Source organism: Sporosarcina koreensis, assembly GCF_042655825.1.
GTDB classification, from domain to species: Bacteria; Bacillota; Bacilli; order Bacillales_A; family Planococcaceae; genus Sporosarcina; species Sporosarcina koreensis.
The window spans coordinates 1-57,671 of record NZ_JBHSNP010000024.1; the positions used below are offsets into that span (position 1 = coordinate 1).

Genomic DNA, 57,671 nt, shown 5'->3' on the forward strand with positions numbered 1-57,671 from the left:
AGTTAAGCTCTTCAGCGTCGATGGTAGTAGGGGGCTTCCCCCTGTGAGAGTAGAACGTCGCCGGGCCAAGGCCATCCCCTGTGGGGGATGGTTTTTTTGTGTTTGGAATTAATTCATTCCAACTAACAAGTGCTTAAAGTGTCAAAGGCATTTGGCGCGAGGCAGTTTTTTTGAATCATGATGTGAAGCCGCGGTTATGTTTGAGTATTTCGCGAAAGCATGCTGTTTTGTAGAATGTAATGAAAAGTCGCGCATGATGCTTTTGACAAACTAATAAAGCCCGTGCTCAAAGAAGCAAGCCGTCCCGCGCTCAAAGCGAGCTGTCCCGCTCCCAAAGCGATCCATCCCGCGCTCAAAGTGATCCCCTCCGCGCCCAAAGCGAGCCTTCCAACGTCCAAAGTCAACACCGCCTATCCCAAAAATTTCACCTTCATAAATTCTTCTCTTCGCATTCAATTTCTTCTGGAAGAATAGGGTATATTGAAGGGAGGAGGTGGGAGAAGGTGATTATAAGCAATGTGGCGAAGAGGTTTTTTAAGGAGCGTTTTTTCGATCAGGCTGCGCAGACGGCGTATTATTTATTGTTATCCATGTTTCCTTTTCTCATATTCCTGTTTTCCTTGCTTAGTTATTTGCCTGTAGATGAAGCGATGTTTTTGGCGTTCATTCGGCCATTTGCGCCAAGTGAGGCATATGTAATCATTGAGCAAAATGTGCGGGCGATTATTTTCAAGGTGCAAGGGAACGTTTTATACACGAGTTTGGCTGTCGCATTTTGGCTTTCATCGGTTGCCGTGCAATCATTGGCCCGCTCGTTGGATCAAGCATATGGGTATGTCAGACGTTATGCTTTTTGGAAAGTGCTGATCAGGGATTTAGGAGTCACGTTATTATTCATGTTGATCCTTTCCTTGTCATTGTTTCTTCCGGTGATAGAAAGGGCGTTGCATGAAGTCGTGACGTATTATGATTCGGTCGAGCAGTGGCACGGATGGCAGACCGTGTGGCCGATGGTGAAGTGGGGCCTTGGGACGTTGTTCTTGTTCCTGTTTTTCCTATTGTTTTACAAAGTTGTTCCGACAGGTAGAATGAAAGTGAAGGAAGTGTTGCCGGGTGCGGTGTTTTCTGCAATTGGCTGGCAGCTGTTTTCGCTTTTCTTCGGAAACTATGTGGCAAATGTAGATTATACAAGACTATATGGGCAGTTGTCCGGAATAATCCTGCTCGTCCTATGGTTTTATTTGACGGCAGTCATCCTGATGGTTTCGGGGCTTCTCAATGCAGAGCTGCGGACATCTTCAAAAAGGAGGGGGAGATGAATATGAAAATACTTGTGGTGGATGATGATCCGAATATCTTGGAGTTGGTGAATATCCATTTATCCCAGGCGGGTTATGAAGTGATCAAGGCGGCTAATGGCGCGCTGGCACTTGAGAAGTTGGATGAGCAGCTTCCTGATTTGGCGGTTGTCGATGTCATGATGCCCGGGATGGATGGATTTGAGTTGACGAAGAGGCTCCGATCGGAAGCGGATATCCCGGTTTTATTGCTGACGGCGAAAGGGGAGTTGGAGGACAAGGAAAAAGGCTTTTTGGCGGGCTCCGATGATTATGTCGTCAAGCCATTTGAACCAAGGGAGCTCCTGTTCAGGATCAATGCAATCTTACGTCGATACGACAAGGCTGTCGACGTCCTCATACAGGCAGGACCGCTGAGAATCAATAGGCAAAGCTATGAAGTGTCCATCGGAAAAAAAGTGCTGTTATTGCCATTGAAGGAGTTTGAGTTGCTTTCCGTACTTGCCTCCAAGCCAAATCAAGTGTTTGAGCGGGATTTCCTTATCGAGCGCGTCTGGGGCTTCGACTATGAAGGAGATGAGCAGACGCTGAACGTCCATATCAAACGGCTGCGCGATAAGCTGGAAGGGCTGCCGGAGGGCATCCACATAACGACAGTCCGCGGAGTCGGCTATAAGCTCGAGGTGGCGGGTACATGAGATCCCTCTATGGAAAGTTCCTCTCCTTCACAACGGGCATCATGCTGACGAGTGCAGTCATTGCATTTCTCATCGTGAATACATATTACCATCAGCAATTGAAAGGGCAGAACGACGCGAAAAACATGCATATCGCCCTTACGATTGCCAATTATATCGAGTCGGAAGAGCCTGCCGATTTGGCGGGCTATTTCGACACGCAGGCTGCTTCAGGCTATAAAATATTCGTCGTGAATGAAAATCGGGAAGCAACTATGTACGGGGCGCCATTTCGGGTGGAGAATTTGAGGACTGTTTCGGTAGAGCAGGTGCTGGATGGGCAGCAATACCACGGGATGCGGGACTTGAAGACGGAAACATTCATGACTGGCTTCTTCTCGGATGAACTTGCAAACACGGTAGGCGTTCCGTTTACATACAATGGTGAAACCTATGCCCTTTTCATGAGACCGAATATTAAGCTGCTTTTCACTGAAGTTCATTACCTATTGGGCGGAATGGTCGTCGTCATGGCGATTGTCAGTCTGCTATCAATGTTGATTGTTGCGAAGAAATTGATTGAACCGATTACAAAGTTGACCGCGGCTGCGAAAAAGGTCGGCGAGGAGCAGTTCAATGGCACCCTTGATATTCACCGGCGTGATGAAATCGGCCAGTTGGCGAAAAGTTTTCAGCGGATGACGGAGAAACTCAGTGAAAATGACCGGATGCGAAAAGAGTTCATCAGTGACGTGTCACATGACTTCCAATCCCCGTTGCTCAATATAAAAGGATACGCAAATCTATTGATGGACAGCGGGTTGCCCGAGCAGGAACGGAAAAGCTATGCGAAAGTCATTCAGTCCGAGACGGAACGGCTTTCTTCATTGACGAAGCAATTATTGCTGCTGACGTCGCTCGACCAATTGGAGTCGCCGTTGAAGCAAGTCAATTTCCGTTTGGATGAGCAAATAAAAGAAGTCGTCCGCAAACAAAGATGGCTCTTGGAGGAGAAGCAGATGGCACTTGTCATGGAGCTGGATGAAGTCGCCATGACAGGGGATCCTGCTTTCCTCGAAAAAGTATGGGAGAACCTGCTTTCCAATGCATTGAAATATACGGAGACGGGCGGTGAAATCGATATCCGCCTGCTAGATGGAACGGTTGATGTGAAAATTATCTTCCAGGACAATGGGGCTGGAATTGCTAAGGAGAATTTGAGCCGGCTGTTTGACCGGTTTTACCGGGTCGACCATTCGAGGACGCAAGAAGTCGAAGGGACAGGACTCGGACTTTCCATCGTCCACCAAGTCGTGAAGCTGCACGGTGGCAGTGTTGAAATCGCTAGTGAGGTAGGGGTCGGTACGACATTTACGGTGATACTTCCTAAACTGTAATCTGTTGTTCATGTTCCGTTCATGTTGGCCTTCTATGATAGGAATATAACATGAATGAAATAGGAGGAAATGACATGCAAGAGAAATGGAGTATACGACTTATTAGGATTTCAGCAATCTTTGGGGTGATCGGGGCATTTTTAGGTTCCCATATGGCAGGTGCTGGATCGTACGCATTCCGTCCGATCCATGCACACATCCTTGTTGTCGGTTGGTTATCGGTCTTTGCTTGGGGTGTCTTCTACAAAATCTATAAAGTTCGTGCGAAAAAGTTGGTCACTGCGCATAGTTGGACAGCAATCATCGGGTCCATCGGTTTAACAGCAGGCATGTGGTTCCAATTCATGCAGCCATTCGGAGTGAATGAAACATTTTCGCTCATCTTTTATATTGTTGGTGGCAGCGTCTTGTTAATCAGCTTTGTGCTATTTGTTTTAGTGACATTCCTTATTGAGAACGAAGGAAGACGATAGTGGCGGAAGGAAAATTAAAAGGCAGACGTCTTTGGTGGTTTTCCATAGGGATTTGGCTACTGACTACAATATTGCTTTCCTCGTTTGCACCAGGAAGTAAGGATAATGTCGTGCCGAATAAAGGCTCGGGCTTGCCTTCTGACGCTCCGTCCATTGTGGCGGCACATGAGTTGGAAAAGTATTTTCCGAATGACGGTGGCATCCCGCTCTTTGGAGTGTTCCATAAGGACGGCGAGCTGTCGGATGAAGAGATCCTTGGCTTTTCACAAGCCATTGAATCGTTGAAGGAAGATAAAACGTTTGAAGAAGTGGATGTCATTCCTTTATCCAAATTAAAAGCGGAGCAGCGCGCGGCATTTCTATCGGAAAATAAAGAGACATTCTTCATTCCGCTATCATTGCCACAGGACCTTGAAGGAAAGGACTTGCACAAATTAGTCGTATCCATTAAGGACGCTGTCGGCGATCAAATAGCGGATGATATTGAACTTTCCTGGACAGGGCCGGCTGGAATCGCCTCAGATGCAGTTGAATTGTTCAGCCAAGCGGATATTGTCTTGTTGCTATCGACAGTGGGGCTGATCTTGGTCTTGTTGTTAGTCATCTACCGTTCACCTCTATTGACGTTGATCCCTCTAGTGGGCGCAGGGATTGTGTACGCAGTTGTCGATCGGGTAATCGGTTTTACAACTGCACAAGGATGGTTCGGTGTGGATAGCCAGGCGCTGTCGATCATGACCATTCTTTTATTTGCGGTCGTTACGGATTATTCATTGCTCATCTTCTCCCGTTACCGGGAGGAATTGAAAGCCCACGAAGACGCAAATTTAGCGATGCGAGAAACGATGCGCCATGTAAAAGAGCCGATTTTCTTCAGTGGCAGCACGATTGTGTTGGGCGTTGCGACGTTGTTCTTTGCCCTATATGAACCGTACCGGAATTTTGCGCCGGTATTCGCCATTGCGGCAGGTGCGATGCTTATAGCGGGATTGACGCTGTTGCCGGCATTGTTTGCAGTGATCGGCAGGAAAGCATTTTGGCCAGTCATCCCGAAATACGGGGAGAAGACAGTCGAGAAGAAAACGGTTTGGGGGAAAGTGGCGGCTGTCGTTACGAAAAAGCCGTTCCTCTTCATGGTTCCGATTCTATTATTGCTCGGGCTTGGCGCTTGGAATATGACGAATATGAAAGAGACATATGATTTAATCGCATCTTTTCCGGAAGATCTTTCATCAAGGGTCGGCTACGAGCGGCTAGGAAAGGACTTTTCGGAAGGAAGCTTGGCGCCTGGGACGTTGCTATTCGTATCTGAACATGAATTGGGCATGGATGAATTGCAGGCAGTGATTGGGAGAATTGAAGAAGACCCTGCCATCGCCAAAGTGACGACGCAAGGAAATCCGTTGAACGAAGATGGAAATGCCGCGAAGTTCTCCGTCACATTTGAAGGCAATCCATATGACGCGAAAGCGTTCGATGCTGTCTTGAAGCTTCGTGAAGACAGTGAAAAGATCATGAAAGAAGCGAACTTGTCCGACACGACGCTCTATATTTCAGGCGAAACGGCGGTAAACGCGGATCTGCGGGATATCAATGACCGGGATACATGGGTCGTCGTAATCTTAATGACCGCTTTGATAACAATCATGTTGGGCTTCCAGACGAGGTCCATCATTGCGCCGATTTACATGATCGGGAGCATCTTGCTGTCGTTTGCGGCCACACTTGGCCTGGCGTACTTCCTATTCGAAGTGTTCTTGGATCTGGATGGGATGGGCTATCGGATTTCACTCTATGCGTTCGTCTTCCTCGTCGCACTCGGCGTTGATTATTCCATCATGCTCATCGCAAGAATTCGCGAAGAGATGAAAGTGATGCCGTTCGACGAAGCGGTGCGCAAAGGGGTGGAGCGTACCGGGGGAGTCATCAGTTCAGCCGGACTCATCTTGGCGGCGACATTCCTCGTGCTTGCAACAATGCCGATTTATGAATTGAAGCTATTCGGGTTCATTATGGCGCTAGGTATTTTGATCGACACATTCATCGTCCGGCCATTGCTGATACCGGCAGTTTTAGTGCTGTTAGGCAAATGGAGCTTCTGGCCGAACAAGATTGGATAAGTGAATACATCATTAGTAGGTTGATGGAAAAAGGGACTATTGAAGAAATTTGGGCATAACCAACTTTCTTCAACAGTCCCTTGTATTGTCTTTCAGTCGTTTCGTCAAGCGTTAATGAGTTCTTTTAGAGGTAGTTCCTCTTCAGGCAATAACTCGATATTACCTTCAGCGTCTGTTGAACTGCCCAGCAAATCGCAAGGACGTCCAACTTGGTCGATTACGCCATCTTTGATCTTCACGATCCGATCGGCAAGTACGTGTGCATCGTTTTGATTGTGTGTCACGAATATTGCAGTTGTGTTCGCTTTCTTTAAAATCCGGCGAAGGTCTTCACGTATTTTAACAAGGAGTTCGGTGTCCAGATTGCTGAATGGTTCATCCAAAAGAATGAGTTCAGGTTGTGGTGCAATTGCACGTGCAAGTGCCACACGTTGTTGCTGGCCACCACTTAACTGATGCGGATAGCGTTTTTCATAATCTTCAAGTTCGACGAGTTCCAATACTTCCTTCACCCGTTTCAACTTATCTTTCCGACTCATTTTAGGGAGCCCGAATGATATGTTATCTCCAACAGTCATATGCGGAAAAAGTGCGTAATCTTGGAACACCATACCGATGCCGCGCTTTTCCGGTTGGACGAATGCATGGCTGTCAAATATTTTTTTATCGCCTAATGTAAATGAACCGGCTTTTGGCATCTCAAGCCCTGCAATCAGTCGAAGAATCGTGCTTTTCCCACTTCCACTTCGCCCGAGTATAGAGATCACTTCACCCTTGTTGATTGAAAGTGTGAATGATTCGACTGCATTAGCTGATGAATTTGAATAAGAGAAACTCATATTTTGTATATCGATGAACATATCATTCCGACCCCTCTCCAAGCAGTTTGTTAAAGACGAATATTGCAATTGCACTGACACCGACTATGAGCAAGGAAGCTTGAGATGCCTCCATAATTTTTTCATCACTTGCATATTGGAACGCCTTGGTAGCGAGTGTATCATAGTTGAACGGCCGCAAAATGAGCGTCAATGGGATTTCCTTTAAAATATCGACAAAAGTGAGGATGAATCCGCTTAGTATTGCGCCTTTCATCATCGGAATATCGATTTTGAAAAATGTACGCATGCTGCTTGCACCTAACATACGTGAGGCATCACGAAAATCCGTGCCGATTTTCGTGTATCCCGATTCAATCGAATTGTACCCGATTGCGAAAAATCGTATGATATATGCGCTTATTAGCATGACTAGGCTGACACTTAAAACGAGTGCGGAGTCCACTCCTAAAAATAAATAGACAGGTGCTAGATACTTATCAATAGCAATAAAGGTCGTAACGACTGCCACTGCAATGACCGCACCAGGTATCGAATAACCAAGGATCGTTAATTTCGGCAATACTTTTGCAAACTTATGCTTTGTTATCCGGCTGAAATTCCCAATGACGAGGGAGAACAAGATGATCAGCATTGCGGCTATCCCTGCAACAATGATCGAGTTTTTCGTGTATGTCAGCACTTCCTCCATCGGAACTTTGCCGAATGTGAGTACAACCCAGTCCAGCAACTGCAGAACTGGAATTAGGAATGCAACGGTAAAAATAAGTAATGTATACGCGGTTGCCATCGCTGCCTTTTTCCCAGTTAATTTGACGAGCGGCAGCGGTCTAAGTTTTGTTGAAGAGAAACTGTATTTTTTTCCACCACGGAGAAGCCACTCGATGACGAGAATGAAAATAACGATGCCCATGAGGCAAGCAGCGAGCTTAATGGAAGAATCCAAGTCGCCTAGGCCAAACCACGTCTGGAAGATGGCAGTACTGAACGTTTGAATGCCAAAGTATTTAACAACACCATAATCATTTAACACTTCCAGTATGACTAGGCTTACCCCGCCAATAACGGATACACGCGAGATGGGAACGACGACCTTCAGGAAGATTTCCAGAGGGCTTTTCCCAAGTGTCCGTGCACTTTCAATAAGAGATGCAGCTTGATTGGATAAGAAGATTCTGGTGATCATATAGACATAAGGATATAAAAATAACGTATAAATGAAAATCGCGCCAGGGACATTCATAATATCGAAATAGGCTTGATTCACTGTCATATCAAAATGATTTCGAAGTGTCTTCTGAATGACGCCCGTATAATTAAGGATGCCGTGATACGTATACGCGCCAATGAATGGCGGTATCGATAATGGCAAGATGAGCGACCACTTCATGAAATTACGAAGCGGGAAATCATATTGTGCAATCAGCCAAGCAAGGCTAAGGCCAATTGCAATGGTGAAGATTGCTGTAAAGAATACAAGAGTGAGCGAAGACTTAATATAGTTTAGAAGCATGAATTCACGAATATGCCCCCAATTTTCACTTGCGGGTGTAAAAATGCCTGTAACAATCGATAAATTTGGCACAAACAGTAAGATAATAATGAGTACCGCACCGATTGTCCAACCATTCACGTTTGCAATTCGCCTATTCATGACCAAACCCATCCTTTACCTTTTCCACAATAAACCCCTACCGCAAAAGTGGCAGGGGGCAAGTTATTATTTCCAACCTACTTCGTTAAAAATCATGATTGCTTTTGCATTATTTTCACCAAGAACTGTAAGTGGGATGTCCTGTTCCTTAAATTCACCCCAAGATTTTAGAAGTTCCGCTGGTTCAACATCTGGGTTTACCGGATATTCGTAGTTTGCTTCAGCAAATGTAAATTGTGCTTCTTCGTCAGTAAGGAATTCAAGAAGTTTCAATGCGTTGTCCGCGTTTTTCGAACCTTTCACAACACCAGCCCCGCTAATATTGACGTGAGTGCCAGTCGTTTCTTGGTTCGGGAAGAAGATGCCAAGATGCTCTGCCACTTTTACCTCTTCAGGGTCTTGGGAGTTCAGCATTTGGCCAAAGTAATAAGTGTTCATGATCGCAATGTCTCCGATGCCTGCAGCAATGGCCTTCGCTTGGTCGCGATCGCCGCCTTCCGGATTGCGTGCCATATTGTTCACAATGCCTTGTGCCCATTCTTTCGCTTTTTCCTCACCGTCGATGTCGATGAAAGAAGCTAACAGAGATTGGTTATACACACTTTCCGAAGAACGGACGAGTACCCGGCCTTTCCAAGCATCGTCTGTGAGCGCCTCGTAAGTTGATAGCTCCTCAGGTTTCACTTTATCTTTATTATATACGAGAATCCGTGCGCGTTTCGTCAAACCGACCCACATATCATCAGAATCACGGAATTTTTCTGGTACTTGTTTCGCTAATATGTCACTTGACACTGCTTGAAGTAATCCTTGCTCTTTTGCGCGGTACAATCTACCGACGTCTGCCGTTAAGAAAAGATCGGCTTTTGTAGCTGTTCCTTCACGTTTGATCCGCTCAATCAACTCATCGGCTTCACCTTTGATGATATTCACTTTGATGCCTGTTTCATCCTCGAACTTTTTGTACAGTTCGTTGTCGACGTCATAATGTCTGCTTGTATACAAATTCACTTCGGCTTTTTCGTTAGCCTTCTCTTTTTTATTATCTGTTGCATCGCTGCTTTGCTTCGTACCATTCCCACATGCCGCAAGAACGAGTAGCAAAGAGGCGAGCAGGAGCATTAAACTTTTTTTCAAGTGATTTTCTCTCCCAACTAGTTTGTTTATGTTGATAACGATTCTCAATCTCATTACTAATATAAAGTGCGGGAGCATAAGAGTCAACAGATATATGTGAAATATAATGAAAAAGTCGATTCCGAAAAATGGAGTCGACCTTTTCATAAGATATTATTTTAAACGCCGCGCTTATTCCCCCACACAAGGGCATGCAATTGCGGCAACACTTTCACATCATTCATGACGGGAGAAGCAACAGCCAAATCGATAAGCCATTCAAACCGTTTCAATAAATTGGATACAAGATAGGCGTCATCTGTGGTTGTTGTGTCATCGTTACCCACTTGTAAATAGAAAGGGACCGTTGGGTAACGGAGATGGACATCTTCCGCAAATTTGAAATCTGTTTCATCAAAAACAACGATCTTCATACTTGCATTTGCATCTGTCAATTTCTCCATGAAGCGATCCAGTTTGACGAAATCCGTTGTCATTTTTGAGCTTGGTGGTTTTGGAGAAAGCGTGATGTCATCGATGTTCAACAACCAATCTTGCCAAAACGTTGCTTGCGTCTCGACTGCAACTTTCCAACCTTCTCCATGGCAAAGATCGACCAGGTCTCCGATGCCTTTATGCAAAGCGGGATTTCCGCCTGAAATCGTTACATGCGAAAAGGACTGGCCGCCGATTGATTTCAGTTCATCGATAATGTCTTGCTGCTGTTTCGAAACGCTTTTGCCAGTGCCGTCCCATGTAAAACTGGAATCGCACCAAGCACAAGAATAATCGCAGCCCGCCGTCCGGACAAACATCGTTTTTTGGCCAATCACCATTCCCTCACCTTGGATTGTAGGGCCGAATATTTCCATTACAGGGATCTTCATCATAAATCCTCCTGTAACGGACGATAGACAACATAGCTCGTCGGCGTTTCCCGAACAATCACTTGGAGGCACGCAGGGCGATTGTCTCTTGTACGGAGAACATCCTGAATGGATTTCCAAATTTGTTCTGCCAATCGTTCAGTTGTCGGAAAGGTAGCTTGGAACTCAGGATGATCATTCAATACGGTATGATCATATTTTTTATGAATAAGATCTTTCAGTTGTTTGAAATCAATCAAAAAACCGAGCGGATCCAGCTCATTTCCTCCGATGGTGACATTAACGAAGTACGTATGCCCATGCAACACTTGGCATTTTCCTGCTTCTTCATCTGGAATGAAATGCGCAGCCGAAAAATGCATATCCTTGTTTAATTCAAATCGAAAGTCGTGTTGTACTTGCGGATAAAATTGCTGCATCATTTAGCAGCACCTGCAGTCTTTCGTGCTTGATACGCCGCAAGCCCTTCATTGCGCAGCACACATGCAGGACATTCTCTGCAGCCTGTGCTTGGAACGCCGTTGTAGCAAGTGAGCGTTTTCGACTGCACAAAATCGAGCGCGGCAAGTTCATCAGCCAGCTCCCATACTTCAGATTTATCTAGCCACATTAACGGCGTATGGATGACAAAGTTTCCATCCATGGCCAAATTCAATGTCACATTTAACGATTTAATAAAATTGTCGCGGCAATCAGGATAACCGCTAAAATCCGTCTCACTCACACCGGTAATCAAGTGTCGTGCGCCGATCGCATCGGCGTAAACCGCCGCGAAAGATAGAAACAGATGATTTCGTCCGGGTACGAACGTTGACGGCAATTCGCCATCCACTTCCGTGACTTCGATATCATCACGTGTTAGCGCATTGGCTGATAACTGGTTAATCAAATTCATGTCCAGCACTTTGAACGATACGCCAAGTTCTTCCGCGATTTTTCTGGCACATTCGATTTCATCCGAATGCCGTTGTCCGTAGTCGAACGTCACTGTTGCGACTTCCCGGAAGTTTTTCAATGCCCAAAATAGGCATGTCGTACTGTCTTGGCCGCCACTAAAGACGACGACCGCTTTTTCATTTTTCATTTTACATATCTCCTTAGTTTTTTATAGAGGGAGTTTGCGAACCTCTTTTGTTGAACCTAGTTCATAATAACATAGGCGAGTGGAGATGGGGGAAGGCGGACAAAAAACGGTTAAAAAAGAAATTGGCTGACATGAGTCCGGTTTAATACCGTCTTCACATCAGCCGAACAGCTACTCTTTTATTTTTGAAACACCAAATTCAGTTTTCCGTTTTCCAATGCAAGGCTTGCATCGAACTTATTGCCGTTATTGGCGGTGAAGCCTTTGATCGTATTCGTTTTTCCCTTCGTGCAAAGGAGCTTCACTTGCGCAGGTGTCAGTTTTTTCTTCAAGAAGATGCCCGGCAACGTCTGTTTACAGCCATTTTTATAGTTGCTGCATCCGTAAAATCCTTTTCGGGCTAGAATCATCCCATTTTGACATGCGGGGCATGGGGCGACCTCCACCGCTTGATAAGAACCGCGCGATTTCGATTGCCGTGGCGGAACCTTCGACGCATCAATCGGCTTTGCTTCCAACTGCTTCGGCACGTCATCCAACAGCTTCGCGATGAACTTCGAAATATTATCGAGGAAATGCTGTCCGCTTCCTTCACCATTGCCGATTTTTCGCAAATACGTTTCCCACTTCGCCGTCATTGATGGACTGGCAAGCAGATTCCCTTCAATCGCCTGGCAAAGCACGCGACCTTTCTCTGTAATCGATACAATATTTTTAGACACGGTAATATAGCCATGCTTTTTAATCGTCTCAATGATACCGCTTCGGGTCGCTTCCGTCCCAAGACCCTCGATTTCTTTCAAAATATCCGTTTCCTCTTTGTCCTCGACAAGCTTTCCACATGTTTTCATCATCGCAATGAGCTGCCCTTCCGTGTATGGCTTAGGGGGCATCGTCTTGCCTTCCTTAATGCCGATATCGGATTGGACTGCTTCTTGCATGCGCAGTGGCGGCAAAGCAGGATCCTCTATTTCATCCTTCGACCGTTGGAATAAAGCCTTCCATCCCAAATCCCTTTCCGTTTTGCCAGTCGTAAAGAACGGCAATCCATTCACATCCGTCGTCACTTTCGTCTCAGTGTACAAATAATCAGTATGGAACATGGCGAGCGTCGTACGGACGACTTCCTCATACAGATTCCGCTCGAGCGGCGACATCCTGCCAAGAACTGCTTGTGTCGGCACTTTCTTCGTCGGGATGATCGCGTAGTGCTCCTGTACCTTCGAACTGTCGACATACCGCTTCTTCGGAGCAAGAGAAGCGACAGGGAAGGGGTGCCCGATCAGCTGTTGGTAATCGCCGACTTGATCCTTCAAGTACGCAAATTCATTCGGCGTAATATGGCGCGCATCCGTCCGCGGATAGGTGACAAGCTTCTTCTCATACAAGCCTTGCATCGTCTTCAACACGTTCGCAGGGCTCATCTTCCATCGACGGTTCGCCGTCGCCTGCAACGTAGACAAGGAATGGAGCTGCGGTGGCGGCGTCCGTTTATCGGTATGTGTGACAGAGGTGATCACGCCTGGCGAATTCGGTTGGATTCCATGCTTCGCGAGCAGTTCCTGTATGATCTCCCGTTTCGGCTCCTTCGCTTTTGCTTTGCCTTTATACGTACCGTGTTCTGCTTTGAACGTCGCTTCGACTTCGAAAAACGGTTCCGATACAAATGTTTCAATCTCGCGCTGCCGTTGATAAATCAAGTACACTGTAGGCGACTGTACGCGGCCGATCGGAAACACTTCCTGAACCCCTTTCGCTTTCAATAGAAGTGTATAAAGCCGGGAAGCATTCATCCCGACGAGCCAATCGCTGATCTGCCGGGATTTCGCCTCTTCATACATCTGCAAATCCTTACGGTTGTCCCGTAAGTTCGCAAATCCTTTCCGCACTTCATCGACTTCAAGCGAATTGATCCAAAGCCGCTTGATCGTCTGATTGCGGGCGCCCGTTTGATAATAAATGCTGTAGAAGATGTTCGATCCTTCCCGGTCCACGTCACACGCATTGATGACCGTATCTGTTCCGCGGATAAGCTTCTTCACAATCTGAAACTGCTTGAACTTCCCTTTCGCCACCTGGAACTCATACCGTTCCGGTAAAATCGGCAGACTCCCGAGCGACCAACGTTTCCAAGCGGGATTGTATGCATGCGGCTCTTTCAACTCGACCAAGTGGCCGACGCCCCATGTGATGTAAGCTCCCGCAGGGAAAATCGGACACGGGTTGATCTCCAAGAACCCTTCATGCTTCCGCACGGAAAAAGCGTCTGCATACGCTTTCGCTTGGGAAGGTTTTTCGGCTAGGATTACGGGTTTCATAGGAACACCTCCACTGAGAGTACATTTGTTCTATTATCTCATAAAGGAAAGGAGATTGCTATGGAGGTAGGTAGGGAATTAGAACACAATTCAATTAACCTTCCTCGGCTTGCACAATCGTCTCCCCATGCTTCAGCAACCGCAGCCGACTTGAATCCAGCCCCCGCCGCTCCCATTCGGCAAGCAGGCGATTCAACGCCTCCTCGGTCGTGTCATCAGCCAGTCTAAACGCACCGTAATGCATGGGAATGAACGTCTCAGCTCCAACATCAACAAAAGCTTGAATCGCTTCTTCCGGTGTTACGTGCTGCGTCCCCATGAACCATTCAGGCTCATAGGCACCAATTGGCATAAGTGCATACGTAATATCAGGGAACCTTTCACCGATGTCGCGGAATCCATGGAAATAGCCACTGTCCCCGGCGAAATAGATGGAATGGGATGTATGCTCCCTGGCTGGCAATAATTCCGGTTGAATGACCCAGCCTCCCCAGTGTGAGGTATTCGTGTCGGTAAGACTACGTTTTGTCCAGTGCTGTGCAGGAACGAAGTTGAATTTTACGGCCTCAATGCTCAAATGCCCCCACCATGGCAACTCATATACGTTCTTTCCCTTCATCAACTTCTGTACAAAACGTCCAAGCCCCTCAGGGACAAGAACGGCAGGTGAGCCTTTCAACTTTCTCAAAGACGCTACATGCAGATGATCATAATGGGAATGCGACAATAAAATAACATCGACAGGCGGAATTTCATCTATAGACAGTCCGGGTTCTTCCATTCTCCGGCTGAATCCCATCTGCCTGGCCCAAACAGGATCCGTCACAATGGTCAAACCGCTAACTTGCAGAAGAAATGTGGAGTGCCCAATCCACGTAATCGTCAAATCTTGGTGTTTGCTGTTCAGAAGCCCCTGTTGTTTATTGTCTGCTTGTCCAATACGGAAACTCAAATCTTTGCGCTTCCCTCGTCGTTCTTTTTGCCAGCGTATTACATCCTTGAAGTTTGATGTCGTGGCGGCAATATCCAGATTGCTGTATCGTTTTCGTGCCATATGTACTCACTCCCTTTGAGGTTGGATGTACTCAAAAAACTTGGATATCTACTCCTCGTGATACCTTGGTTACCAAGCAGCAGGCTTGAATAATAGTTTATTTGAGAATTGAGGTGAGGGCAAACTGACGGATTAGAAACTATGTAATTTTAGAGAACCATGAATAAGCAACAACTTAGCAACAAGTACACGCTATACTAGAACTAGCTAAGATGTAGGAGTAGATAAACATGGAACATATACAAAAGACGATCTTGATAATAGAAGATGAAGAATCGATTTATGATATTTTATCGTATGCCTTACGGAAAGCGGGATTTCGGGTAATTGGCGCATCTACAGGAGTGAAAGCATTGGAAGCTGTTCTAGCGGTTGAGATCGACCTCATTATTTTGGATCTTATGCTTCCAGATACGACAGGCTTTGAGCTGTGCAAACAGATTACTGCCATAATGAATTCCCCGATCCTTATGCTGACAGCGCGTGACGATATTGTAGAGAAGGTTGTTGGCCTTGAACTCGGGGCAGACGATTATATGACAAAGCCATTCGATATTCGGGAAGTTCTTGCGCGTGTGAATGTGTTACTTCGTCGCAACCAGACGCCGCATCGCTTGATTCACCTCAATGAGAGCATCCATATCGATCCCCGTGCCCACTCCGTTTTCAAAGATGAACAATTGATTGCCTTCAAGCCGAAAGAGTATGAGCTTTTATTGTTATTCGCCCAACATAGAAACCGAGTGTTTTCAAGGGAGGAAATTCTTGATACCGTTTGGGAAATGGATTATGAAGGCGGTCTTCGGACAGTGGACGTACATGTTCAACGGATTCGTAAAAAGCTAGATTCTTCCATTATCGATACTGTCTTTGGTGTAGGTTATCGTATGAAAGGAAATTGAGCCAATGAAACTTACGATTCGGAAGAAGTTTTTCATCGGTTTTTTCATCGTGTTTTTCATTGCAGCGGGTTTGAGCCATCAAATCATGGCGAAGATGCTAGAAAAATATACAATGACCAATCTCGAAGAAGCCGTGACCTCTCTACAATATTCGTCCACTCAATTCATAAAACAATTTGAGCAGCTGCATCCGCAAAGCGGAAACTTTGTCGTTGAACACAGCGATAAGCTTGCAAATGAATTAAGTAAATTAAATGATCAAAGTGTAGCCCTGTATGATAATGAAGGGCAGTTTTTATATGAAGCAGTGCCGATCGATCGTCCAATTCTGATAGAACAGCAACGCTATCAAGCAAGTGTAGGGGAGAATAGCAGCGAAGAATTAAAACAAGCATTTCAAAATAAATCTGCGTACACCGTTCAACCATTGCGGGAGGGAACACTTCTTTATTTCGCATACCCACTCTATTTGAATGATACGCTGTATGGAGTTGTCCGTTTTACTGCGGATTACACGGATGTGTTCTTACATAATAAACGTCTGCTGCGTACATTCACTTTGCTAACGGTGCTTTTGTTTTGCGGCGTCTATTTAATATCGTTGCTATTATCCAATCAATTCATACGGAGAGTAAAAGAAGTGACAACTGCAACGAAAAGAATGACGACAGGCGATTATGAGCTGATTGCTGCAAATAAGGCAACTGATGAAATCGGAGAACTGGCTCAAAACTTTCAGCACATGCAATTGCAAATCCAGCAGCATATCCAAACGATTGAACAGGAGAAAGAGAAGGTTTTATTGCTTGAAGAAAAACGCACGACCTTTTTCCAAAACATCACCCATGAATTCAAAACACCGCTTACGACCATTTCGGGCTACGCTCAAATAATAGGAGTAAGAGAATTTGACGACATCGAATTTCTGCAGAAGGCTTCTGTGAAAATAAGAACAGAGAGCGAGCGGCTGAACGAAATGGTCACTCAATTACTTGCGTTATCAAAATACCAATCCACTGTGCTAGATACCCCTCATGAAATGATAGATGTGTACCCGATCATGCAATCCGTCTGTGAAGATCTTCAAATGAAAGCAGATCCACGGAATGTGAAGATTCACCTGAAAGGCCATCCTTATATAGTGCTGGGCAACCCGGACGAAATCCGGCAGCTCTTTCTTAATGTGATTGATAATGCCGTTCTGCATGGAACACCGGGGGGCTCTGTAGCCATTATTGTAGACGAAGAAATTGTGGTGACCAATCCATGCGCACCTATCCCGCCAGCCATTGCCGAGAATATCTTCGAGCCCTTCGTGCACAGAAAATTGGAAGGCAGTTCAGGTTTAGGATTATTCATATGTGCAGATATTACAGCGCGTCATCATGGAACGATTCAGTTCGAAGAGAAACATGGACAAGCTGAAATCAGAATTCAAATTCCTCAACAGCAACATATTGGCAACATGTAGTGTACGGTTGGCAACAACATTTTCTTATGATTAATCTGTACGCTACTAACAGGAGGTTATGAAGATGAAAAGAAAATGGCATGGACTTGGGATACTCACATTGAGCGGTATGATGGCGGCAGGCTGCTCACTTTCCGGGGAAGCTGCGTCAAAGACCGTCACGCTAAGCGAAAATGTGAAGCTCGAAAGTGCATTGGATGAGAGCCATCTGCTCATCACACATGAAGCTACGATCCCCATTGAAATTCCATCGGATTACACGGGTTTCAAAGGAAATCAGTTGTATTTCAATCAACACAATGCGACGTATCTTTATGATGTAGAGAGTAAAGACGAGAAAAAAGTAATGGAAGCACCTTTCTACTTGTTATCTGAGAACGAGCAACGAGCATTGTCGCATGTGAATGAAAAGTTTTACGTACATGATTTACAGAACGGCACGAAAAAATTCGTTGGCGAAGGCACGGAGGAGTGGAGTACGTTCTTTGGAGACTCAAAAGGTTCGACGGTTATACAAGTAAAAAACACGAGCGAAGGCTTCACAGTGGAAAAGACTGTGTTGGAAACCGAGCAAAAGTTTAGTTGGGATATCGATGAACTCTTCGACAGTAACGGGATGGCAATTAATACATTCCAATCGAGTGAGGAAGGAATCTATATTGCAGGAAATTCTTTAAAAGAGGGATACGGCCTATATCATTTATTGGATAACGGGGAAGTAAAGCAAGTTTCATCTTTAGAAGGTATAAGTTCGATGGGGAGTTTTCAGTTCTTAGACGAGCAGACAATTATTTTTAATGAGGAATACAATGGCAAAACGGGTATTTACACGCTGAACCTATCGACAGGAAATGTGACACAACTTGTTGCGGGTGGTAAAGATAAAGAAGGCATATGGGTGCCGTTTTATAAACTTTCGCCGGATAAGAGTAAAATTTTATTTGATACCCCCGTACAAGTAGGGAAGGAATATAAAACTAATGTCTATGTAGCGGAGTTTGTGGAAGGACAATTAAGCAAACCGACATTACTTATGCAAAATGCAGACTTATATGCCGTAATTTCGATGACCGGTTATTGGAGCGATGATTCCAGTACCGCTTATATTAGTACGACGGCACCGGGAAATGACACAATCGATGCGATAGAAGTATATAGCATACAATCCGAGAAGTGAAAAATGTACAAGAAAGACTATTCGTCTCTCCGAATAAATGAAACGTCTGTTTGAAGAGGTTAATTTTAATAGAATAAATAAAGGGTTGGCGATGAAAATCTAAGTCGCATACAGACGCATGCAATACTAGCGTCGTATGCGACTTTTTAAGCGTCAAAAAAGATGCTTTTATCATTTGAATATGGATGTTTTAGTCAATCAACTCTGCAGTTAATGTCTTGCGACTAATGAAGTAACCTTGGATACTGAAAGTGATGTACGTCAAAAACAAAAAGAAGCCGATGACAAATAAGAGTGTTGTATGGTCAAAAACGACAACAGCATCCGCATCAATAGAGGCAAGTAATTGCGTCAAAACATAGCCAATCATAGTTCCAATAGTCAAACCGAATAAAACAAACGATAATACTTGCGTCAAAATCAGTTTAACAAGTCCGTTCGGCGTAAGGCCAACTAGTCGTTGGATCGCATAGTCATTACGTTTTCCGTAGATCGTATGCAGCATCGTTTGAATGACTCCCAGACAAGTTGCGGCTATAAGAATAACCATAATGCCCACGAACAAACTCCAACGCTGATAAAACATCCGATTATTTTCTTCCATAAAAGTTTCATAATCCGAAAAAGTAAGTGCAGGCCATCGCTCATGTAAAAACTGCAAATCCATCATTGTCTGTTTAATATCTGATGTTTCTACCATGATCTCATTCACTATTACATGAGAGTTCCTCACAAAAGGAGAGGACCAGTCAAACAAAATAGGTGTTTTCCCATACTGATCTGTAATGGAAATGACTTGAACAGGTTCAACTTCTTCGGTGTACTGCAACTCAAAATTGAATTTTCCTGTGTTGAGCCAATCCCCGACTGTCAGCTCATGTTCTTTCGCAAATTGTGTTGAAACAATGACACCACTTTCAACTTCTCCACGAAGTTCAGATAACTTCCCGATCTCAACGAACTTCTTCATGTCAATGGCTGTGTAATTCGCACTTTGCCATTTATCATCTAAATAGAAGTCTACGATTGGATAGTCGCTTTTTGCGTAGGCATATTCAACGGTGGAAAGCGCCTCTATATCCCTGACGATATCTTCTGTTAAAGTAGGGTCTTGTAAGTCATTGTGAATGACAACAGGTGTTTCGTATAGAAATTCAATATAGGCCTTTTCATTCTCTTGAACAGTTTTAAAAAGGGATGTTCCAAAAATCAAAATAACCATCAAGCCTATTATACTAAGCACGATTGGCATGTTTTTGCGAACTTGCGACATCAGTTGCTGACAGGCCAAATAGGCTTCCTTCCCAAATAGGCTTCGGATTGGCTGAAGTATGAACTTGAGTAGTAGGCTAAAAAGATACGGCATTATATAAAGAATGACGACACACAGAAGCAGGCTGCCAATGACGGTTTGCAATGCTCGTTGGCTATCGTTTTGCTCAAATGCCGCGGAAAAAAAGCTAATCAAGGAAACTGCAGTTACTAGGCCAGCCCCATATAACTTCGTTTTTGTCATACGAGGAAATGCTTCGTGATTATCTGCAGCGATTTGCAGAGGCAAAAGCCGCATACTTTTTTTCACTTGCCATTGCATAATGCCTTGAAGGATTATAAAAGTAATTGCGGATATACTTATCGCTAGCCACAATGGGAAATCTGTTCTCGCTTCTGGCAGTTGAATCGTTTCTATTAGGCGCGGCAGCCATTGTTTAATGACGATTAAACTACATACAGTGCCGAAGATAACGCCTGATGTAATGATTGTTAAAAGTTGTATTTGGACAATTTTCCCGACTTGTTTTTGGGTCGCGCCGAGTGCACGTAACACCATTAATTGTTCCCTTACTTTGTACAATACAAGCTGGAATGTAGACGTCAATAGCACCGTCGTAATTATCAAAACAAAAACAGAGAGCACAATCATAAAAATAGCGAGGGATTGGAAATTCGCCTTCACAAAATCATACTCGTTTGTAATATCAATGCGCAATGTCTCGTCTAGTTCAGTTAATTTCTTTGCGATCAATGCAGGTGTAGCATTATCTTTTAGCTTAATTAATGTGAAAAGGCCAACAGCATCATCCTTCGTGAAATGTAGCGACTGTCTTACAGCGGTATTTGATAAAATAACAATTTTAACATCGGAAGCCCCGGGGAGAGGCGTTAGAATTTCTTTAATCATATACGGCTCGGATTCAATTTCGATTGTATCACCAATCGATTTATCGAATAGCGAGGCGATCTTTTGCGATACAATTACTTCGTTTTCGCCTAGATTCTCCTCAAAATGATACCGGCTCTTGACAAGCGCATCGTTATTGACGCCTATTGTATAAACGGTCGGCAAAACATTTTCAACGTTTGTCGCCGTCAGCAAAACGGGGGAAACTTCCGATACACCTTCCATCGCTGCGATGGAATTGAGTTGTTCTGAAGTTATCCACTTTTGCTGTTCCGGATTATAGCCAACTGTCATATCAGCATTGCCGAATAGATGATAGATTTCTGATTCCATCTGCGCTTTGGCGTTCCAAATATACACGCCCATCGTCATGATTAAACAAATCGAAACGGTAATAATACTAATGCTCGTCAGCACTTGAGTCTTAGCGGCACGGAATAATTTAAAGGCAATCGATTGTAGGTAAAACATTATCGCTCACCTCGAGTAACGGTTTTAAACTTGGTAAGAATATTATCTAAATCGGTGTCAGTTTTTTTATTTTGATAAGAATCAACAATCGTCCCATCGTGGAAAAATAGAACCCGGGTTGCAAATGTTGCAACGTACGGATCATGTGTTACAAGCAAAATGGTTTGTCCATCGTGTTGAAGATCTACAAGCAATTGTAAAATCTCATCTGTTGTTTTCACGTCAAGGGAGCCAGTCGGTTCATCTGCCAGTAATATTGGTGGCTTCGTAATAATGGCACGAGCAATGGCCACACGTTGTTTTTGCCCGCCTGATAGCTCATGGGGACGATGCTTTCGCCAGGCTGCGATTCCCAAATGTTCCATCACCATATGTACACGGACTTCAATATCTTTGGAAGGTACATCCTGTAGGATAAGGGGGAGCGCTATATTATCTTCAACCGTCAAATCTTTTAATAAATGAAACGACTGGAAGATGAAACCGATATTTTCTTTGCGGAAATTCGATGCTTTTGGTTCTTTATAAATAGCATTTGACTCTTTCCCGAATAAAAAGATAGTGCCAGAGGTTGGTTCGTCAATGGCGCTGATCATATTGAGCAAGGTGCTTTTCCCTGATCCGCTTGTCCCCATGATCGCGACCATTTCACCTTGATAAACGGTGCAATGAATATTTTGTAATGCATTCACCCGGTGTTCTTTTTGTTTGAAAACTTTTGACATGCCTTCAATGCGCAACACTTCTGTTAATCTAGACTGCGGAACAGGAATTTTTTCAATCACTTCCTTCAATGGATTGAACCCACTCATCTATATACGCTCCTTTCAACTGTCTACGCAAAGCTTGTAAACCTCGTCGAATATTTGTTTTAACAGTACCTTCTGGACAGTCCAAAATGAGGGCAATTTCCTTTACGGCTAGGTCTTGATAATAGCGAAGCACTAATACTGTTGTATATTTTTCCTCTAACCGGCTTAATGCCTGCCATAAATCCAATTGTTCATCTACATAAGAAGGGCTATTCGCTTCATAGTTATCAAATTTATTTGGATCAATCAGTTCGATTCGTTTATTTTTTTCTATGTATGATTTACTGCAATTTATAACAATTCGTGTTAGCCATGTGGAGAAGTACTTTGGCTCTTTTAATTTAGGTAATCCTTCATAAGCGCGAATAACAGATTGTTGAAAAATATCAACAGCATCATCTTCATTTCGGGCGTAAACAAATGCTATTCGATACAATTGTGCCTGTAATGGTTCAAGTAGTTCATAGAAGGCGTTTTCATCCCCCGATTGAGCTTTTTCAATAAGTGTACTTTGGATAGCAATCATTCCGCACACCCCCTTCACTCTATTAGACTCTACTAAAGTTCATTTCGATTCAAAATTATTTAAATGTTTAATTCTTATAATGATAACTCATTTTAGAAAGGGGTAGTATGCTAGGTAGGAGATTATTCGCATCTTCTATTTTGACAGCCATTTGAATATACTTATACGTCAAATTGATTTTAAAGGGGAAGATCGAATGAAAAAAATCCTTATAATCCTCTTGGCTGCAGCAGCTATTTTGATCTTCTTTGTCTTACTTGACCGTGAACCGGAAAATAAAAATGCTATATACGTATCCGTAAATGGAAATGATCAAAATGAGGGTACAAAATCAAAGCCGTTCCGAACACTAGCAAAGGCTGCTTCAGAAGCAACAGCGGGCACGACTGTCTACATCCGAAAGGGCACATATAATGAAAAGCTTATCGTTCAGCATAGCGGAACAAAATCAAAACCTATTATTTTTAGCTCCTATAAAAAAGAAAAGGTTGTGCTAAGTGGGAAGAATGTAGAGGATATTGAAGGGAACACCGCCTTAGTTACGATAAAAAATAAAAACTATATAACGATTAATGGAATAACGATACAGGATGTAAAGACTGATGTAGCAGATGAAACGGTAATGGGGATTTTTGTGACTGGAAATAGCAGTCATATCATATTGGAGAACAACCATGTCCGGCGAATTGAAACCCAAGCAAAAGGAGGAAATGGGCATGGTATCGCCATTTATGGAACGGGGCCAATGAAAGACATCAATATACTTCATAATACCGTGGAGGATTTGAAACTCGGTTCAAGTGAAACGATTGTACTGAATGGAAATATTGACGGGTTTAAGGTGGAAAATAATCTTGTGCGTCGGAGCGATAATATCGGTATTGATCTGATTGGTTATGAGGGGATCTCTACTGATAAAAATGCTGACTATGTGCGAAATGGCGTTGTGAAAAATAATAAAGTTTACGAAATCTCCTCGTATGGCAATCCAGCGTACGGAGAAGATTATGCCGCAGGCGGGATATATATAGATGGTGGGAAAAACATAACAATTGAAGGGAATACTATTTATAAATGCGATATCGGTATCGAAGCGACATCCGAACATGCCGGTAAATATGCTGATCAAATTACCATTAACAGCAATATCGTTTATCATAATTTTTACACAGGAATATCAATTGGCGGGTACGATGAAAAACGTGGAGGGACAGTAAATTCCACGATTTCCCACAATATTATCTATCGAAATGACACGAAGGGCTTAGACGGGGGACAGCTATTAATACAGCATGATACAAAAAATAATGTAATCGAAAAAAATATTTTGACTGCAGGATCTTCTCGATTATTTATCGCCAACTACTTTCCGACAAACGAGGAAAACCGGCTGCAAAAAAATATATTTCATAAGGAAAAAGGAAAAACCGGTATTTGGGTATGGAAAGAGGAAGAATACACTTCTTTTTCGGATTTTATAGTTGCTTCAAACGGCGATACGCAATCAATTTATGTGAATCCGAAATTTAAAAACGAAAAAAAATATGATTTTAGACTGAAAAAAAATTCACCGGCGATAAAAAATATGGAAGATTAGCATAATCCGACTGAGCGGTTCAACGCTCGGTCGGATTTTGTCATACTACATTTAATGAAAGCATGCCCGTATAATAAGCTATAAGAATTAGGATAAGTCTGGTGACTCCCAACTTGTGTTAAAAATTAAAAGGAGGAACAAATCATGTTTACAATTCCAGGACATCACCATATTTCGATGATCACGAAAAACGCAAGTCAAAACAATCATTTCTACAAAGAGGTACTTGGGTTGCGTCGTGTGAAAATGACAGTCAATCAGGACTCTCCGTCCATGTATCACTTATTTTACGGGGATAGAACAGGGAGCCCGGGTACGGAACTATCATTTTTTGAGATTCCGGTTGTAGGCAGCACCCACCGGGGCACAAATGCTATTACCGGAATCGGATTGCTCGTCCCTTCAGAGGCAAGCTTAGCTTATTGGAAAGCACGTTTTGAGGAATTGGGTGTACAACATGGTGACATTACGACATACACAAACCGTCCTGCTTTGCACTTTGAAGATACAGAAGGCTTGCGCATGGTACTTCAGGTGTCTAACGGTGAGAAAGTTGGCCATTGGGAGACTTGGGAGAAATCCACTGTGCCAGAAGAGCATCAAATTCAAGGCATGGGGTCAGTGGAAATTACTGTTCGCAGGCTCGACAAACTTGCATCTACACTTACAGAAGTCTTCGGCTATACGGAAGTGTCACGTACGGAAGAAGAGGCGATCTTCCAATCGGTTAAAGGGGAAGTTTTCGGCGAGATCGTAGTGAAATATCTAGACGGTCCATCCGAAAAACCAGGGCGCGGCAGTATCCACCATTTAGCAATTCGTGTCAAAGACGACAAGGAGTTGGCATATTGGGATGAAAAAGTGCGGGCACGGGGCTTCCACTCATCCGGCATTGTGGACCGCTTCTACTTTAAAAGCCTGTATTTCCGAGAATCAAACGGAATTCTATTTGAAATCGCGACAGATGGACCGGGCTTTACAATCGATGGTAATATCGAAACATTAGGCGAGAAATTAGACTTGCCGCCATTTTTAGAGGGACGTCGTGAGGAAATTGAAGAAAAACTACGGCCGATCGAGGAGAATTAATTATGGAAAAGTATCGAATCAGACCTGCAACTGGCATGGGATTTGGGCTTTATTCATTAGGTGATCACATTCCTAACCCAATAACAGGAAAGCACGTTTCCGCCGAACATTACAGAGTGGCAAATTTGAATGAAGGGGGGAATAGTGCCAATGACAACTTGTAAGAAAAAAACGGCAAGGACTTGCAGCAAAGGACATACCTACTATAAAAGCAGCGACTGCCCTACCTGCCCAATATGTGAGCTGGAGCGCAAACCTGACACCGGATTTCTTTCAGAACTATCAGCTCCGGCAAGACGGGCGTTGGAAAACAATGGGGTCATTTCATTGCAACAGCTATCGAAATTTAGTGAAAAAGATATTTTGCAATGGCACGGTATGGGGCCAGCTTCCTTACCGAAGCTTAGAGAGGCTTTAAAGACAAATGGGTTATCATTTAAAAGGTAGTAAAAAATCCTACTGACTGGGTTACAATCAGTAGGATTTTTTAAAAAATGCGGCTTAATCCATCCCTCTTGCTTTCTGTGTATCCCTAATATTTTTCTGAACGGTGATTGCTGCAAAGACACTAAGAACAAACGCCATACCATAAAACCCTTTTTCACTTAAAACGATACTTCCCGCATTGTACAGTCCGATACCCATCAATAGAATGGCTATAAGAAGTGCGAGCCAGCTGATACCGTAGTAAATATTCGTAACTGGAATCCCTTCCTCTTTATCTCTTACCGCTTTTTGCAACGATACGGAAGAATAGAGTCCGAATATTAATATCGCAAAGTAATATCCTTTTTCATTCAGCTCCATCGCTGCGTTAAACAATCCTATTAAATAAGCAGAAGCTCCAATTAACAAAGCCGCCCAGGAAGCACCTTTAAAAGCTGCAGTCGGCTCCCCGTCCTTTCTTTCCACTTTCATTTTCGGTTCATGTTGTTTATCTCTATCAAATAAATCTTCCACTTCATTTTTCACTGAAAATTCACCATCCTTTTAGATTATCATATCCAAAGGGGTTTACATCGGCAACATATTCTTCCAAATCCCATCTTTTCTAATGAATATTCATGTGGCAAATCTCTTTTGGAGGCTTGTGGTATGTTTCCAACCAGTTTCGTGACCATTTTTCTAGTCTTTCATAAGAGAGGCTAAAGAAGGACAAAGATAATTGAATTATTATTTTTAAATTAGTTACTTGACTATTTCTAGTGTGGGTTATATAGTTACTTACATAAAGTAAGTAAGTAACAAATTGTTTGTAGTTGGTGGCAATGGGAGGTGGATAAATTGATTGAAATCGGACTCTATACACTTGCAGATATAATGGCAAATCCGTTTACAGGTAAAACGAGTAGTGCAGGGCAGAGAGTGAAGGAAATTATAGAGGCGGCAAAACTTGCTGATGAGGCCGGACTGGATATTTTCGGAGTAGGTGAACATCATCGATTAGACTACGCCATCTCCTCACCTCCTGTCGTATTAGCCTCCATAGCCCAAATAACTAAACGAATCAAACTGACAAGTGCGACTACCGTTTTAAGCACAGTTGACCCGGTTCGTCTGTTTGAAGACTTTGCTACATTGGATTTGCTATCGGATGGACGTGCAGAAATAATTGCCGGTCGTGGCGCGTTTGTTGAATCATTCCCTCTTTTTGGTTATGACACAAATGATTATGATGCCTTGTTCTCGGAAAACATCGAGTTGTTTTTAAAGCTGAACAAAAACGAGAGGATGACTTGGGAGGGCCGCTTCCGTTCGCCATTGCGAAATGCTGAAATCGCACCTCGCCCCTTACAAAAGGAATTGCCTATATGGATTGGTGTTGGAGGGACTCCAAGTAGCGCAGTCCGTGCCGGCAAATTGGGTGTCGGGATGGCATTAGCAATCCTAGGAGGTGACCCTGAACGATTCAAACCATTGGTGGATCTATACCGTCAAACAGGCATCGAGGCTGGGCATGGTGTGGAAGAGCTAAAAGTCGGAGTTACCGGTCATGGATATCTTTCAGAGACGACTCAACAAGCCAAAGATGAATTCTATCCGTATTATTCAAATTACTGGCCAACTGTAAACCGTCAGCGGGGGATGGTTTCAGGAAGGATTTCATATTCTGAGTTTGAGCAACTTACGGCTCCTGACACCGCTTTGTTCGTAGGAAGCCCACAACAGATTGTTGAGAAAATCCTACGTCAATATGAACTTTTTGGACACCAACGGTTCATGGCGCAGCTTGATATTGGTGGTGTACCGTTTGAGAAAGTAGCTAAGAGTATCGAGTTGTTAGCTACGGAGGTAGCTCCGATTGTCAGGAAAGCAACTGTATAGATAAAGTACGCAGACCGCTCAATAAATTTTAGAGACGATCTTACAAAAAATTAATCTTAATAGGTAGAGGAGTATGAGTTATGGTTAAAAAATATGAATGGAGTCTTTTAATTCTTCGAGTAGTGTTAGGGATAACTTTCTTAGTGCATGGGATTGCAAAGTTTCAAATGGGTCTTGGGAATGTAGCAGGTTGGTTTGAGAGTATTGGTATTTTAGGTTTTCTCGGTTATGCAGTAGCTTTCATTGAGTTGCTTGGAGGAATTGCGTTAATTTTAGGAGTAGGAACGAGAATCTTCTCTGCACTACTAGTTATCGTATTGCTTGGTGCCATTTTCACCGCAAAATTGTCTGTAGGCTTCATGGGAGCTGAAACAGCAGGATATGAATTGGATGTAGCTCTATTAGCCATCGCAGCTGTACTTTTAATTAGCGGAAGTCGGTTGCTTTCCTTGGATAATAAAATCTTTGCAACTGAAAAAGAAATAAATTAAAAGATTAACGCTTGAGCTGTAATAAAAGAGAAAGTAGCTTAATTTCCCGTTTAACATATCGGGAAATTAGGCTACTTTTTATTGACGATAATGCCGGCTGATTTAGTTTGCGGTAATACATCTAACTCAATCATTCTATAATAAAACAATTTTGCGGGACGGTTTGCAACAGCGGGGTCGGCTCCCCAACGCTATATACTTGCAAATCATGCATCGCCCTCGTGCAGGCGGTGTAGAAAATCCTGCGAAGGCTATCGTCGCCGTAAACATGCTCCGACGCATCGTAAATGATGACCGCGTCGAATTCGATGCCTTTTGCCAAATACGATGGTACTACGACAACGCCTTGCTCATATTCCATTGAACCAATCCGCAACAGCTTGATATCATCGATTGCAGCCAGGGCTTCGTATGCACTTCTGCTTTCCTCGGCTGATTTACATATGATCGCAATGGTGTTATAGCCGGCGTCCTGGTAATCAGCGACTTTGGAAGCGATGCAGCGATGGAGTTCTGCATGATCCCTCATTTGCTTCAGTTCTGGCCGCTCGCCTTCACGTTCAAAAGGAATGATCTGATCGCCGTTTGGCACTAGTTTTCGCGTGAATTCGATGATCGGCTTTGTGGATCGGTAGCTTCTTGCCATATTGATCACTTCCGATTCATCGGGGCCAAATAAATTTGTAAGTATATTGAAATCAGCTGTTTCGCTTGCATGGGCGAAAATTGCCTGATTGAAATCTCCTAACACGGTCATCTTTGCCGACGGAAATAATCTTCTCAAAAACTCGAATTGGAAAGGTGAATAATCCTGGGCCTCGTCAACAACGATATGTTTAATTGTACGATTCGCTTGAAAGCCTTTGATGAGCTCATTCAGCAGTAAATAGGGAGTTGCATCCTCGTAGCTAAGTTGATCTTCATCTAACATCTTTAGTGTTGCTTCGCAGATAGCTGGCCATTCCCCCGGTGTGTCCCCGTTCATCCATTGTTTGATTTGCAGAGGTTTTGCAAAAAGCTGCTTATAGATCCCCTTCATATCGATGAACTCAAATTCCCGCACCTGTTTCCGTAGCGGCTTCAATCTCTGCTGTACAATCAATTGGGCCAATTCTTTGGTGTCCATCTCATAATCGGCGATGGAGTCTCTCTTAAACCCGCGCTTTTTTGCTAAGTACGCATGTGCTTTATTATATTCCTCGTCGCTAAGCAGCTCGATTCTCTCTTGCACCCACGGTTCATGCCGTTCAACATTTTGCGCTTCTTTTAGTTTATTCAGCAGCCAATCCTTCAACTTTTCGAGTCGATTATGGAAGCGGAGCGATGTGTCTTTTCGATAAAACCGTTCGGCGATTTGCTCCCCGGACACAACCGGCTTTCCTCTTAAGAGCAAGTCTTTGAACTTCATGCCGGAAACCTCTAATGACTCCCGATAGGCTTCAATCGCTTCGAAGAAAAGGGGTGAAGCCTTGAATTGGATGCTTGCTACTCTAGCCTGATAGGAAGGGGAATCCGTTGCAGTTAGGACATATTCTAATTGATCATAAGGGTTTTCAACTTGAAAGTTCTTGCTCAACCGATGATTCAAGTATTCCTGAAAGGTGACTTGCTGCATATTCTCTTCACCTAGCTCGGGCAGTACGTTGGACACATAACTGTTGAACAACGTGTTCGGCGAAAAAAGAATGATCTGGTCCGCGTTCAGACTGTCACGGTATTTATAGAGCAAATAAGCGATCCGCTGCAAGGCGGCAGACGTCTTTCCACTGCCGGCAGGTCCATGCACGATAAGAAGTTTTCCATGATCATGCCGGATGATCCTGTTTTGCTCTTCCTGAATAGTTGCCACGATGCTGTGCATATGTTTGTCAGTGCCTTGACCGAGTACTTGCTGTAAAATTTCGTCTCCAATCGTGAGACTCGTGTCGAACATTGATTGCAAAACGCCTCCGCGAATCAAGTACTGCCACTTCTTCTCCAATTTCCCTTCGATAACTCCACCGGGAGTTACATACGAAGCATCTCCTGGCTGGTAATCATAGTAGACACTTGAAATCGGCGCCCGCCAGTCGTAGACAAGGAAATCTTCACCACTGTCATCAGATAGCGTAGCGATTCCAATATAGATTTGTTCTTCAGTTGTCTCACCTTCTTCAATGAAATCAATTCGTCCAAAATAAGGAGCTTCTTTCATCCGACGCAATGTGGCCAATCGTTTGGAAGCATGGCGATGAGTTGATTGGCTGACAGCTAATGCTTGCGCTTCTTGTCTCAAACCGATAATTGTTTCAAGATAATCGTCAAACGTATCCACATTGACTTTGACTTCATCCCAGAAATGCCTGCGGATCTGCACAACCTCATTCCGCTGCCGGGCCGTATCTTCTTCCAATTTGCGAATCCGTCCCGTAATGACTCCCATTACATTGTCCACTCTTTGCTGCTCCTGCTGAAATTTTGATTCCATAGCAAACACTCCTTTAAAAAAATGAGTAAAAAGGGTTGACTGATGGATAGATTATGTCGTATAATTAAATTAGGGATAATATATTCACTTAACTATACAGTGTCTATCTTTATTAATTTACCATAAAATCGCGCTGAATTCAATGGGCGAACTGAAATTTTATACGTATTGATTGCTACGGCCTCTTCTCGAATTGAAACGGGAAGGGGTTTTTTCATTCAAGGCATCAACTTGCAGTCTGGATGAAAGTGAATGACAACGGGAGAAGAATCCGTCCGGAAAAATTGGTTGTACTCGTTAGGTGAATGATCTAAAGATTATGAACTGACTAAAGCATATTGACTTTTCGAATCACTCTCTGCTAGATTATATTGTAATAATAATAATCAGTGACGAGAAATAGTAAGAGAGGAACTCTGTTCTCTAGAGAGTCGACGCTTGGTGAAAGTCGATGGACAGATCTTATCCGAAAATCATCTCCGAGATGTAAAGCTGAAAACAGTAAGCTTTACCGGACTTCCACCGTTATATGGAACACGTATGATTGTACGTTGACTGAGCGCCGCATTGTTTCTTTTTGGGGAACTTGCGGAATATGGGTGGTATCGCGAGCACAAACTCGTCCCTATTTAGGGGCGAGTTTTTTATATGCGGAAAAATCAGGAGAGAGAAAGAAGCATTCAACTCACGGATTAATCAGGAGGTTCAAGGTAATGAAAAATTTAGTTGTCGTCGCGGGTTCATTGATTGTTGCGTTTGCCTTCAATTTCTTTCTAGTTCCCTATGGGATTTTAAGCAGCGGAATTAGTGGGATAGCTATTTTGATCGGGTTAATTACTCCGTTTGATATTGGTTTAATGAACCTCTTGCTCAATCTGCCTTTGCTCATCTTAGGATACGTTAAGCTGGGAAGGTTGATAACGCTCAATACACTCGTTTGTGTTTTGTCTCTTTCATTTTTCTTATACGTCCTGCCGGTCGTTGCGGTGACAGATAATATTTTGTTGTCGACGATCTTCGGAGGCGTCATAGGAGGAATTGGCGTCGGTTTAATATTAAAATTCTCCGGCACTTCAGGTGGGTTGGATATTATTGCAATCATCCTATCACGCACGAGCAATGTCAGTATCGGCCTTCTTCTGACGGGTATGAATGGCGTCATCGTTCTTATATCCGGTGCTGCCTTCAACTGGAATATCGCTTTATATACGCTTTTATCTATCTACCTGACTGGCAAAATGATTGATAGCATCCACACAAATCACATCAAATTGACGATGCAGATTGTCACTTCGAAAGGGGAGGCAATACGGGAAGATTTATTGAAGTCCATCTACCGGGGCATTACGATTACGGAAGGATACGGCGGCTATACCCAAGAGAAGAAGCATATTTTAATGACCGTCGTTACGCGTTACGAAATGCTGCAAGTGAAAAAGATTGTCCGTGATTATGATGAGACCGCATTTATTAATATATTTGAGACCGTTGAAGTAGACGGTGTTTTCGCTAAGAATTAGGGGGATTTATGATGACTAGAAAAAATGTATTGTTTTCAGGACTTATGCTGTTTTCATTATTTTTCGGGGCCGGAAATCTTATCTTTCCGCCTCTTCTAGGGTTGGAATCAGGGAATAACTTCGGACCGGCAATTACCGGATTTTTGATTACCGGTGTCCTTCTGCCGTTCATGGCAATCATGGCGATCGCCCTATCTGAAAATGGGCTCGTGTCCATTGGCAACAGGGTCAATAAACTGTTCGGATTGGTTTTCGCAATCATCATCTATATGTCGATCGGGGCTTTTTACGGTATACCGAGGGCTTCAAACGTTGCGTATGAGCTGGGCGTAAAACAAATTGTGGACGTCAATGGCTGGTTTGCGCTGCTCGTTTTCTCCTTGATATTTTTCGGAGTGACGTACTTCATAAGCTTAAATCCGAAGAAAATTGTAGATCGCATTGGCCAGCTTTTGACTCCTATTTTATTGCTAGTATTGGCTTTGCTTGTTATCCGTGCTTTCATGAAATTTGAAAATATCGCCTCTCCTGCGGCGGGGAATTATGTTTCAGCCCCATTTGTCAAAGGATTCGTGGAAGGGTATTTCACGATGGATGCTGTGGCGGCGCTGGCGTTCGGGATTGTCGTCATCAATGCTTTGAAGGATAAAGGTGCGGCATCCAAGTCGGAGCTGGTGAAAGGGACATTGTGGGCTGGCGTCATAGCAGGACTTGGACTGGCCGTCGTTTATGTCTCCTTGGGGTGGATCGGCAAGGTCATACCGAAGGAAACTGACTTTGCAAATGGAGCGGAAATTCTGACTGTCGCATCTGACTTATTGTTCGCCAGTGGCGGCGGGCTTCTGTTCGGATTAATTGTAACGCTGGCGTGTTTGACGACTTGTGTCGGGTTGATCAACGCCTGTGCGAGATTCTTTAACGAAATTTATCCGAAAATTCATTACCGTTCGTATGTCGCTATTTTTGTGTTAATCGGCTTGTTGGTGTCCAATTTAGGGTTGAGTACGATTCTTAGTTTGGCAGTACCTCTGTTGGTGTTCATTTATCCGATTTCCATTGTGTTAGTGATTCTTTCCCTGTTCCAGCATTTTGCGGGCGGCGGGAAGATGATGTACCGCTTATCGGTTCTTGTGACATCGATTTTTGCATTATATGAGGTGTTGGCGAACGTAGGTGTTAAAGTTGAGGTCTTGACCGACATGTTAAGCGTTGTCCCGTTCTTTGAACACGGACTGGGCTGGATCCTTCCGGCATTCATTGCGGCATTGATTGGTTACGGGATTGATAGGTTTAGAAGAGAATCTTACAAATGAAAAAAGAGTAACTATCTTACTTGCAGACTGTTAGCAAGGGATAGTTACTCTTTATTATTATCGAATTGTTTTCAATGCTGTCGCCCAAGGGATAACTTGGTCTAGCATTTGATTTATGGAAGAAGCTTGTACTTCCGCTGGTTTGAAATCTGTTCCGTTTTCAAAGTCAGTGAATAAGGATAGAGCCGGGTGTACACGAACGTCCGCTACGGATAGTTCGCCAAGGATGCCGCGTAGATGTTCAGCTGCACGGGCGCCGCCTACTGAACCGTACGATACGATACCAGCTGCTTTGTTGTTCCATTCTTCACGAAGGAAGTCTAATGCGTTTTTAAGCGCTCCCGTAATGGAGTGATTGTATTCTTGTACGATAAATACAAATCCGTCTTGTTTTCCAACGATTTCTGACCATGCAGCTGCGCCTGAAGCGTCGCTTCCTGGCTCGCCTAGCAATGGCAATTTGTAATCTGCGATATCAATTACTGTATAGGTAGCGTCTCCGCGTTGATCTGCCAATTCTTTTACCCAAGCACCTACTTGAGGGCTCACACGTCCATCACGAGTTGATCCTAAAATAATACCGATATTTAATTTTGTCATTGTTTGTTCCTCCTGTTGATTAGATCCGAATAATTTATCAAAAAGTCCCATCTTTTAAAGTTTCACCTCCTCACAAGTATTCTTTTTCAATTTTTTTTGTACTGCGGACGGTATCGATTGGCCGTACGAGTCCTTCGATTGTCTCGCGTTTGCTTTCGAAGAATGGTGGCAACGATAGTTTTTCTCCAAGCGTTTCATACGGCTCATCACCCATGAAGCCAGGACCGTCCGTCGCCAATTCGAACAGAATCGAAGGTGCGATTCTCGTATACAACGAGCCGAAGAAATAACGGTCGATAAAGCCTGAGTTTGGCAATTGGAAACCGTGCAGGCGTTGTTGCCATGCATCGATTTCTTCCCGGTCCTCAACACGGAACGCTGTATGATGGACTGTGCCGAAACCCTGACGCGATTGAGGGAGAACAGTGTTATATTCCACAACAACTTGGGCGCCGTTTCCGCCTTTGCCCATTTCGAACAAGTGGAATGCTTCTTCTTGTGCAATTTCCTTCATTAAAAATACCTGTTCCAACATCTCTTTCACATGATCAAAGAGGGAAGTGCGAATATGGACGGGTCCGAGCCCTGTAATGGCGAACTCCAATGGAATCGGTCCTTTTTGCCATGGCGTCCCTGATTCGACCCCTTCATTGAACTCATCGGAAATGAGTTGGTATTGCTGATCATCAAAATCGACAAACGGCAAGACCTTTTTACCGAATTGCTGCTGGATGCCTTTATGCTTCACATCGAATTTATCGAAGCGTTTCACCCAATATTCAAGTGCAGCGTCGCTCGGTACACGGAAAGAGGTTTTTGAAATTTCATTTGTCCCATGCACCCCTTTCTGAATCCCGGGGAAATCGAAAAATGTCATATCCGTCCCTGGATTGCCTGCATCGTCCGCGAAAAATAGGTGATACGTTTGAATGTCATCTTGGTTGACAGTTTTCTTTACAAGGCGCACCCCTAATGTATACGTGAAGAAATCATAGATCTTCTCTGCACTGCTCGTAATGGCTGTTACGTGGTGAATACCTGTTAATTCGTTCATGTGTAAATTCCTCCTTGTATTTGTCTTGAATTCGAGATATATAGTTAAAAAAATTTGATAGCTCTTGAACTAACAATGTTTTAATGCCTTTAGGTTCGTTTGAATTAATTTATCTTTAATTCAAGATAATAATAACATGCTCATACCTGTGCGTCAATCATTTAGTTCAGAGCGATGAAAAGAGCGTCCGGAAGTGATTTCTCACCCTTGCCGGACGCATTTTGATAGTAGGTTTAGTTAGGTTTTTTTGCAATCGCTTCGATTTCCACGTCTGCTCCAAGTGGCAATGCCAGCACTGCGACACAAGTTCTTGCAGGATAAGGTTTTGAAAACTTCGTTGCATATACCTCGTTCATTGCGGAAAAATACTTCATATCTGTTAAATATACATTTACTTTTACAACATCATCAGGTGTGAGATTCGCTGCTTCCAGCGCCTCAAACAAATGATCGAAGCATAGCTTTGTTTGCGCGGCAATGTCACCTGCGACGTTTTCCGCTGAAGCGGAGTTCATTGCGGTTTGCCCCGATAAATAAACTAAATCGCCTGCGTCCACCGCAGCCGAATACGGACCTGATGCTGTTGAGCCCTTTACTTCATAAGCCTTTCTTGCCATCATGATTCCTCCTAAATAGTTGAGCTGATATTCCATCATAGCCTACGAAACACTCTTTGTATAGGATTTGGGCCTTTATCTAATTCGAACATCCTATTATCGGTAGATATCGCTCTTCTATGTTTGTGATGCAAAGCTATTTGGATATAGAAGAAAGATGAGACGCATAATAAGGAAAGCCAAGTTCGTACAACGATGAATAATAAGGGCGGTTTAGTCGACCATACGATTGCGCTAAGACTTTTTCAAAATGCCAATTCATCCTTACCCGGGAGGTAGATCCGATTGGAGGAACTCAATCGAGAGCAATTAAAGAAGGAAGGCTTCAACGATGATATCTTGCCGACGAAGCCGGAGGAACGAAGCTGGAGCATCGGAAATTATGCGACTGTATGGATGGGTTCCGTACATAATATACCGAACTATATTGCCATCGGCGGACTATTTGCTTTAGGGTTATCTGTCGGACAGGTTTTCGCCGCAATCGTGAGTGCCTCCATTATTATATCGGTCATCATGGTTCTGAATGGGCAGGCGGGATCCAAATATGGTCTGCCTTTTGCAATGCTGATCCGCTCATCTTTCGGAACAAAGGGTGCAATGGTTCCAGGGATATTAAGAGGGGTTATTGCCGCAATCATGTGGTTCGGTTTTCAGACATATGCGGGAAGCCAGGCCTTGTCCATTCTTATCGCCAAGCTTTGGCCGCCATTCTTGGCACTGGGCGGGAATTGGAGTCTTTTGGGGTTGTCATTGCCTGCATTAATTTCATTCTTAGTATTTTGGCTATTCAACGTGGCTTTAATATACGGAGGTATGAAATTTCTAGGGAAGTTTACAAATATCCTTTCACCGCTTGTTTATATCGTATTTGGCGGCATGGCGATCTGGGCCATTAAATTGGCCGGAGGGATTGGCCCGATTTTAGCTTATACCGGGAGTGGGGTTAGTGGAAATTCCGTAGTCATCTTTATAGCGGCAATGACAGCAGTCATCGCTGCTTGGGCGGCGCCGATGGTAAGTGTAGCGGACTTCACAAGATTGGCCGTCTCTACGAAAAGTCAGGCGGTCGGGCAAACGGTCGGGTTAGTTGTGACCTATCTATTGTTCGCTGTCGCAAGTATTTCGATCATTGTAGGTTCTGAAATTGCCTTTGGGACTCCCATATGGAATGTGCTTGACGTCGTTGCCCGATTCGACAGTACGTTTGCAATCGCGATATCCGTCCTAACGCTTTGCTTGACGACATTATCGGTGAATGTGACAGGAAATATTGTTCCCGCCGGTTATCAATTGGCATCGCTATTCCCGAAAAAGCTGACGTTTAAATCAGGCGCAACGATTGCCGCAGTCATTGGCGTTCTCGTCATGCCATGGAAGCTGATGGAGAATGCGACAAGCATCTTTACATTCCTAAGTATCATTGGAGGCTTATTGGCGCCCATTACAGGTGTTATGCTCGCCCATTATTATATCGTTTCAAAAACAGAATTGGACTTAGGTGAATTGTATTCAAAAGGTGGAAAGTACAACTACGCGAAAGGTTTTAATGCAAATGCAATCATTACGCTAGTTGTTGCGGGAACGCTTTGCTTAATCGGCAATTTTATCCCGTTCTTTAAACCGCTTTACGATATGTCGTGGTTTGTGGGCATTATTTCAGCCTTTATTCTGTATAGCGTGCTGGAGAAGCGTAGAACAAATAGGGCTCATTGAATTGAATGAAAAAAAATGGAGGGATTTCACATGGAAAATTACGATTTGATCATTAAAAACGGAACGATTGTTACGGCGGATGCAACGGAAAAAGGAGATATTGCCGTAAAGAACGGAAAAATCGTTGAAGTTTCTGTTGGCAAGCCGATTGAGGCGACAGCTGGACAGGAGATAGATGCTGAGGGGCTTCATGTCTTTCCAGGTGTCATCGATTCGCATGTTCACTTTAACGAGCCGGGAAGAACCGAGTGGGAAGGATTGGAGACGGGAAGCAGAAGCTTGGCTGCCGGCGGGGCGACATCATTTTTCGATATGCCGCTGAATAGTACGCCTCCCACGGTCGATAAAGCCAATTTAGACATCAAACGTAAATTGGCGGAGGAAAAATCAATTGTGAACCCATATTACTGGGGTGGACTCGTACCGGAAAACCTGGCTGACTTAAAGGGTCTGCATGAAGGAGGCGTCATTGGATTCAAGGCATTTATGTCACCAAGCGGAATCGATGATTTCCATAACGTCGATGATGAAACAATTTATAAAGGAATGAGAGAGATTGCATCCTTGGGATCCCTTTTGGCCGTTCACGCAGAAAGCACAGTCATGTGTGAACAGCTTGCGGAGGAAAGAATCGGTCAAGGCAAAGTGTCGGCAAGGGACTATGTGGAATCGCGGCCGGTCATTTCGGAGATTGAAGCGGTCCGAAGAATTCTTTCCTATGCAGAACTGACGGGCTGTAAACTGCATATCGTCCACGCGAGCAGCCGGAAAGTCGTTGAAGTGATCAATGACGCGAAACAAAGAGGTGTCGATATAACTGTTGAAACGTGCCCGCATTATTTGTCGCTGACTGTAAAAGATCTGGAGGAACAAGGAGTTATCGCCAAATGTGCCCCTCCATTACGAGATCAGGATGAAGTGGAAGATTTATGGACAGCGGTTGCAAACGGTGAAATCGACACGATCGGCTCCGACCATTCCCCGGCTCCGGCATCGATGAAAGTAATATCGGATAACATTTTTGATGGATGGGGAGGAATTTCGGGAGCCCAGTCCATGTTGAATATTCTTCTGACGGAAGGACATTTTAAACGGAATCTTCCATTGGAGAAAATCGTTGAGTTGACGGCAACAAATCCGGCCAAGATATTCGGGCTAAAAACAAAAGGGACGATTGCAGCTGATTATGATGCCGATTTAACTCTCGTTGACCTGAATGAAAGCTTTGAACTGAAAAAGGAAGACCTGTTTTACCGTCATCAACATTCTCCTTACGTCGGTAGGACGTTCAAAGGAAATGTGAAGACGACAATTGTCGGCGGCAACGTAGTGTTCGAAAATGGACAACCCATACAAAAATAATGAAGTAAGAATTGGTAAGGGGAAAGGGGATGGTCGTTATGGCTTCAGGCGAGGCACAACCTGATTGGCAACAGAAAAAGACGATCCCCTATTGGTGGAAAGCAGTTTTTGCATTCACCCTAGGATGGATGTTCATCAATGCCAATAAATATTTCTTGAATCCAATTTTAAATAACATCGGCTTGGAATATAACTTGAATAATTCCCAGCTCGGCCTCGTGAACAGCATCTTCTTTCTGACGTACACAATAGCACAAATACCAGCTGGAGCATTCGGTGATAAATTTGGCAGGAAGAAACTCCTTGTTATCGGGTTCATCTTATATGGAGTTTTGACTGGCGTCAGCGGCCTCATGGCTGGTTTCACCGGCTTTTTGGTAGCTCGTGCATTGGCAGGGTTTTCTTCAGCCACGTATTATGGTCCCCAATTCGCCCTGTCATCCGAAGCGATTCCGGCAAAACATAGAACTGTCGGCAGTGCGATCATTAATAGCGGTTCAGGAATCGGAATCGCCTTCGGTTTCATCTTGTCGAGCACATTAGTATTGGATATGGGAATGAAATGGACCATTCCCTTTTACGTTTTCGGTGTGCTAACAGTACTTGTAGGGTTTTTAATTGCCGCACTGGTGAGAGAAAAAAATCCAGATGCATTGGAACAAAGTAAAATTCCTGAGAAGGCTTCTGAGCACGAAGAAAAAATATCGGTGTTTTCATTGCTGAAAAACCGCAATCTGCTCATTACGTTTCTTGTCTTGTTTTGCTCCATTTACGGCTTTACGGTCGTTGTCACATGGCTGCCGAAGTTTTTGGAAACTGAAAGAGGCTTCCATGGCAGTCAAGTCGGTTTGATATCGGCGTTGGTTCCATTGGCTTCCATACCGGGGGCGCTTATTGCAAGCTATATTTCAGACCGTTTAGGGCGGAAGAAGCCCTTCGCTTTTGTGCTCATCCCGATCGCTGCGGTCGCACTTTGGGCTACGGTCTATGTTCATAGTACCGCTTTGCTCATTACGGCTTTATTGGTGTATGGATTATTTGGCAAGATTGCACTCGATCCGCTGCTGATTGCTTCCGTCTCGGAAAACGTCCGGCAATCGGCGTATGGAATCGCCTTCAGTCTTTATAATTTTATCGGCATGATTTCATCGATCATTGCGCCTTGGTTTGTCGGTTTCCTTGCAGACAAAACTGGAAGCATGACAGCGGGATTCTACTCCGCGGTCATCGTTCTAGCGGTCGGTTTCGTCCTTATGATGTTCTTTAAAGAAGGGCCTAAAGCAAAGGTGCTGGATGCTTAAAATTATAGTAAAAGGGGCGGATGAATGTGAAAGATGTAACAACCGAAATTGCTCATCTCGAAGAGTGGTTAGGTGGATATGGAAAGGATCCCGAAGGCGGGGTCACCCGGCTGCTTTATACAAAAGAGTGGGTTGAAGGGCAAAAAGCATTGGAAAATTTAATGCAGGAAGATGGATTAACGACTCGTTATGATGAAATTGGGAATCTTTTCGGCCGTTTTGAAGGCACTACGTATAAAGATGAAACAATCTTGACCGGCTCCCATGTGGATACAGTAAAAAATGGCGGCAAATTGGACGGAGCCTTCGGGATTTTGGCAGGTATTTTAGCGATTCGGCTGTTAAAAGCAAAACATGGCCAGCCGCTCCGAAATCTTGAAGTCGTGTCATTTGCTGAAGAGGAAGGAAGCCGATTCCCTTATGCGTTTTGGGGGTCGAAAAACTTTGTCGGCATCGCGAAAAAAGAGGACGTTGTGGACATTACGGATTTCAATGATGTTCCATTTGTCGAGGCGATGAGGGAAGCCGGTTTTAATTTTAGAGATGAATCGAAAGCTTTCCGCAATGATTTAAAAGGGTTTGTTGAAATTCATATTGAACAAGGCAATGTTTTGGAGAAGGAAGGAAAAGACATAGGAGTCGTCCATAGCATTGTCGGGCAAAGGCGTTTTACGATTGAAGTGAAAGGCGTTGCGAACCATGCAGGGACGACACCGATGGGATATCGCAAGGATGCATTATTTGCCGCGAGCCAAATGATCAACAATGTCATTAGCCGGGCGAAAGAATACGGAGATCCGCTCGTTGCGACAGTCGGTAAAATCGAGGTAAAACCGAATACCGTAAACGTTGTTCCGGGAGAAGCATTATTCACATTGGACGTTCGGCATACGGAAAAAGAAATGCTTGTAAAGTTCACGGAGGAACTGACTGCGATTATTAAAAGAGTGGCGGCTGAGTCAGGCGTCGAAATTTCCATTGATATGTGGATGGATGAGGATCCGATTCCGATGAATAAACAAATCGTTGAAACGATTGAAAAACAAGCGAAAGAAAATGGATTCAATTATAAAATGATGCATAGCGGCGCGGGCCATGATTCACAGATCATAGCGCCAGTTGTACCGACAGCGATGATATTTGTGCCAAGCCGTGAAGGAATCAGTCATAATCCATTGGAATATACAAGTCCAGAACAATTGGCGGTAGGCGTTCAAGCATTGACGAGCTCTTTGTATGCATTGGCTTATACGGAATGAAAAATGTTAACGCAGTAATTGTCAAAGGGGGTGCAGAAAAGTCATTGATTTTTCTGTGCCCTCTTTTTGGCTAAGGACAAAGTGTAGAAAAAGGAGCTGCATCCTCGTGAAGCAAGTGAATTGCGACTTTTCGCCAATGAAACAAACGTTGAAAGAGGATATTCGAACAATCATAACAGCCTTGCAGAATAATTTAGAAGCAATAGATGACGGGAATAATTGTCTTCTTAGTCAATTCGAGAAAATTAAAGAAGATTTTCTGGACATCGAAATGAAAGCCGCTACATTTTATTTAAATTGTTATTTATCACCTTTTACGGACAAATATCCGGAGTTATCAATTTGCCTACAAAATATGTCGCGGTTGAAACAGGGCGGTTTAATTGTCATTCAAAGGAATGATCCACTTGAGCCTTTACTAAAACCGGGCATTCCAATAGAGGCGGAATTGACCCATTCTTTATTGGAATCAATTTTTTTCCCTGGAAGCCCACTTCATGATGGCGCTGTTTTGATCAATCGTAATCGCATTGTTTCCGCGGCAAATGTACTTCCGCTATCAGGCATATATACGGGCGATAAAAAACTTGGCACTCGGCATCGTGCTGCGTTAGGTTTATCAGAACGAAGTGACGCCCTCGTCCTCGTTGTATCTGAGGAAACGGGTAAAGTTTCATTTGCTATCAATGGAACTCTTTATCCTGTAACTACGCAATTAAAACCTTCCCACTTCGATGTGTAAGTGGTTGACAATAATTGATAAGCGATTTATCATTATCTCGAAATCAAGATAATTAATTTGGGAGTGAAGAAGGAGTGAAGATGTCCGTGGTTAATAAAACAAGTGGAATCCATCATATCACTGCAATTGTCGGACACCCGCAAGAAAATATAGACTTTTATGCTGGAGTCCTAGGTTTACGTTTAGTAAAGCAAACCGTTAACTTTGATGATCCGGGGACGTATCATCTCTACTTTGGTGATGAAGGGGGTCATCCAGGGACGATCATTACATTCTTTCCGTGGGCAGATGCATATCAAGGCGTCATTGGGGATGGACAGGTTGGGGTTACATCATATGCCATCCCTGAAGGTGCCCTTGTCTTTTGGGAAAATAGGTTGAAGCAATTTAACGTTCCTTTCACAAAATCACAACGTTTTGGAGAGGACTATTTGACGTTTGACGATCCGCATGGACTTCATCTCGAAATTGTGGAAAGAGCAGAAGGTCGAATGAATACTTGGGAATTTGGCGGAATTAACGCTGACACTGCAATCAAAGGGTTCGGTGGCGCAACACTTTTTTCCAAGCAACCCGAAAAGACAGCTGAGCTGTTAGAAAAAGTGATGGGTCTTGAAAAGGTTGGAGAAGAAGGGGGCACGATCCGTTTCCGTTCATCCGGCGATATTGGTAATGTAATAGATTTAAAAATGACAACCAACGGCAGCGGTCGAATGGGTGTAGGGACGGTTCACCATATTGCTTGGAGGGCTGTCAATGATCAAGATCAGCTTGAATGGAAACAACATGTCGAAGGATTTGGCTATGGCGTCACCCCTGTTCAAGATAGAAATTATTTTAACGCCATTTACTTTAGGGAACATGGAGAAATCCTATTTGAAATTGCAACAGACCCTCCTGGATTTGCCCATGATGAATCACCTGAAACAATGGGTGAGCACTTAATGCTGCCTGTCCAATATGAAAAATACAGGGAACAGCTTGAACGCAGATTGATACCGATCCAGGTGAGAGAACTAGGTTGAATAAAACATTCCTTGTGGGGGAATAAGTAGAACAGTACAGTATTTGAAATTCCCAAAGAAGCAGGTGCAACGATGAGCTTTTTGGCAAAATTATTTGGAAAACCAAAGGAGACTGAAAAAATGACAAATGTAAATGTAGCTGTAGTTTTTTATAGTATGGGCGGTACAAACTATCAATTAGCACAATGGGCTGAAGCAGGAGCAACGGAAGCAGGCGCTGAAGTTAGAGTGTTAAAGGTACAGGAGTTAGCCCCACAATCAGTCATTGAAGGAAATGAAGCTTGGAAAGCAACTGTCGAAGCGACAAAAGACGTTCCGGTCGCAACATCGGAGGATCTTGAATGGGCGGATGCAATCATCTTCAGTGTCCCGACCCGATTTGGAAATATGCCATCACAAATGAAGCAATTCCTTGATATTCAAGGCGGGCTGTGGGCAAGCGGGAAGACAGTTAATAAAGTCGTAAGTGCTATGACTTCTGCGCAAAATCCACACGGCGGTCAGGAAGCTACATTGCTATCCCTATATACGTCTATGATGCACTGGGGCGCTATTATTGCAACTCCTGGCTACACGGATCCTGTCCTGTTTGGAGCAGGTGGAAATCCTTATGGGACGAGTGTAACAGTCGGTCAAGACGGTAAGATGATTGAGGATGTGCAAGCTGCTGTTAAACACCAAGCAAAACGAACAGTTACAGTTGCGGAATGGGTTAAAAAAGGAAACGCATAAGGTAATAGTGAAGGGGTTGTCCAGGTCTGGACAACCCCTATACTTTTTATGAAAGGTCCAGCGCTCAAAACGAGTCGTTTTGCGCTCAAAGAAGTGCATCCCGCGCCCAAAGCGAGTCGTTTTGCGCCTAAAGAAGGTCAATCCGCGCTCAAAACGAGTCATCAACAAGCTGCCAACTATTGGCGGTTTTTTTATCTTTCATCATGTATAATCTTTATACTTGATATACTTTTTATATCTGTATATACTGAAGCTAATCAATGGAGGTGGTACCCATTAAAGTATGTCCCTATTTAGAATCTTGCTTTGAAATTTTGGGAAGGCGTTGGAACGGGCTTATTATTCATTATTTGTCGATTTGCCCCGGGTTCACTGCCCATTTTTCAGATATGAAACGCGACTTGCCGGATATTACCCCCCGCTCGCTTTCATTGAAATTAACGGAACTCGCTGAACACGGACTAGTCGAAAAGAAAGTGACGGAAGGAACTCCTGTCATTATTTCTTATCATCTTTCCGAAAAAGGGCAACAGCTCGCAATCGCTTTGCAGCCGGTGCATGCTTGGGCGCAAAAGCATATCGAACTCGATTTATCCGATCATACAAAAGAAAAGGGGAATTGAAATGGGAACGAACAATAATATGATTTGTAATATGGAAACAGGCGTCTGCGGGCCTGCTGGCGACGACACGAATACAATGGAATTCATTGATTTGTCAGCACCGAAAAAAACGATTGACCTTTATTATGTAACGGATCCGATCTGCTCGCATTGCTGGGCGTTGGAACCGGTTCTTCGAAAGTTTGTCCATCAGTACGGGCATTACTTCAATATGCACACGTTAATGGGCGGATTGCTTGAAAAGTGGGGAGAAGGCCCCGTCGATCCTGCAAACGGAATATCCGGACCATCCGACGTCGCCGGTCACTGGAGGGAAGTCGGCGAACATTCGCGCATGCCGATAGATGGTACGGTTTGGTATGACAATCCGATCTCATCTTCTTTCATTCCTTCCCGAGTCTACAAAGTGATTCAAAAAAACAATCCTGAACTTGCAAATACATTTTTACGCCGGGCAAGGGAAGAGCTTTTTGCCTTCAATAAAAACATTGCACAAGACGATGTCCTCATCGATATTATCAATCAAGTCGGACTGGACGGAGAGGAATTTGTTAATCAATCCAAGCTCCCTGAAGCTGACACAAAATTGCACGAGGACTTCCAAATCGTACGTCAATTAGGTGTCCGCGGTTTCCCGACAATCGTCATGATGAATGAAGAACAAAAAGGTGTGCGGATTGTCGGGGCAAGATCATTGGAGGACTATGCGAATGCACTCCAACGACTGCTGCCGGATGAAACGATAGAGCCGAAACAGCTTTCCAGGTTCGATCAATTGCTGAAAGAGGAAAAATTATTGTTCTCACGTGAAATTGAAGAATTTTATTCGATTGATAAAAATAAAGTAGAGACATTTGCAAAGGAACAACTGCCGCAAGATGCTTATACGGTTAATAGCCTTCTTGGTGAAAAATATATTCAAGCAAAATAAGTATTCATCTCTAATAAATTCAGCCCACTTAAGCGCTATATGGCAAAAAGTGGGCTGTTTTTTAATATATACGATTGTTATTGTTCCAAAGCCAGCAATTGCTTCTTCATTTCCAATCCGCCTCGAAAGCCGGTCAGATTGCCGTTTTTCGCAATGACGCGATGGCACGGAACAGTGATCAGCAGTGGATTGGCCCCGATTGCGGCTCCGACTGCCCTCACCGATTTCGGATTTTGAATCTTTTCGGCAATATCTGAATAGGAAACGGTCTGTCCATACGGTATTTCCTGCAGAGCCTTCCAGACGGATTGTTGAAACGGAGTGCCGTGCAGATCCAGTGGCATTGTGAACTCTTTGCGTTTTCCTTCCATATAGTCAATCAGCTCCTTTGCATAAGGTTCCAAGACTGATCTATCCTCCACCAAGGTATAAGCGGGAAGTCGTTTCTTTGCCCACGCGGCAAGCTCCTCAAAGGGGGCGTTGTGCGGGCCGGCATAGCAAAGTCCTTCAGCTGTCGCCGCCATATAGATGTTCCAGTGTCCGTGATTCAACAGCATCCAATAGATGATTTTTTCATTTTTCATTTCCATTCCAAATCTCCTTTCGTTACTAATTAACAATTTTCGTAAAAAATGATCCTGTTCGAGAAAGGGTCGATCACCTTCAATTCAAGCGTGTCCCATTGCGTTTTCTCCAAACCGGGATTAGCGAAGCGGTAGCTTTTTTCTGATAGCTTGGTATGATAACTTTTCAAATCATCCATTTTTATGCGAATTGCGCTGCCGGGGGAAGCATCGCCATGATGTTCGGATAAATGCAAATCAGTTCCATCCAAAGAAATTTGGAAATACATTGGCATGTTCTCGGCAAACTGATGTTGCCAATCCAATTGGAATCCTAAGTAATCCAAATAGAAGGCATGAGCCTTTTTAATATCAAAAATCCGAAAGATAGGTGTAATCATTCAATAACGCCCTCCTGTCGTTTCTTTCAATGTAAACGAGTGCTTTTTGAAATGTCAATCTTGATTCAACATACCATGGGGCGGGTAAGGAAGAAAATAGATTGGAGGTCGTTTGAATGAAAAAATTTGCAACATTATCCTTCGCCAGTGCGCTGTCTCTCATGTTGATTGGCTGCGGTACAGATGACCAGAAAGAAGAGCCAACCGTAAAAGAGGAAACGACGGCAACAGAGGAGACTACCGTAACAGAGGAACCTACCTTAAAAGAGGAGACTCCTGCGGACATGCTGCAAAATATGGATGAACTCGATTATGTAGAATTTGAATTGGAAGTTGAATATGCAGGCGATAAAGAGTACGAAGCGGAACTCGAGACGGATAGTATAGGCACTGTTAAAGCTAAAATTGAAGATGAAGTGAATCATGTCGAGAAAAATGGCACAGAGGCGTTCGATGAATTGTATCCCCTCGTTCAAAAGTTGACGATTACACAGCAGACGAACAAAGACGAAGCCATTTCACAAGTGTTGAAAACCTTCAATCTGCCTACTGACTATACGAAATTCGATTTGGAAATTACATTCAACGATGGAACGAAAATTGAATTTGAAGATAAGAAAGGTAAATAAATTAGGCACAGTTATTAAAACAAACGTGGGTTTCATACTCACGTTTGTTTTGATTTGTTATGGCATAGACTTTTGGCAACTGGCCGGCTAATTAAAGATGGTACAATCTTCAAAAGGTAAAAATCAATTACATGCAGACAACTACGAGAGGGGGGTATCCAATGGGACACGATCATGATCATACACATAGCGCGAATAAAAAGGTGTTATTGATCTCCTTTCTTATCATTACGATATACATGATTGTGGAAGCGATCGGAGGGTTTTTGACGAATAGTCTTGCGCTTTTGGCAGACGCGGGCCATATGCTAAGTGACTCGATTTCGTTAGCGATTGCCTTGATTGCATTCAAGGTAGGGGAAAAGGCAGCGAGTAAAAGTAAGACATTCGGTTACAGACGATTTGAAATTTTGGCCGCGGTATTAAACGGCATCACATTAATTGTGATTGCGTTATTTATTTTTTACGAAGCCATTAAACGTTTTACCCATCCACCTGAAGTTGCGACGACAGGAATGTTAATTGTTGGCGGCATCGGCTTGGCTATCAATATTCTCGTTGCATGGATTATGATGCGCGGTGGGGACGTTGAGGAGAATCTTAATATGAAGGGCGCATATCTACATGTCATGAGTGATATGTTAGGCTCGATTGGCGCAATTGCTGCAGCATTGCTCATGATGATCTTCGGTTGGGGGTGGGCAGATCCGTTAGCAAGCATAGTTGTAGCTCTGCTCGTTTTACGCAGTGGTTATCTTGTATCAAAGTCGGGGTTGCATGTATTAATGGAAGGTGTGCCTCAAAATGTAAAGGTGGATGAGGTTATTCGGATCATCCAAAATACAAAAGAGGTACAAGGAGTTCATGATTTACACATTTGGTCCATTACGAGTGGTTTACATGCACTTTCCTGCCACGTAGTTGTGGACGATCAAATGACAATTGGTGAAAGTGAGCGAGTGCTGCGCAGCATTGAACAGGACTTATTGCATCAAAACATCCATCACATTACGATTCAATTGGAAACCTCTGCACATCAGCATGACGATTCGATTCTATGCCAGGCGAAACCCGAATCGTCGGATGGGCATCATCATTAAGATGAGCCCGTGACTCTGTATATTTGCGATTTGCTCTTCCTTGTAAAAAGTGTTATTATAGGGGTATGGGGTATATAAACCTGTGAGGGGTGAAGTTATATGACTGAAACGACAAAGAAAACTGTCCAGCCGAATAAGCAGCAGCTTTTAAATCGGTTAAAAAGAATCGAGGGACAGGTGAGAGGCGTTCACCAAATGATTGAGAACGACCGCTATTGCGTGGATATCCTTCACCAAATAAGCGCAATTCAATCAGCAATGAACAAAGTATCCCTTGCCCTGCTGGAAGATCATACGCATCACTGTGTCGTGAAAGCGATAAAAGGGCAGGACGGAGAGGCGGCTATCCAAGAGCTGATGAGCGTCATGAAAACAATGACCAAATAATTATGCGGATCTTTTTCTTGATATACCCTCGTAGGGTATGATATATTGAAAGCAATAATACACCAAACATTCAGGGAGGTTTTCATCATGAAAGAAGTATTAAAAGTAGAAGGCATGTCTTGCGGCCATTGCGTAAAATCAATCGAGTCAAGTGTCGGCGAACTACAAGGCGTTTCAGCTGTTACAGTGGACCTCGCGAATAAAGAAGTAACAGTTGAGTTCGGTAATGAAACGACGATCGCACAAATTAAGGAAACAATTGAAGACCAAGGCTATGACGTAGCTTAATTAACAATACTTGGCTCACCATGTGGGGTATAAAGAAAGTGAAGCGGTTATACTGAATTGTATAATCCTTCTTTTTTCAAATCAATATACCCCCACCCTGTATAGGAGGGATGCAAATGACAACCGCAGAAAAAAACTTGAAAATTGAAGGGATGACATGCGCCGCATGTGCAAACCGGATTGAAAAGGGCTTATCCAAAATAGAAGGCGTCGAAAAGGCGAATGTGAACTTTGCACTGGAAAGTTCAACAATTTTCTTCGATCCTGATGTGACGAATGTCGATGAGTTCACGTCGAGAATTGAGAAGCTCGGCTTTCATGTCATACAAGACAAAGCTACATTTGACGTAACAGGCATGACCTGTGCGGCTTGTGCGACAAAAATAGAAAGACGCATCAATAAGATGGATGGCGTTTCCAATGCAACGGTCAATTTTGCGCTTGAAACGCTGAATGTCGATTATGACAGCAGTCAAACGACTGTTGACGAAATGAAAGCGACTGTAAAGAAAATGGGGTATGAATTGCTTTCAAAATCGGATGGAAAGGAAAAGATGGACCATAAAGAGCGGGAGATCAAAAGACAGACCCGGAAATTTATAATTTCCGCAGTCCTCACGTTGCCGTTATTATGGACGATGGTGGCACATTTCGAATTCCTTTCCTTTCTATACTTGCCGGCATTCCTTATGAATCCGTGGGTGCAGCTGGCACTCGCGACACCCGTCCAATTCATCATCGGAGGACAATTCTATAAAGGCGCCTACTCGGCATTACGGAATAAAAGCGCCAACATGGATGTTCTTGTAGCGCTTGGAACGAGTGCTGCATATTTTTACAGCCTTTATTTATCCTTCGAGTGGATGAGCGGAGGCAGCATTGGAGAACCGGAGCTCTACTTTGAAGCATCCGCCGTCATCATCACACTTATTGTCTTAGGGAAACTATTCGAAGTGCGAGCAAAAGGGAAAACGAGCCAGGCAATTCAAAAACTGCTTGGCTTGCAAGCGAAAACAGCACGCGTTTTGAAAGAGGGTATTGAACAAGAAATTCCGATTGAAGAGGTCGTGGCAGGGGACATTATCCTCGTCAAACCAGGAGAAAAGATACCCGTCGATGGAGAAATCATTTCCGGCCAATCGGCAATCGATGAATCGATGATTACGGGCGAGAGTATTCCCGTCGATAAAGTGCCTGGAAACTCCGTTATCGGAGCAACGATCAATAAAAACGGTTCATTGCAAATCAAGGCGACGAAGGTTGGAAAAGACAGCGCATTATCGCAAATTGTCAAAGTCGTAGAGGAAGCGCAAGGCTCTAAAGCGGAAATTCAACGGTTAGCGGATAGAATTTCGGGCATTTTTGTCCCGATCGTTGTCGGCATCGCCATTTTGACGTTTTTCATTTGGTATTTTGCCGTCACGCCTGGTGATTTCAGATCTGCTCTCATCCCGACGATTTCCATCTTGGTCATCGCTTGTCCGTGTGCGCTCGGTTTAGCGACACCGACATCAATCATGGCGGGCTCTGGGCGGGCAGCTGAAATGGGCTTGCTGTTCAAAGGCGGCGAGCATCTTGAAAATACCCGTTCCATTGACACGGTTGTATTGGATAAGACGGGAACAGTGACGAAAGGTGAACCGGCGTTAACAGATGTTATCATATCGGAAGGCTTTATTGAACAAGATGTCCTGCAATTAGTCGCTTCATCTGAAAACCAATCTGAGCATCCACTGGCACAGGCAATTGTGACGGGTGTCAAAGAAAAAGGAATCGAATTGATTGAAGTGGAGTTTTTCAAAGCGCTTCCTGGATACGGAATTGAAGCAGAGGTAGCCGGAAAACATGTACTTGCCGGTACACGGAAACTAATGCGAAGCCGGGACATTGCTCTTGAAAATATCCAAGCAACAATGGAGAAAATGGAGAACGAAGGGAAAACGGCGATGCTCATCGCAATCGATGGGGAGCTTGCGGGCATCGTGGCTGTTGCGGATACCGTGAAAGAAACGTCCAAAGAGGCCATACGAAGAATGCAGGAACTTGGTCTTGACGTCATTATGTTGACTGGAGACAACCAGCATACTGCTGAAGCGATTGGGCGGCAAGTCGGGTTAACACATATTATCGCAGAAGTTCTACCTGACCAGAAAAGCGATAAAATCAAGCAATTGCAAGCCGAAGGGAAGAAAGTCGCGATGGTCGGCGACGGTATCAACGATGCACCGGCACTTGCGATGGCGGATATCGGAATGGCCGTCGGAACCGGAACCGATATTGCGATTGAAGCAGCTGATATTACATTAATGCGTGGCGATCTGAACAGTGTTGCAGACGCATTTATCATGAGCCGGAAAACGATGCGCAATATTAAGCAGAACCTGTTCTTCGCCTTCTTCTACAACACGATTGGCATACCTGTGGCGGCGTTCGGTCTGCTAGCCCCATGGGTCGCGGGCGCTGCAATGGCATTCAGCTCGGTATCGGTTGTACTGAACGCGCTTAGGCTTCAACGGGTAAAATTATAACAACAGTTAAAGCCCATCCATTATCGGATGGGCTTAATTTATTACTGAATGAGGCTTTTTACAGCTTTTGACATCGTTGCGCCGTCTGTTTTCCCGGCAAGAAGCGGCTTTGCGATTTTCATCGCGTCTCCCATGTTCATTCCTTGGACGACTCCGGCTTCTGTCAGTAATGCCTTTACTTCATCCTCGCTTAATTGCTTCGGCAAGAAAGATTTCAACAACGCCAATTTCTTCTTTTCTTGTTCAATCAAATCTTCGCGCTGCGCTTTTTCAGCACCTTCCAACGCTTGATTCGTTTGTTTGATTTCGCGGTTGACGATTGCGACTTCCTCTTCTTCTGTCAGAGCGGAGCCCTTCTCTTTTTCAGCCATATCAAGTGCAGACTTCAAAAGTGTCAGCACCCCTTTGGAAAGGGTATCCTTCTCTTTCATTGCCTGTTTCAGTTGTTCGAACACAGTTGTTTTTAACATCGTTCAAATCGCCTCTTTTCATAGATCGAATGCATCCAGCCACTCGATTTTGTGTAATAATTATAAATAACACGCCCCCGATAAGCAACTGAAGTGTTGCGAGCAGTGGGTTAATCCCTTCATTGCAACATACAATAAACAAAAGGCCTAAAAAGGAGGGAAGTCGAGCTGGATAGTATACTCTTACTTGGTGGTCCATCACCATGGAATATCACTTTACTGGTTTTCCATGTTTGTCTAGTCGGTTGTTATGCATTTTTAGTGCAATATTATGCGAAAGCCGGATTGGTTAATAGACATACCTTACTTTTTTCCCTCGGTGTACTCCTACTGTACTTCACTATTGGCAGCCCCTTTACTATCATCAGCCATCTCTCATTCAGCTTGCATATGATTCAGATGAGTATTCTTTTCTTCATCATCCCTCCTCTTATTTTGCTAGGCACTCCTGAGAATCTCTACAGGAAAACATTGAACTTTCCAAAGCCATCGTGGATAAAAAAACTTCATTTCCCTCCCAAAATTGCCCTCTATGTATTTGGGCTAATATTGCTCCTGTATCATTTGCCTTTCATTCTCACATTTATTTCAAAAAACGCCCTTCTGCAGAGTGGATTTATTTCCGGCATGTTTTTACTTTCCTTCATCATGTGGTGGCCAATCGCATCACCAGATCCAAATCGGCGACTCGATAAGCGCGACATGAAACGGTATGCGATGACGAGCGGCTATGTGTTGTTACCAGCGTGCCTGTTTTTCATATTGGCAGCCTTGATTGGGGAAATTGAAAATCCTTTATTCGTACAACTGACTGTACATCTTTGCATGCCAGAAACTTTGGGTACAGTCACTTTGCTCCCGTCGCCATTCAACACAAAATATGATCAGTTCATGGCAGGAGTAATTATGATGGGGCTGCATAAATGCGGATTGGTTATGGCGCTCAAGCTTGAAGATAAAATGATTGCCGCTCAACCGAAGTCGGAAAAAAACGAAACTTATCCTCCGGCGCAAACGTATTGTGAGAAAAGGGATAAAGGGGGAGGTTTTGTTGAAAAACTATGAGGTGCGGCATATCTTTATGGCAATCGGGCTCGGTATTTTAGTCATCTCACCGTTCCTGCTACTGCCTTTGCCTACATTCGTTGCAACGAATATACATGATCCACAGGGCTGGGTCGTCATTTTGCCGGGCAAAGCGTATTTGCTCTATGCATTTGGATTCCTGTTTTTATCCGCATCTGCACTTATTTTATTCGTTTTGAACCTCAGCAAAGCCGCAAAGATCGGCAGCATTGCCAGCCTGCTGTTCAGTGCATTTTTCTTTGTGAGTGCAATCCAGATATATACGTCTCTTTCGGGTGAATCAATTTCCTTCAGAGAGTCATTATGGTCTGATCGCCACTCGTATGCTTGGGAAGAGGTGGAGAAGGTGCACTTTAATCTTGCGGCGGATGGCTTTCCGAAATATGAATTTTATTTCAAGGACGGCAATGAGCTGACCTTTTCGGAAAACGGGCATATACGCATGTGGCGCACTGCGATTGAAGGGGAATTGAAGAAACACGAAATCGAATTTGAGAAAAAATATAATTGAACAGGATGAGGAGCGGGCCCAGTTGAGGTTCGCTCTTTTTATTGATTGACATGAAAAATAAATATTATCTATTGAATAATTAATTTACTTAAGTTGAAGCGAACCCGGCCGATATTAGCAAAGTTGTGTAATTAAAAATAGGAGATGTATAGTATGTTTACAAGTATTAAAAGGAAATTGTTATTCTCTTTTTCATTGGTGATAATATTAGTACTCATGTACGGCATTTATAATATATCAGTCGTGATGAAAAGCAACAACGAAGCAAAAAATATAGTGGAGAAAGAGCTTCCGTTATTGATTGCCCATGAACAGATGGCGTTGACGATGGCGAACCGTATTTCGACAGCCCGGGGGTATGTCTTATACGGAGGAGATTTTAAGGATAGGTTCAATGAGTACAGCAAAACTGGAATGAAAAATGAAAAGATCATCCGGGATATTCAAGAAACGGATGAATTCGACCGGCTCATCGAGCAGACGGTAGCATGGCGGACAATCATCACCGATGAAGTGTTTGTCGAGTATGATAAAGGCAACAAGGAGTTAGCGCTGAAAAAATTAGAGCAGTCGACTCCGATGGTTCGTGAAATTATGGCAGGGTATGAAAAATTGGCAGCGGACTATGAAGCGAATATTCAAGCCGCAGAAGCGAAGATTATTGCAGGTGGGAAACAGACGTTTACCATCGTCAGTGTTGTGACGGTTTTAGTGATCCTCTTAAGCATAGCAGCCGCACTTTTCACTGCCGAACAAATTACAAAACCGATCAAAATGGTAATGAACCGTATGTTGGAGATGGCTAAAGGCGATTTAAGCAGCGAGAACATGGAAACGAAGGCTAAGGATGAAGTGGGTCAGCTTGTTCATGCCGCAAATGAAATGAGCCATAACACCCGGAATCTATTACATACGATTAATGATATCTCTGCTTCAGTCACGGCTCAAAGTGAAGAGCTGACGCAATCCGCGAATGAAGTGAAAGCCGCTACCGATCAAGTTGCCATGACGATGTATGACCTGGCGGAAGGTGCGGAATCACAAGCGACACAAGCAGGGAATCTATCTGACTTGATGGACTCGTTTGTTCACCAAGTGGAAGAGGCCGATGACAAGGGCGGCCATATTCAAGTGGCTTCTACAAAAGTGCTGGATATGACGGCAGAAGGTCGCCGTTTAATGGATCTTTCCAATGAACAAATGGGTAGAATCGATAAAATCGTGCAATATTCAGTAGAAAAAATCCAAGGATTGGACGCCCAATCACAGGAAATTTCGAAATTGGTCGTCGTCATCAAGGCGATTGCCGATCAAACGAATTTATTAGCATTGAATGCGGCGATTGAAGCGGCACGTGCTGGCGAACATGGCAAAGGTTTCGCAGTCGTTGCCGAAGAAGTGAGAAACTTGGCGGAACAGGTATCCATTTCTGTCACTGACATTACAAAGATTGTTGATGACATTCAATCCGAATCCAGCTCTGTCGCTGCCTCCCTATTGGAAGGATACGGGGAAGTCGAGAAAGGAACGGAACAAATTACGCAGACGAGCCAAACATTCAACGACATTAATGATGCTGTGACTGAAGTCGCTGCACATATTTCAACGATTTCAAGCAATTTATCCGATATGGTAACCCGCAGTCAAGAAATGCGCAGCTCCGTTGAGGAAATCGCAGCCATCACGGAAGAGACGTCAGCAGGCGTTGAACAAACATCCGCGTCGACGCAACAGACAAACAGCTCAATGGAAGAAGTGGCAATGAGCTCAGAGCAACTGGCGAAATACGCAGAAGAACTCAATCGGAACGTTCTTCAATTCAAATTGTAAGTGAGAAAGGGGGCTGTCCTAGGACAGCCCCCTCATTTTTGCCGAAGATGACAGATATCGGTCATTTCCTATGAGTTATCGGTCATTTCCCGACAAATATCGGTCAAGTTCACAAAGTTATCGTCATTTCGGGATCTTTGACTCACTCGATGCCGACTTATATCTTCTTCACAAACTCCGATTTCAACTGCATTGCGCCGAATCCGGGGATTTTGCAATCAATATCGTGATCGCCTTCGACCAGCTTGATGTTTTTCACCGTCGTCCCCATTTTGACGACATTTGAGCTGCCTTTCACTTTCAAGTCTTTGATAACTGTGATCGTATCGCCGTCGTTCAACTCATTTCCATATGCATCGCGGACGACAGCTGCTTCAGCTTCTGCCTCCTGGGATTCAGCTGTCCACTCGTATGCGCATTCAGGGCAAACAAAGAGATTTCCATCTTCATATGTGTATTCGGAATTACATTTTGGGCAATTAGGTAAATTGTTCATGACTTGATTCCTCCATCTGATAGTATCAATCATACTATAGCAGAGAACAGGATAAATCCAAGTCTGCGGGAGCAAGACGAAACTGTATTTGTATAAATCTCAAGTATTTGCTATATTATAAGCAATATGGAATCGTAGAAGTGGCCAAGTAAATGAAAATTGTGAAACAGAAAGTATGGCGCCTTGCTGAGAGCCGTACCACCGCTTTTCATTGAACCCTACCACGGAGATGTCATGCAAACATGACCGGGTCGTTTTCGTTACAGAACGTTCGAGGGCTTAGCATGGCTAGGCCGAATGAAGGTGGTACCACGTCTATTCAGCGCAAAGACGTCCTTATATAGGACAGCTTTGCGCTTTTTATTATGATAGGGAGGAAATCAAGATGAGTAATCAGAAAAACGATTTTTCAAAATGGTATATCGACACGATCCAGAAGGCGGATCTAATGGACTACACGCCTGTCCGCGGATGTATCGCATTTAAACCGGACGGCTTTGAAATTTGGGAGCATATCCAAGCCGAAATGGATAAGCGTTTCAAGGAGACGGGCCACCGGAATGCATACTTCCCGATGTTAATTCCAGAATCGTTCTTCCAAAAGGAGAAGGATCATATCGAAGGATTCTCCCCTGAACTTCCATTTGTGACGGAAGCCGCCGGCGAGAAATTGGAAGAGCGACTTGCTTTGCGTCCTACGTCCGAGACGATGATCGGCCACTTGTATTCCGATTGGATCAAAAGCTACCGGGATCTTCCGGTTTTAATTAACCAATGGGCGAACGTCTTCCGTTGGGAGAAACGGACATTGCCTTTCATTCGGACATCTGAATTTTTATGGCAGGAAGGGCATACTGCGCATGTGGATGAAGAAGAAGCACGTGCAGAAACAATGCAAATGTTGAACATTTATAAAGAAGTTGTGGAAGGGCTATTGGCAATTCCAGTCTATGACGGACAAAAAACACCATCCGAGCGTTTCGCAGGTGCGGTCGATACGTATTCGATCGAAGCAATGATGAAGGATGGAAAAGCGGTACAAGCGGGTACATCCCACTATTTAGGCACGAAGTTTGCGGAAGCATTCGACATCAAATATTTGACGAAAGAAAACCGTCATGAATTCGTCCATACGACGTCATGGGGAACTTCAACGCGCCTGATCGGTTCGGTCATCATGGTGCACGGCGACGAGCAAGGGCTTGTATTGCCACCACGCATCGCACCGACGCAAGTTGCCCTGATCCCGGTCGGTCCTTGGAAGAAGAACCCTGCCATCATGGAGAAGTTGGATGAAGTTTTCGCGGAGTTGAAGGCGAAAGGCATCCGCGTGAGGTTGGACGATTCCGATCAGTCTCCTGGATTCAAGTTCAATGAGTGGGAACTGAAAGGCGTACCTGTTCGCGTTGAACTAGGGCCACGTGATTTGGAGAACAATCAGGCGCTTATGAAAGCACGTGACGAAGACGAGAAAGTCGCTGTCGACTTGGCGAATATCGTCGGAAGCATTGAGCAGGAATTGCAAACGATGCAGACACGCTTGCTTGAAAAAGCGCGCGCATTCCGTGCGGAGCATTCCCACACGCATATCGACACAATAGAGGAACTGAGGAAGCACATCGCGGACTCGGCTGATAAAGGCGAAATCCCTGGTTGGATCCTTGCCGGCTGGTGCGGCGATGACGCGTGCGAAGAGCAAGTGAAGGACGAAACGATGTTCACGACGCGCAACATTCCATTCAATCCACCGGCTGAAAAGTCGACGTGCATCAATTGCGGAAAAGAAGCTAAGCATACAGTTTGGTTTGCAAGAGCTTATTGATATTTTGAATAAATTAGGCTGCCATCCCTTGGGAGGCAGCCTTTTTGCGCGATGCAATAAATTTGCGGATTCATTTAATGGGGGACTGAAGCTGTTAGATCTTCGAGCGGTGATAAAAGGGTGCTAAGCGGTGATAAACTCCTCCTGAGCGGTGATAAAGTGCCTCCGAGCGGTGATAAACCCGTCATAAGCGGTGATAACTCCTCAAGTTGGTGGTGAATTCATGCGATTCGGTGGTAAAGTGCCCCGAATCGGTGGTAATGCACGGAGAGTCGGTGGTAATAGGCCGAGAATCGGTGGTAAATCGCTTCAAGTCGGTGGTAAAGCTCGGAAAGTTG

54 protein-coding genes, 1 riboswitch and 1 other annotated feature are annotated in these 57,671 nt (G+C 44.0%); of the genes, 34 read left to right on the forward strand and 20 right to left on the reverse strand.

Features of this window, described 5'->3' with window-relative positions; genetic code table 11:
• Positions 1-503 precede the first annotated feature (503 nt).
• The 5 genes from ACFPTP_RS10500 to ACFPTP_RS10520 all read left to right on the forward strand — a co-directional run bounded on the left by ACFPTP_RS10500 (position 504) and on the right by ACFPTP_RS10520 (position 5,965).
• Positions 504-1,319, forward strand: coding sequence for a YihY/virulence factor BrkB family protein (locus tag ACFPTP_RS10500; RefSeq protein WP_381444482.1), 816 nt, complete (start codon positions 504-506; stop codon positions 1,317-1,319).
• A 2-nt stretch (positions 1,320-1,321) separates the two neighbouring features.
• Positions 1,322-1,996 carry a response regulator transcription factor gene (locus tag ACFPTP_RS10505; protein ID WP_381444484.1) on the forward strand — a complete coding sequence of 225 codons (675 nt, stop codon included), beginning with the start codon at positions 1,322-1,324 and terminating at the stop codon, positions 1,994-1,996.
• Entirely contained in the window at positions 1,993-3,372 is a 1,380-nt protein-coding gene (locus ACFPTP_RS10510; protein ID WP_381444487.1) for a sensor histidine kinase, read from the forward strand. Before ACFPTP_RS10505 ends, ACFPTP_RS10510 begins: the two co-directional genes overlap by 4 nt.
• Before the next feature lie 74 nt (positions 3,373-3,446).
• Entirely contained in the window at positions 3,447-3,845 is a 399-nt protein-coding gene (locus ACFPTP_RS10515; protein WP_381444489.1) for a hypothetical protein, read from the forward strand.
• On the forward strand, positions 3,845-5,965 hold the full coding sequence (locus tag ACFPTP_RS10520) for an MMPL family transporter (RefSeq protein WP_381444491.1): 2,121 nt from the start codon (positions 3,845-3,847) through the stop codon (positions 5,963-5,965). Before ACFPTP_RS10515 ends, ACFPTP_RS10520 begins: the two co-directional genes overlap by 1 nt.
• Before the next feature lie 104 nt (positions 5,966-6,069).
• Here ACFPTP_RS10520 and ACFPTP_RS10525 read toward each other — a convergent pair whose 3' ends face one another.
• From ACFPTP_RS10525 to ACFPTP_RS10560, 8 genes are all read right to left on the reverse strand, one after another.
• Positions 6,070-6,825 carry an ABC transporter ATP-binding protein gene (locus tag ACFPTP_RS10525; protein ID WP_381444493.1) on the reverse strand — a complete coding sequence of 252 codons (756 nt, stop codon included), beginning with the start codon at positions 6,823-6,825 and terminating at the stop codon, positions 6,070-6,072.
• Position 6,826: 1 nt separating this feature from the next.
• Positions 6,827-8,458: an ABC transporter permease gene (locus tag ACFPTP_RS10530; protein ID WP_381444496.1), complete on the reverse strand. Its 1,632-nt coding sequence runs from the start codon at positions 8,456-8,458 to the stop codon at positions 6,827-6,829.
• Between the two features lie 66 nt (positions 8,459-8,524).
• On the reverse strand, positions 8,525-9,595 hold the full coding sequence (locus tag ACFPTP_RS10535; RefSeq protein WP_381444499.1) for a Fe(3+) ABC transporter substrate-binding protein: 1,071 nt from the start codon (positions 9,593-9,595) through the stop codon (positions 8,525-8,527).
• Positions 9,596-9,753: 158 nt separating this feature from the next.
• Positions 9,754-10,464: a 7-carboxy-7-deazaguanine synthase QueE gene (gene queE / locus ACFPTP_RS10540; protein WP_381444501.1), complete on the reverse strand. Its 711-nt coding sequence runs from the start codon at positions 10,462-10,464 to the stop codon at positions 9,754-9,756.
• Positions 10,461-10,883, reverse strand: coding sequence for a 6-carboxytetrahydropterin synthase QueD (queD, locus tag ACFPTP_RS10545; RefSeq protein ID WP_381444504.1), 423 nt, complete (start codon positions 10,881-10,883; stop codon positions 10,461-10,463). Before queD ends, queE begins: the two co-directional genes overlap by 4 nt.
• A complete protein-coding gene (queC, locus tag ACFPTP_RS10550) occupies positions 10,880-11,545 on the reverse strand; it encodes a 7-cyano-7-deazaguanine synthase QueC (protein ID WP_381444506.1) in 666 nt (221 codons plus the stop codon). The genes queD and queC overlap by 4 nt, the downstream gene beginning before the upstream one ends.
• A 7-nt stretch (positions 11,546-11,552) precedes the next feature.
• Positions 11,553-11,596, reverse strand: a riboswitch (PreQ1 riboswitch).
• 128 nt (positions 11,597-11,724) lie between these two features.
• Positions 11,725-13,863: a type IA DNA topoisomerase gene (locus ACFPTP_RS10555; protein WP_381444508.1), complete on the reverse strand. Its 2,139-nt coding sequence runs from the start codon at positions 13,861-13,863 to the stop codon at positions 11,725-11,727.
• Between the two features lie 94 nt (positions 13,864-13,957).
• Entirely contained in the window at positions 13,958-14,917 is a 960-nt protein-coding gene (locus ACFPTP_RS10560) for an MBL fold metallo-hydrolase (RefSeq protein ID WP_381444511.1), read from the reverse strand.
• 230 nt (positions 14,918-15,147) lie between these two features.
• Here ACFPTP_RS10560 and ACFPTP_RS10565 point away from each other — a divergent pair, with 230 nt between their 5' ends.
• From ACFPTP_RS10565 to ACFPTP_RS10575, 3 genes are all read left to right on the forward strand, one after another.
• Entirely contained in the window at positions 15,148-15,819 is a 672-nt protein-coding gene (locus tag ACFPTP_RS10565) for a response regulator transcription factor (RefSeq protein WP_381444514.1), read from the forward strand.
• Between the two features lie 4 nt (positions 15,820-15,823).
• Positions 15,824-17,290, forward strand: a complete 1,467-nt coding sequence (locus tag ACFPTP_RS10570) for a sensor histidine kinase (RefSeq protein WP_381444517.1) — start codon at positions 15,824-15,826, stop codon at positions 17,288-17,290.
• A 64-nt stretch (positions 17,291-17,354) separates the two neighbouring features.
• Positions 17,355-18,467 carry a TolB family protein gene (locus ACFPTP_RS10575; protein WP_381444519.1) on the forward strand — a complete coding sequence of 371 codons (1,113 nt, stop codon included), beginning with the start codon at positions 17,355-17,357 and terminating at the stop codon, positions 18,465-18,467.
• 190 nt (positions 18,468-18,657) lie between these two features.
• Here ACFPTP_RS10575 and ACFPTP_RS10580 read toward each other — a convergent pair whose 3' ends face one another.
• From ACFPTP_RS10580 to ACFPTP_RS10590, 3 genes are read right to left on the reverse strand one after another with little or no spacing between them, the layout of a single operon-like run.
• Positions 18,658-21,120 carry an ABC transporter permease gene (locus tag ACFPTP_RS10580; RefSeq protein WP_381444521.1) on the reverse strand — a complete coding sequence of 821 codons (2,463 nt, stop codon included), beginning with the start codon at positions 21,118-21,120 and terminating at the stop codon, positions 18,658-18,660.
• Complete coding sequence (locus ACFPTP_RS10585; RefSeq protein ID WP_381444677.1) at positions 21,120-21,845, reverse strand: ABC transporter ATP-binding protein; 726 nt, start codon at positions 21,843-21,845, stop codon at positions 21,120-21,122. Before ACFPTP_RS10585 ends, ACFPTP_RS10580 begins: the two co-directional genes overlap by 1 nt.
• A 52-nt stretch (positions 21,846-21,897) precedes the next feature.
• The gene (locus tag ACFPTP_RS10590; protein WP_381444523.1) at positions 21,898-22,458 is read right to left on the reverse strand and encodes a sigma-70 family RNA polymerase sigma factor; all 561 of its coding nucleotides are present in this window, start codon (positions 22,456-22,458) and stop codon (positions 21,898-21,900) included.
• Positions 22,459-22,654: 196 nt separating this feature from the next.
• Here ACFPTP_RS10590 and ACFPTP_RS10595 point away from each other — a divergent pair, with 196 nt between their 5' ends.
• The 4 genes from ACFPTP_RS10595 to ACFPTP_RS10610 all read left to right on the forward strand — a co-directional run bounded on the left by ACFPTP_RS10595 (position 22,655) and on the right by ACFPTP_RS10610 (position 25,591).
• Positions 22,655-24,055, forward strand: a complete 1,401-nt coding sequence (locus ACFPTP_RS10595) for a DUF1565 domain-containing protein (protein ID WP_381444525.1) — start codon at positions 22,655-22,657, stop codon at positions 24,053-24,055.
• 144 nt (positions 24,056-24,199) lie between these two features.
• The gene (locus ACFPTP_RS10600) at positions 24,200-25,144 is read left to right on the forward strand and encodes a ring-cleaving dioxygenase (RefSeq protein ID WP_381444527.1); all 945 of its coding nucleotides are present in this window, start codon (positions 24,200-24,202) and stop codon (positions 25,142-25,144) included.
• 2 nt (positions 25,145-25,146) lie between these two features.
• On the forward strand, positions 25,147-25,308 hold the full coding sequence (locus ACFPTP_RS10605; RefSeq protein ID WP_381444530.1) for a hypothetical protein: 162 nt from the start codon (positions 25,147-25,149) through the stop codon (positions 25,306-25,308).
• On the forward strand, positions 25,295-25,591 hold the full coding sequence (locus tag ACFPTP_RS10610) for an RNA polymerase alpha subunit C-terminal domain-containing protein (protein ID WP_381444532.1): 297 nt from the start codon (positions 25,295-25,297) through the stop codon (positions 25,589-25,591). The genes ACFPTP_RS10605 and ACFPTP_RS10610 overlap by 14 nt, the downstream gene beginning before the upstream one ends.
• Before the next feature lie 54 nt (positions 25,592-25,645).
• On the opposite strand, the gene yiaA is transcribed toward ACFPTP_RS10610, so the two are convergent.
• Positions 25,646-26,062: an inner membrane protein YiaA gene (gene yiaA, locus ACFPTP_RS10615; RefSeq protein WP_381444679.1), complete on the reverse strand. Its 417-nt coding sequence runs from the start codon at positions 26,060-26,062 to the stop codon at positions 25,646-25,648.
• Between the two features lie 402 nt (positions 26,063-26,464).
• On the opposite strand from yiaA, the gene ACFPTP_RS10620 reads away from it, so the two are divergent.
• Together ACFPTP_RS10620 and ACFPTP_RS10625 are read left to right on the forward strand one after the other, a co-directional pair.
• Positions 26,465-27,469 (forward strand): LLM class flavin-dependent oxidoreductase, encoded by a 1,005-nt coding sequence (locus ACFPTP_RS10620; protein WP_381444682.1) that lies wholly within the window; start codon positions 26,465-26,467, stop codon positions 27,467-27,469.
• Positions 27,470-27,549: 80 nt separating this feature from the next.
• The gene (locus ACFPTP_RS10625; RefSeq protein WP_381444535.1) at positions 27,550-27,960 is read left to right on the forward strand and encodes a DoxX family protein; all 411 of its coding nucleotides are present in this window, start codon (positions 27,550-27,552) and stop codon (positions 27,958-27,960) included.
• 130 nt (positions 27,961-28,090) lie between these two features.
• Here ACFPTP_RS10625 and helD read toward each other — a convergent pair whose 3' ends face one another.
• A complete protein-coding gene (gene helD, locus ACFPTP_RS10630; RefSeq protein ID WP_381444537.1) occupies positions 28,091-30,427 on the reverse strand; it encodes an RNA polymerase recycling motor HelD in 2,337 nt (778 codons plus the stop codon).
• 380 nt (positions 30,428-30,807) lie between these two features.
• Positions 30,808-31,057 (forward strand) — a binding site (T-box leader).
• Between the two features lie 83 nt (positions 31,058-31,140).
• Between helD and ACFPTP_RS10635 the strand changes: the two genes are divergently transcribed.
• Together ACFPTP_RS10635 and brnQ are read left to right on the forward strand one after the other, a co-directional pair.
• The gene (locus tag ACFPTP_RS10635; protein ID WP_381444539.1) at positions 31,141-31,947 is read left to right on the forward strand and encodes a YitT family protein; all 807 of its coding nucleotides are present in this window, start codon (positions 31,141-31,143) and stop codon (positions 31,945-31,947) included.
• An 11-nt stretch (positions 31,948-31,958) separates the two neighbouring features.
• Complete coding sequence (gene brnQ / locus ACFPTP_RS10640) at positions 31,959-33,260, forward strand: branched-chain amino acid transport system II carrier protein (RefSeq protein WP_381444542.1); 1,302 nt, start codon at positions 31,959-31,961, stop codon at positions 33,258-33,260.
• Positions 33,261-33,317: 57 nt separating this feature from the next.
• Here the strand turns inward: brnQ and ACFPTP_RS10645 are convergent, their stop codons facing one another.
• From ACFPTP_RS10645 to ACFPTP_RS10655, 3 genes are all read right to left on the reverse strand, one after another.
• Entirely contained in the window at positions 33,318-33,911 is a 594-nt protein-coding gene (locus tag ACFPTP_RS10645; protein ID WP_381444545.1) for an NADPH-dependent FMN reductase, read from the reverse strand.
• A 19-nt stretch (positions 33,912-33,930) separates the two neighbouring features.
• Positions 33,931-34,914, reverse strand: coding sequence for a ring-cleaving dioxygenase (locus ACFPTP_RS10650; protein WP_381444549.1), 984 nt, complete (start codon positions 34,912-34,914; stop codon positions 33,931-33,933).
• 233 nt (positions 34,915-35,147) lie between these two features.
• Positions 35,148-35,531, reverse strand: coding sequence for a RidA family protein (locus ACFPTP_RS10655; protein WP_381444551.1), 384 nt, complete (start codon positions 35,529-35,531; stop codon positions 35,148-35,150).
• A gap of 285 nt (positions 35,532-35,816) precedes the next feature.
• Here ACFPTP_RS10655 and allW point away from each other — a divergent pair, with 285 nt between their 5' ends.
• The 9 genes from allW (at position 35,817) to ACFPTP_RS10700 (ending at position 45,222) form a co-directional block, all read left to right on the forward strand.
• Positions 35,817-37,247 carry an allantoin permease gene (allW, locus tag ACFPTP_RS10660; protein ID WP_381444553.1) on the forward strand — a complete coding sequence of 477 codons (1,431 nt, stop codon included), beginning with the start codon at positions 35,817-35,819 and terminating at the stop codon, positions 37,245-37,247.
• 30 nt (positions 37,248-37,277) lie between these two features.
• On the forward strand, positions 37,278-38,609 hold the full coding sequence (locus ACFPTP_RS10665) for an allantoinase (protein ID WP_381444555.1): 1,332 nt from the start codon (positions 37,278-37,280) through the stop codon (positions 38,607-38,609).
• Positions 38,610-38,638: 29 nt separating this feature from the next.
• Entirely contained in the window at positions 38,639-39,910 is a 1,272-nt protein-coding gene (locus ACFPTP_RS10670; RefSeq protein WP_381444558.1) for an MFS transporter, read from the forward strand.
• Positions 39,911-39,936: 26 nt separating this feature from the next.
• Positions 39,937-41,169, forward strand: a complete 1,233-nt coding sequence (allC, locus tag ACFPTP_RS10675) for an allantoate deiminase (protein WP_465269807.1) — start codon at positions 39,937-39,939, stop codon at positions 41,167-41,169.
• A 106-nt stretch (positions 41,170-41,275) separates the two neighbouring features.
• Positions 41,276-41,911: a sporulation-specific diadenylate cyclase CdaS gene (gene cdaS, locus ACFPTP_RS10680; protein WP_381444563.1), complete on the forward strand. Its 636-nt coding sequence runs from the start codon at positions 41,276-41,278 to the stop codon at positions 41,909-41,911.
• Between the two features lie 86 nt (positions 41,912-41,997).
• Positions 41,998-42,936, forward strand: a complete 939-nt coding sequence (locus tag ACFPTP_RS10685; RefSeq protein ID WP_381444684.1) for a ring-cleaving dioxygenase — start codon at positions 41,998-42,000, stop codon at positions 42,934-42,936.
• A gap of 120 nt (positions 42,937-43,056) precedes the next feature.
• Positions 43,057-43,668, forward strand: a complete 612-nt coding sequence (gene wrbA / locus ACFPTP_RS10690; RefSeq protein ID WP_381444565.1) for an NAD(P)H:quinone oxidoreductase — start codon at positions 43,057-43,059, stop codon at positions 43,666-43,668.
• Between the two features lie 275 nt (positions 43,669-43,943).
• On the forward strand, positions 43,944-44,291 hold the full coding sequence (locus ACFPTP_RS10695; protein ID WP_381444687.1) for a winged helix-turn-helix transcriptional regulator: 348 nt from the start codon (positions 43,944-43,946) through the stop codon (positions 44,289-44,291).
• 1 nt (position 44,292) lies between these two features.
• Complete coding sequence (locus ACFPTP_RS10700; RefSeq protein ID WP_381444567.1) at positions 44,293-45,222, forward strand: DsbA family protein; 930 nt, start codon at positions 44,293-44,295, stop codon at positions 45,220-45,222.
• A gap of 77 nt (positions 45,223-45,299) precedes the next feature.
• Here the strand turns inward: ACFPTP_RS10700 and ACFPTP_RS10705 are convergent, their stop codons facing one another.
• Together ACFPTP_RS10705 and ACFPTP_RS10710 are read right to left on the reverse strand one after the other, a co-directional pair.
• Positions 45,300-45,812 (reverse strand): methylated-DNA--[protein]-cysteine S-methyltransferase, encoded by a 513-nt coding sequence (locus ACFPTP_RS10705; RefSeq protein ID WP_381444570.1) that lies wholly within the window; start codon positions 45,810-45,812, stop codon positions 45,300-45,302.
• Positions 45,813-45,835: 23 nt separating this feature from the next.
• The gene (locus ACFPTP_RS10710) at positions 45,836-46,186 is read right to left on the reverse strand and encodes a glyoxalase superfamily protein (protein ID WP_381444573.1); all 351 of its coding nucleotides are present in this window, start codon (positions 46,184-46,186) and stop codon (positions 45,836-45,838) included.
• A 116-nt stretch (positions 46,187-46,302) separates the two neighbouring features.
• On the opposite strand from ACFPTP_RS10710, the gene ACFPTP_RS10715 reads away from it, so the two are divergent.
• From ACFPTP_RS10715 to ACFPTP_RS10735, 5 genes are all read left to right on the forward strand, one after another.
• Complete coding sequence (locus ACFPTP_RS10715; RefSeq protein ID WP_381444577.1) at positions 46,303-46,815, forward strand: YusW family protein; 513 nt, start codon at positions 46,303-46,305, stop codon at positions 46,813-46,815.
• 161 nt (positions 46,816-46,976) lie between these two features.
• The gene (locus ACFPTP_RS10720) at positions 46,977-47,915 is read left to right on the forward strand and encodes a cation diffusion facilitator family transporter (protein WP_381444580.1); all 939 of its coding nucleotides are present in this window, start codon (positions 46,977-46,979) and stop codon (positions 47,913-47,915) included.
• A 99-nt stretch (positions 47,916-48,014) separates the two neighbouring features.
• Entirely contained in the window at positions 48,015-48,302 is a 288-nt protein-coding gene (locus tag ACFPTP_RS10725; protein ID WP_381444583.1) for a metal-sensitive transcriptional regulator, read from the forward strand.
• 87 nt (positions 48,303-48,389) lie between these two features.
• A complete protein-coding gene (gene copZ, locus ACFPTP_RS10730) occupies positions 48,390-48,590 on the forward strand; it encodes a copper chaperone CopZ (RefSeq protein WP_381444585.1) in 201 nt (66 codons plus the stop codon).
• A gap of 116 nt (positions 48,591-48,706) precedes the next feature.
• Positions 48,707-51,118, forward strand: coding sequence for a heavy metal translocating P-type ATPase (locus ACFPTP_RS10735; RefSeq protein ID WP_381444587.1), 2,412 nt, complete (start codon positions 48,707-48,709; stop codon positions 51,116-51,118).
• Positions 51,119-51,159: 41 nt separating this feature from the next.
• Here ACFPTP_RS10735 and ACFPTP_RS10740 read toward each other — a convergent pair whose 3' ends face one another.
• Positions 51,160-51,588, reverse strand: a complete 429-nt coding sequence (locus tag ACFPTP_RS10740) for a GatB/YqeY domain-containing protein (RefSeq protein ID WP_381444590.1) — start codon at positions 51,586-51,588, stop codon at positions 51,160-51,162.
• Between the two features lie 261 nt (positions 51,589-51,849).
• Between ACFPTP_RS10740 and ACFPTP_RS10745 the strand changes: the two genes are divergently transcribed.
• The 3 genes from ACFPTP_RS10745 (at position 51,850) to ACFPTP_RS10755 (ending at position 55,015) form a co-directional block, all read left to right on the forward strand.
• The gene (locus tag ACFPTP_RS10745) at positions 51,850-52,653 is read left to right on the forward strand and encodes a cytochrome c oxidase assembly protein (RefSeq protein ID WP_381444592.1); all 804 of its coding nucleotides are present in this window, start codon (positions 51,850-51,852) and stop codon (positions 52,651-52,653) included.
• Positions 52,640-53,185 (forward strand): hypothetical protein, encoded by a 546-nt coding sequence (locus ACFPTP_RS10750; RefSeq protein ID WP_381444595.1) that lies wholly within the window; start codon positions 52,640-52,642, stop codon positions 53,183-53,185. The genes ACFPTP_RS10745 and ACFPTP_RS10750 overlap by 14 nt, the downstream gene beginning before the upstream one ends.
• A 153-nt stretch (positions 53,186-53,338) precedes the next feature.
• Positions 53,339-55,015 carry a methyl-accepting chemotaxis protein gene (locus ACFPTP_RS10755; RefSeq protein ID WP_381444598.1) on the forward strand — a complete coding sequence of 559 codons (1,677 nt, stop codon included), beginning with the start codon at positions 53,339-53,341 and terminating at the stop codon, positions 55,013-55,015.
• Positions 55,016-55,172: 157 nt separating this feature from the next.
• Here the strand turns inward: ACFPTP_RS10755 and ACFPTP_RS10760 are convergent, their stop codons facing one another.
• On the reverse strand, positions 55,173-55,544 hold the full coding sequence (locus ACFPTP_RS10760) for a zinc ribbon domain-containing protein YjdM (protein ID WP_381444600.1): 372 nt from the start codon (positions 55,542-55,544) through the stop codon (positions 55,173-55,175).
• Positions 55,545-55,896: 352 nt separating this feature from the next.
• Here ACFPTP_RS10760 and proS point away from each other — a divergent pair, with 352 nt between their 5' ends.
• Positions 55,897-57,333: a proline--tRNA ligase gene (proS, locus tag ACFPTP_RS10765; protein WP_381444603.1), complete on the forward strand. Its 1,437-nt coding sequence runs from the start codon at positions 55,897-55,899 to the stop codon at positions 57,331-57,333.
• Positions 57,334-57,671: the final 338 nt, after the last annotated feature.

Coding starts and splice junctions, on each gene's coding strand:
- ACFPTP_RS10525 (WP_381444493.1), bottom strand. CDS start 6,825: ATGTTCATCGATATACAAAATATGAGTTTCTCTTATTCAAATTCATCA.
- ACFPTP_RS10720 (WP_381444580.1), top strand. CDS start 46,977: ATGGGACACGATCATGATCATACACATAGCGCGAATAAAAAGGTGTTA.
- ACFPTP_RS10530 (WP_381444496.1), bottom strand. CDS start 8,458: ATGAATAGGCGAATTGCAAACGTGAATGGTTGGACAATCGGTGCGGTA.
- wrbA (WP_381444565.1), top strand. CDS start 43,057: ATGACAAATGTAAATGTAGCTGTAGTTTTTTATAGTATGGGCGGTACA.
- ACFPTP_RS10735 (WP_381444587.1), top strand. CDS start 48,707: ATGACAACCGCAGAAAAAAACTTGAAAATTGAAGGGATGACATGCGCC.
- ACFPTP_RS10635 (WP_381444539.1), top strand. CDS start 31,141: ATGAAAAATTTAGTTGTCGTCGCGGGTTCATTGATTGTTGCGTTTGCC.
- ACFPTP_RS10600 (WP_381444527.1), top strand. CDS start 24,200: ATGTTTACAATTCCAGGACATCACCATATTTCGATGATCACGAAAAAC.
- ACFPTP_RS10585 (WP_381444677.1), bottom strand. CDS start 21,845: ATGTCAAAAGTTTTCAAACAAAAAGAACACCGGGTGAATGCATTACAA.
- ACFPTP_RS10515 (WP_381444489.1), top strand. CDS start 3,447: ATGCAAGAGAAATGGAGTATACGACTTATTAGGATTTCAGCAATCTTT.
- ACFPTP_RS10760 (WP_381444600.1), bottom strand. CDS start 55,544: ATGATTGATACTATCAGATGGAGGAATCAAGTCATGAACAATTTACCT.
- queC (WP_381444506.1), bottom strand. CDS start 11,545: ATGAAAAATGAAAAAGCGGTCGTCGTCTTTAGTGGCGGCCAAGACAGT.
- ACFPTP_RS10705 (WP_381444570.1), bottom strand. CDS start 45,812: ATGGAAATGAAAAATGAAAAAATCATCTATTGGATGCTGTTGAATCAC.
- ACFPTP_RS10670 (WP_381444558.1), top strand. CDS start 38,639: ATGGTCGTTATGGCTTCAGGCGAGGCACAACCTGATTGGCAACAGAAA.
- ACFPTP_RS10580 (WP_381444521.1), bottom strand. CDS start 21,120: ATGTTTTACCTACAATCGATTGCCTTTAAATTATTCCGTGCCGCTAAG.
- ACFPTP_RS10620 (WP_381444682.1), top strand. CDS start 26,465: ATGGCAAATCCGTTTACAGGTAAAACGAGTAGTGCAGGGCAGAGAGTG.
- ACFPTP_RS10715 (WP_381444577.1), top strand. CDS start 46,303: ATGAAAAAATTTGCAACATTATCCTTCGCCAGTGCGCTGTCTCTCATG.
- ACFPTP_RS10555 (WP_381444508.1), bottom strand. CDS start 13,863: ATGAAACCCGTAATCCTAGCCGAAAAACCTTCCCAAGCGAAAGCGTAT.
- ACFPTP_RS10565 (WP_381444514.1), top strand. CDS start 15,148: ATGGAACATATACAAAAGACGATCTTGATAATAGAAGATGAAGAATCG.
- copZ (WP_381444585.1), top strand. CDS start 48,390: ATGAAAGAAGTATTAAAAGTAGAAGGCATGTCTTGCGGCCATTGCGTA.
- queE (WP_381444501.1), bottom strand. CDS start 10,464: ATGATGAAGATCCCTGTAATGGAAATATTCGGCCCTACAATCCAAGGT.
- yiaA (WP_381444679.1), bottom strand. CDS start 26,062: ATGAAAGTGGAAAGAAAGGACGGGGAGCCGACTGCAGCTTTTAAAGGT.
- helD (WP_381444537.1), bottom strand. CDS start 30,427: ATGGAATCAAAATTTCAGCAGGAGCAGCAAAGAGTGGACAATGTAATG.
- ACFPTP_RS10610 (WP_381444532.1), top strand. CDS start 25,295: ATGACAACTTGTAAGAAAAAAACGGCAAGGACTTGCAGCAAAGGACAT.
- ACFPTP_RS10595 (WP_381444525.1), top strand. CDS start 22,655: ATGAAAAAAATCCTTATAATCCTCTTGGCTGCAGCAGCTATTTTGATC.
- ACFPTP_RS10725 (WP_381444583.1), top strand. CDS start 48,015: ATGACTGAAACGACAAAGAAAACTGTCCAGCCGAATAAGCAGCAGCTT.
- brnQ (WP_381444542.1), top strand. CDS start 31,959: ATGACTAGAAAAAATGTATTGTTTTCAGGACTTATGCTGTTTTCATTA.
- ACFPTP_RS10740 (WP_381444590.1), bottom strand. CDS start 51,588: ATGTTAAAAACAACTGTGTTCGAACAACTGAAACAGGCAATGAAAGAG.
- ACFPTP_RS10560 (WP_381444511.1), bottom strand. CDS start 14,917: ATGGCACGAAAACGATACAGCAATCTGGATATTGCCGCCACGACATCA.
- ACFPTP_RS10590 (WP_381444523.1), bottom strand. CDS start 22,458: ATGATTGCTATCCAAAGTACACTTATTGAAAAAGCTCAATCGGGGGAT.
- ACFPTP_RS10645 (WP_381444545.1), bottom strand. CDS start 33,911: ATGGGACTTTTTGATAAATTATTCGGATCTAATCAACAGGAGGAACAA.
- ACFPTP_RS10570 (WP_381444517.1), top strand. CDS start 15,824: ATGAAACTTACGATTCGGAAGAAGTTTTTCATCGGTTTTTTCATCGTG.
- ACFPTP_RS10625 (WP_381444535.1), top strand. CDS start 27,550: ATGGTTAAAAAATATGAATGGAGTCTTTTAATTCTTCGAGTAGTGTTA.
- proS (WP_381444603.1), top strand. CDS start 55,897: ATGAGTAATCAGAAAAACGATTTTTCAAAATGGTATATCGACACGATC.
- ACFPTP_RS10510 (WP_381444487.1), top strand. CDS start 1,993: ATGAGATCCCTCTATGGAAAGTTCCTCTCCTTCACAACGGGCATCATG.
- ACFPTP_RS10700 (WP_381444567.1), top strand. CDS start 44,293: ATGGGAACGAACAATAATATGATTTGTAATATGGAAACAGGCGTCTGC.
- ACFPTP_RS10605 (WP_381444530.1), top strand. CDS start 25,147: ATGGAAAAGTATCGAATCAGACCTGCAACTGGCATGGGATTTGGGCTT.
- ACFPTP_RS10665 (WP_381444555.1), top strand. CDS start 37,278: ATGGAAAATTACGATTTGATCATTAAAAACGGAACGATTGTTACGGCG.
- ACFPTP_RS10755 (WP_381444598.1), top strand. CDS start 53,339: ATGTTTACAAGTATTAAAAGGAAATTGTTATTCTCTTTTTCATTGGTG.
- queD (WP_381444504.1), bottom strand. CDS start 10,883: ATGATGCAGCAATTTTATCCGCAAGTACAACACGACTTTCGATTTGAA.
- ACFPTP_RS10575 (WP_381444519.1), top strand. CDS start 17,355: ATGAAAAGAAAATGGCATGGACTTGGGATACTCACATTGAGCGGTATG.
- ACFPTP_RS10505 (WP_381444484.1), top strand. CDS start 1,322: ATGAAAATACTTGTGGTGGATGATGATCCGAATATCTTGGAGTTGGTG.
- ACFPTP_RS10655 (WP_381444551.1), bottom strand. CDS start 35,531: ATGGCAAGAAAGGCTTATGAAGTAAAGGGCTCAACAGCATCAGGTCCG.
- ACFPTP_RS10710 (WP_381444573.1), bottom strand. CDS start 46,186: ATGATTACACCTATCTTTCGGATTTTTGATATTAAAAAGGCTCATGCC.
- ACFPTP_RS10650 (WP_381444549.1), bottom strand. CDS start 34,914: ATGAACGAATTAACAGGTATTCACCACGTAACAGCCATTACGAGCAGT.